At 64.1% G+C, this 57,492-nt stretch carries 47 protein-coding genes and 1 riboswitch (1 of these 48 cut by a window edge); of the genes, 13 read left to right on the top strand and 34 right to left on the bottom strand.

All coding sequences use genetic code 11. The features are described from left to right. Window positions 1-73 precede the first annotated feature (73 nt). Entirely contained in the window at window positions 74-976 is a 903-nt protein-coding gene (locus FJ425_RS12745) for a LysR family transcriptional regulator (protein WP_140634726.1), read from the bottom strand. A gap of 101 nt (window positions 977-1,077) precedes the next feature. Here FJ425_RS12745 and FJ425_RS12740 point away from each other — a divergent pair, with 101 nt between their 5' ends. Both FJ425_RS12740 and FJ425_RS12735 read left to right on the top strand, forming a co-directional pair. After that, window positions 1,078-2,064 (top strand): zinc-dependent alcohol dehydrogenase family protein, encoded by a 987-nt coding sequence (locus FJ425_RS12740; RefSeq protein WP_140723811.1) that lies wholly within the window; start codon window positions 1,078-1,080, stop codon window positions 2,062-2,064. 99 nt (window positions 2,065-2,163) lie between these two features. Next, complete coding sequence (locus FJ425_RS12735) at window positions 2,164-3,123, top strand: dihydrodipicolinate synthase family protein (protein ID WP_140723808.1); 960 nt, start codon at window positions 2,164-2,166, stop codon at window positions 3,121-3,123. Window positions 3,124-3,200: 77 nt separating this feature from the next. Here FJ425_RS12735 and FJ425_RS12730 read toward each other — a convergent pair whose 3' ends face one another. Beyond that, window positions 3,201-4,097, bottom strand: coding sequence for an AraC family transcriptional regulator (locus tag FJ425_RS12730; protein ID WP_140723805.1), 897 nt, complete (start codon window positions 4,095-4,097; stop codon window positions 3,201-3,203). A gap of 148 nt (window positions 4,098-4,245) precedes the next feature. On the opposite strand from FJ425_RS12730, the gene FJ425_RS12725 reads away from it, so the two are divergent. Continuing rightward, complete coding sequence (locus tag FJ425_RS12725) at window positions 4,246-4,971, top strand: SDR family oxidoreductase (RefSeq protein ID WP_140723802.1); 726 nt, start codon at window positions 4,246-4,248, stop codon at window positions 4,969-4,971. Window positions 4,972-5,186: 215 nt separating this feature from the next. Here the strand turns inward: FJ425_RS12725 and FJ425_RS12720 are convergent, their stop codons facing one another. From FJ425_RS12720 to FJ425_RS12690, 7 genes are all read right to left on the bottom strand, one after another. Beyond that, window positions 5,187-8,591 carry an acyl-[ACP]--phospholipid O-acyltransferase gene (locus FJ425_RS12720; RefSeq protein WP_140723799.1) on the bottom strand — a complete coding sequence of 1,135 codons (3,405 nt, stop codon included), beginning with the start codon at window positions 8,589-8,591 and terminating at the stop codon, window positions 5,187-5,189. A 533-nt stretch (window positions 8,592-9,124) separates the two neighbouring features. Beyond that, window positions 9,125-9,325, bottom strand: coding sequence for a hypothetical protein (locus FJ425_RS12715; protein ID WP_095768799.1), 201 nt, complete (start codon window positions 9,323-9,325; stop codon window positions 9,125-9,127). Between the two features lie 101 nt (window positions 9,326-9,426). Continuing rightward, window positions 9,427-11,427, bottom strand: coding sequence for a protein-L-isoaspartate(D-aspartate) O-methyltransferase (locus FJ425_RS12710; RefSeq protein ID WP_140723796.1), 2,001 nt, complete (start codon window positions 11,425-11,427; stop codon window positions 9,427-9,429). 104 nt (window positions 11,428-11,531) lie between these two features. Continuing rightward, window positions 11,532-12,257, bottom strand: coding sequence for an MgtC/SapB family protein (locus FJ425_RS12705; protein ID WP_140634713.1), 726 nt, complete (start codon window positions 12,255-12,257; stop codon window positions 11,532-11,534). Between the two features lie 107 nt (window positions 12,258-12,364). Further along, on the bottom strand, window positions 12,365-12,523 hold the full coding sequence (locus FJ425_RS12700; RefSeq protein ID WP_140723792.1) for a peptide ABC transporter permease: 159 nt from the start codon (window positions 12,521-12,523) through the stop codon (window positions 12,365-12,367). Between the two features lie 145 nt (window positions 12,524-12,668). Next, the gene (gene fba / locus FJ425_RS12695; protein WP_140543394.1) at window positions 12,669-13,733 is read right to left on the bottom strand and encodes a class II fructose-bisphosphate aldolase; all 1,065 of its coding nucleotides are present in this window, start codon (window positions 13,731-13,733) and stop codon (window positions 12,669-12,671) included. Between the two features lie 153 nt (window positions 13,734-13,886). After that, complete coding sequence (locus tag FJ425_RS12690) at window positions 13,887-14,621, bottom strand: FadR/GntR family transcriptional regulator (protein ID WP_246677924.1); 735 nt, start codon at window positions 14,619-14,621, stop codon at window positions 13,887-13,889. 351 nt (window positions 14,622-14,972) lie between these two features. Here FJ425_RS12690 and FJ425_RS12685 point away from each other — a divergent pair, with 351 nt between their 5' ends. Next, the gene (locus tag FJ425_RS12685; RefSeq protein WP_181175890.1) at window positions 14,973-16,784 is read left to right on the top strand and encodes an autotransporter domain-containing protein; all 1,812 of its coding nucleotides are present in this window, start codon (window positions 14,973-14,975) and stop codon (window positions 16,782-16,784) included. 45 nt (window positions 16,785-16,829) lie between these two features. On the opposite strand, the gene FJ425_RS12680 is transcribed toward FJ425_RS12685, so the two are convergent. The 3 genes from FJ425_RS12680 to mtnK all read right to left on the bottom strand — a co-directional run bounded on the left by FJ425_RS12680 (window position 16,830) and on the right by mtnK (window position 20,126). Continuing rightward, window positions 16,830-17,297 carry a 6,7-dimethyl-8-ribityllumazine synthase gene (locus FJ425_RS12680; protein WP_140723786.1) on the bottom strand — a complete coding sequence of 156 codons (468 nt, stop codon included), beginning with the start codon at window positions 17,295-17,297 and terminating at the stop codon, window positions 16,830-16,832. Window positions 17,298-17,376: 79 nt separating this feature from the next. Next, window positions 17,377-17,529, bottom strand: a riboswitch (FMN riboswitch). Between the two features lie 237 nt (window positions 17,530-17,766). Continuing rightward, entirely contained in the window at window positions 17,767-18,861 is a 1,095-nt protein-coding gene (gene mtnA, locus FJ425_RS12675; protein WP_140723783.1) for an S-methyl-5-thioribose-1-phosphate isomerase, read from the bottom strand. Further along, on the bottom strand, window positions 18,858-20,126 hold the full coding sequence (gene mtnK / locus FJ425_RS12670; protein WP_140543386.1) for an S-methyl-5-thioribose kinase: 1,269 nt from the start codon (window positions 20,124-20,126) through the stop codon (window positions 18,858-18,860). The genes mtnA and mtnK overlap by 4 nt, the downstream gene beginning before the upstream one ends. A gap of 136 nt (window positions 20,127-20,262) precedes the next feature. Between mtnK and FJ425_RS12665 the strand changes: the two genes are divergently transcribed. The 3 genes from FJ425_RS12665 (at window position 20,263) to FJ425_RS12655 (ending at window position 23,935) form a co-directional block, all read left to right on the top strand. After that, window positions 20,263-21,774, top strand: coding sequence for a sugar ABC transporter ATP-binding protein (locus FJ425_RS12665; RefSeq protein ID WP_140723780.1), 1,512 nt, complete (start codon window positions 20,263-20,265; stop codon window positions 21,772-21,774). Window positions 21,775-21,851: 77 nt separating this feature from the next. Beyond that, the gene (locus FJ425_RS12660; protein ID WP_140723840.1) at window positions 21,852-22,847 is read left to right on the top strand and encodes an ABC transporter permease; all 996 of its coding nucleotides are present in this window, start codon (window positions 21,852-21,854) and stop codon (window positions 22,845-22,847) included. Between the two features lie 35 nt (window positions 22,848-22,882). Then, entirely contained in the window at window positions 22,883-23,935 is a 1,053-nt protein-coding gene (locus FJ425_RS12655) for a substrate-binding domain-containing protein (RefSeq protein WP_140675402.1), read from the top strand. 75 nt (window positions 23,936-24,010) lie between these two features. Here FJ425_RS12655 and FJ425_RS12650 read toward each other — a convergent pair whose 3' ends face one another. Further along, a complete protein-coding gene (locus FJ425_RS12650) occupies window positions 24,011-24,250 on the bottom strand; it encodes a DUF1127 domain-containing protein (protein ID WP_140723777.1) in 240 nt (79 codons plus the stop codon). A 236-nt stretch (window positions 24,251-24,486) separates the two neighbouring features. On the opposite strand from FJ425_RS12650, the gene FJ425_RS12645 reads away from it, so the two are divergent. Next, window positions 24,487-25,992 (top strand): winged helix-turn-helix domain-containing tetratricopeptide repeat protein, encoded by a 1,506-nt coding sequence (locus tag FJ425_RS12645; protein WP_140723774.1) that lies wholly within the window; start codon window positions 24,487-24,489, stop codon window positions 25,990-25,992. A 400-nt stretch (window positions 25,993-26,392) separates the two neighbouring features. Here the strand turns inward: FJ425_RS12645 and FJ425_RS12640 are convergent, their stop codons facing one another. The 5 genes from FJ425_RS12640 to FJ425_RS12620 form a co-directional block, all read right to left on the bottom strand. Next, window positions 26,393-27,457 (bottom strand): D-alanine--D-alanine ligase family protein, encoded by a 1,065-nt coding sequence (locus FJ425_RS12640; protein ID WP_140723771.1) that lies wholly within the window; start codon window positions 27,455-27,457, stop codon window positions 26,393-26,395. A 260-nt stretch (window positions 27,458-27,717) separates the two neighbouring features. Then, window positions 27,718-27,990, bottom strand: coding sequence for a type II toxin-antitoxin system YafQ family toxin (locus FJ425_RS12635; RefSeq protein ID WP_140543375.1), 273 nt, complete (start codon window positions 27,988-27,990; stop codon window positions 27,718-27,720). A 1-nt stretch (window position 27,991) separates the two neighbouring features. Further along, window positions 27,992-28,249, bottom strand: a complete 258-nt coding sequence (locus FJ425_RS12630; RefSeq protein ID WP_140634692.1) for a type II toxin-antitoxin system RelB/DinJ family antitoxin — start codon at window positions 28,247-28,249, stop codon at window positions 27,992-27,994. Window positions 28,250-28,323: 74 nt separating this feature from the next. Continuing rightward, complete coding sequence (locus FJ425_RS12625) at window positions 28,324-30,378, bottom strand: bifunctional aldolase/short-chain dehydrogenase (RefSeq protein ID WP_140723768.1); 2,055 nt, start codon at window positions 30,376-30,378, stop codon at window positions 28,324-28,326. 83 nt (window positions 30,379-30,461) lie between these two features. Next, the gene (locus FJ425_RS12620) at window positions 30,462-31,427 is read right to left on the bottom strand and encodes a sugar-binding transcriptional regulator (protein ID WP_140543369.1); all 966 of its coding nucleotides are present in this window, start codon (window positions 31,425-31,427) and stop codon (window positions 30,462-30,464) included. A gap of 204 nt (window positions 31,428-31,631) precedes the next feature. On the opposite strand from FJ425_RS12620, the gene FJ425_RS12615 reads away from it, so the two are divergent. The 4 genes from FJ425_RS12615 to FJ425_RS12600 all read left to right on the top strand — a co-directional run bounded on the left by FJ425_RS12615 (window position 31,632) and on the right by FJ425_RS12600 (window position 39,003). Continuing rightward, on the top strand, window positions 31,632-33,272 hold the full coding sequence (locus tag FJ425_RS12615; RefSeq protein WP_140723765.1) for an acyl-CoA synthetase: 1,641 nt from the start codon (window positions 31,632-31,634) through the stop codon (window positions 33,270-33,272). Between the two features lie 439 nt (window positions 33,273-33,711). Further along, a complete protein-coding gene (locus FJ425_RS12610; protein ID WP_140723762.1) occupies window positions 33,712-34,317 on the top strand; it encodes a TetR family transcriptional regulator in 606 nt (201 codons plus the stop codon). 56 nt (window positions 34,318-34,373) lie between these two features. Then, window positions 34,374-35,537: an efflux RND transporter periplasmic adaptor subunit gene (locus FJ425_RS12605; protein WP_140723759.1), complete on the top strand. Its 1,164-nt coding sequence runs from the start codon at window positions 34,374-34,376 to the stop codon at window positions 35,535-35,537. Between the two features lie 313 nt (window positions 35,538-35,850). Next, on the top strand, window positions 35,851-39,003 hold the full coding sequence (locus FJ425_RS12600; RefSeq protein ID WP_140723756.1) for an efflux RND transporter permease subunit: 3,153 nt from the start codon (window positions 35,851-35,853) through the stop codon (window positions 39,001-39,003). A 300-nt stretch (window positions 39,004-39,303) separates the two neighbouring features. On the opposite strand, the gene FJ425_RS12595 is transcribed toward FJ425_RS12600, so the two are convergent. The 16 genes from FJ425_RS12595 to FJ425_RS12520 all read right to left on the bottom strand — a co-directional run bounded on the left by FJ425_RS12595 (window position 39,304) and on the right by FJ425_RS12520 (window position 57,078). Further along, window positions 39,304-41,013 carry an APC family permease gene (locus FJ425_RS12595; RefSeq protein WP_140723753.1) on the bottom strand — a complete coding sequence of 570 codons (1,710 nt, stop codon included), beginning with the start codon at window positions 41,011-41,013 and terminating at the stop codon, window positions 39,304-39,306. A 366-nt stretch (window positions 41,014-41,379) separates the two neighbouring features. Then, a complete protein-coding gene (locus FJ425_RS12590) occupies window positions 41,380-43,749 on the bottom strand; it encodes an aminomethyltransferase family protein (protein ID WP_140723750.1) in 2,370 nt (789 codons plus the stop codon). A gap of 261 nt (window positions 43,750-44,010) precedes the next feature. Next, window positions 44,011-44,634, bottom strand: coding sequence for a sarcosine oxidase subunit gamma family protein (locus FJ425_RS12585; RefSeq protein ID WP_140723747.1), 624 nt, complete (start codon window positions 44,632-44,634; stop codon window positions 44,011-44,013). Beyond that, complete coding sequence (locus tag FJ425_RS12580; protein WP_140723744.1) at window positions 44,627-47,608, bottom strand: sarcosine oxidase subunit alpha; 2,982 nt, start codon at window positions 47,606-47,608, stop codon at window positions 44,627-44,629. The genes FJ425_RS12585 and FJ425_RS12580 overlap by 8 nt, the downstream gene beginning before the upstream one ends. After that, on the bottom strand, window positions 47,608-47,883 hold the full coding sequence (locus FJ425_RS12575) for a sarcosine oxidase subunit delta (RefSeq protein ID WP_140723741.1): 276 nt from the start codon (window positions 47,881-47,883) through the stop codon (window positions 47,608-47,610). Before FJ425_RS12575 ends, FJ425_RS12580 begins: the two co-directional genes overlap by 1 nt. 67 nt (window positions 47,884-47,950) lie before the next feature. Continuing rightward, complete coding sequence (locus FJ425_RS12570; RefSeq protein WP_140723738.1) at window positions 47,951-49,204, bottom strand: sarcosine oxidase subunit beta family protein; 1,254 nt, start codon at window positions 49,202-49,204, stop codon at window positions 47,951-47,953. A gap of 92 nt (window positions 49,205-49,296) precedes the next feature. Next, on the bottom strand, window positions 49,297-50,604 hold the full coding sequence (glnT, locus tag FJ425_RS12565) for a type III glutamate--ammonia ligase (RefSeq protein ID WP_140723735.1): 1,308 nt from the start codon (window positions 50,602-50,604) through the stop codon (window positions 49,297-49,299). A gap of 37 nt (window positions 50,605-50,641) precedes the next feature. After that, on the bottom strand, window positions 50,642-51,970 hold the full coding sequence (locus FJ425_RS12560; RefSeq protein ID WP_140544190.1) for an FMN-binding glutamate synthase family protein: 1,329 nt from the start codon (window positions 51,968-51,970) through the stop codon (window positions 50,642-50,644). Between the two features lie 6 nt (window positions 51,971-51,976). After that, window positions 51,977-52,723 (bottom strand): GXGXG domain-containing protein, encoded by a 747-nt coding sequence (locus FJ425_RS12555; protein WP_140544188.1) that lies wholly within the window; start codon window positions 52,721-52,723, stop codon window positions 51,977-51,979. A gap of 4 nt (window positions 52,724-52,727) precedes the next feature. Beyond that, window positions 52,728-53,624, bottom strand: a complete 897-nt coding sequence (locus FJ425_RS12550) for a glutamine amidotransferase family protein (protein ID WP_140634665.1) — start codon at window positions 53,622-53,624, stop codon at window positions 52,728-52,730. Between the two features lie 85 nt (window positions 53,625-53,709). Then, window positions 53,710-54,039 (bottom strand): hypothetical protein, encoded by a 330-nt coding sequence (locus FJ425_RS12545; protein ID WP_140723733.1) that lies wholly within the window; start codon window positions 54,037-54,039, stop codon window positions 53,710-53,712. Next, window positions 54,036-54,725: a hypothetical protein gene (locus FJ425_RS12540; RefSeq protein ID WP_181175888.1), complete on the bottom strand. Its 690-nt coding sequence runs from the start codon at window positions 54,723-54,725 to the stop codon at window positions 54,036-54,038. The genes FJ425_RS12545 and FJ425_RS12540 overlap by 4 nt, the downstream gene beginning before the upstream one ends. Before the next feature lie 47 nt (window positions 54,726-54,772). Continuing rightward, window positions 54,773-56,179, bottom strand: coding sequence for an APC family permease (locus FJ425_RS12535; protein ID WP_140723730.1), 1,407 nt, complete (start codon window positions 56,177-56,179; stop codon window positions 54,773-54,775). 12 nt (window positions 56,180-56,191) lie between these two features. Beyond that, a complete protein-coding gene (locus FJ425_RS12530; protein WP_095768770.1) occupies window positions 56,192-56,353 on the bottom strand; it encodes a hypothetical protein in 162 nt (53 codons plus the stop codon). Window positions 56,354-56,401: 48 nt separating this feature from the next. Continuing rightward, the gene (locus FJ425_RS12525; RefSeq protein WP_095768769.1) at window positions 56,402-56,779 is read right to left on the bottom strand and encodes a hypothetical protein; all 378 of its coding nucleotides are present in this window, start codon (window positions 56,777-56,779) and stop codon (window positions 56,402-56,404) included. A gap of 11 nt (window positions 56,780-56,790) precedes the next feature. Next, window positions 56,791-57,078 carry a hypothetical protein gene (locus FJ425_RS12520; RefSeq protein ID WP_095768768.1) on the bottom strand — a complete coding sequence of 96 codons (288 nt, stop codon included), beginning with the start codon at window positions 57,076-57,078 and terminating at the stop codon, window positions 56,791-56,793. A 285-nt stretch (window positions 57,079-57,363) separates the two neighbouring features. Here FJ425_RS12520 and FJ425_RS12515 point away from each other — a divergent pair, with 285 nt between their 5' ends. Next, window positions 57,364-57,492: the start of an aminomethyltransferase family protein gene (locus FJ425_RS12515; protein WP_140634661.1), read on the top strand. The gene runs 1,005 nt beyond the window's last position; 129 of the gene's 1,134 nt are visible here — the first part of the coding sequence; the start codon lies at window positions 57,364-57,366; its stop codon lies beyond the right edge, outside the window.

Here is a 57,492-nt window from a genome sequence, read left to right as displayed (position 1 = left end):
TCGGCCAATCTCCAAGGCATGCCGCCTGCCAACGCAAACAGAGCCGACCGGTCAAAGTCCCTGTGCAGCGCCACTAGCTCATCATCTTCGGCAATCCCGCCGCCAGCGCGTCGATGGCCAGCCGCACTTTCAGCGGCAGATGCGGCGCCTGCAGCCGGAGCGCATGGCAGTCGTAGAGATAGTCCCGTTGCTCAGGCAGCAGGCGGACCAGTGTGCCGCCCTCGACGCGTTGTCGCACCAGCCAGTATGGCAGCCAGGCCAGTCCCATGCCGTCGGTTGCCGCATCGGCGATGGCGTCGAGGTCGTCGAGCCGCAGCCGGCCGGCGGGGGCGATCTGCGTCACCGAGTCATCGTCGCGCGTAAACAACCATGGCTGCAGCACGTGGCCGAGCCGCCGGTAGACGATCGCCTGATGGCTGGCGATGTCTTCGGGCCGAAGCGGTCGGCCGAAGCTTTCGATGTAGGACGGCGACGCGCAGACGATCATGCGCTGGCGCGCGACGCGGCGCGCGATGATGCCGGCCCTGTCATCCAGCGTGCCGGTACGGATCGCCAGGTCGAAACCGTCCTCGACGAGGTCGGCGAAGCGATCGCTGAGCGACAGGTCCAATTCCAGCGTCGGATAACGCCGTGCCAGCTCGATTAGGATCGGCGTGACGCAGTGGCGACCGAAATGCGCCGGCATCGTCACGCGCAGTGTGCCGCGCGGCTCGGACAACTGGTCGGCTGCCAATGCATCGGCCGCTTGCGCTTCGGCCAGCACGATCCGGCAGCGCTCGTAATAAGCGCGCCCGAAATCGGTTAGGCTCTGCCGGCGCGTGGTGCGGTTGATGAGCCGCATGCCGAGCCGCTCTTCGAGGAAGCGGACATGCTTGCCGACCATCGGCCCCGACAGGTCGAGCGCCGCCGCGGCGGCCGCGAACGAGCCGAGATCGACAGCTTTGACGAACACTTCCATGCTTTCGAGGCGATCCATATTCAAAACCAAATGTTTCGACTGTTCTGCCTGCGTGGCGATTTATCGGTTCTCGATACCGCTGCATAGTCCATTCCATCGGTTCGGTTTGGAGTTTCAGGATGGCAAGGGTTGTTCGCTTTCACAGTCACGGCGGTCCCGAGGTGCTTCGCATCGAAGATATGGATGTTCCGTCGCCAGGCCCCGGCGAGGTGCGGATCCGCGTCAGGGCGCTGGGCTTGAACCGCGCCGAAGCCTCGATGCGCAGCGGCTCTTACATCGAGACGCCGACGCTGCCGTCCGGCCTCGGCCTCGAAGCGGCGGGGATCGTCGAGGCGGTGGGAGCCGGCGTGGAAGGCATCACGCAAGGCGATGTGGTCAGCATCATCCCGCCGCGCTCGATGGCGCGCTGGCCGGCCTATGGCCAGCTGGTGAATTTTCCGGCCGAGCTTGTGGTGAAACATCCGCCATCGCTTTCGTTCGAAGCCGCCGCCGCGACATGGATGCAATATCTCACCGCCTATGGCGCGCTTGTCGATATCGCCCGTCTCCGCCGCGGCGAGCCCGTCGTCATCACCGCGGCCTCGAGCAGCGTCGGACTGGCCGCCATCCAGATCGCCAACAGAATTGGTGCGGTGCCGATCGCCGTCACCCGAACATCGGCCAAGAAGATGGCGCTGCTCGATGCCGGCGCGGTGCATGTGTTGGCCTTGGCCGAGGAGGATATCGAAGCGAGGCTGACGGAGATCGCACCGCAAGGCGTGCGCGTCGTCCTCGACGCGGTCGGCGGTCCGATCTTCACGCCGCTGACGGCCGCGATGGCGCGCGGCGGCATTCTCATCGAATATGGCGGCCTCAGCCCCGAGCCGACGCCGTTCCCGCTGCCCGATGTCCTGGCGAAGACGCTGACGCTGCGCGGCTACCTCGTCCACGAGATCACCGGCGATCCGATACGGCTGGAAGCCGCCAAGCGCTTCATCCTCGACGGCCTCGCATCAGGCGCGTTGAAGCCGGTCATCGCCAGGACGTTTTCGTTCGAGAAGATCGCCGAGGCGCACCGCTTTCTGGAAGCAGGCGAACAGTTCGGCAAGATCGTCGTGACCGTTTGAGGCTCGCTTCAGCCGGAAAAGCGACTATCCGCTTGGCAAGCGGTGCTGCGCCGGGCCAAACTGGTCATTCCGCATGCCTGCCTCAAGGAGACTTCGAAAATGCCCGCCAATGTTTTTTCCGGCTGCATGCCGGCGCTGATGACGCCTTGCACCGATGACCGACTTCCCGACTTCGACGCGCTGGTGCGCAAGGGGCGCGAGCTGATCGCCGCCGGCATGTCGGCCGTCGTCTATTGCGGCTCCATGGGCGACTGGCCGCTGCTGAACGACGCGCAGCGCATGGAAGGCGTCGAGCGCCTGGTGAAGGCCGGCGTTCCGGTGATCGTCGGCACCGGCGCGGTCAACACCGCCAGCGCCGTGACGCACGCCGCCCATGCGCAAAAGGTCGGCGCCCGGGGCCTGATGGTCATCCCGCGCGTCTTGTCGCGCGGCCCCTCGGTCAGCGCGCAGCGCCACCACTTCAAGGCAATCCTTGCCGCCGCGCCCGACCTGCCGGCCGTCATCTACAACAGCCCCTATTACGGCTTTGCCACGCGCGCCGATCTCTTCTTCGCGCTGCGCGCCGAGCATCCGAACCTGGTCGGCTTCAAGGAGTTCGGCGGCCCGGCGGATTTGCGCTACGCGGCGGAAAACATCACCAGCCGCGACGACGACGTTGCGCTGATGATCGGCGTCGACACCGCCGTCTTCCACGGCTTCGTCAATTGCGGTGCGTCCGGCGCCATCACCGGCATCGGCAATGTCCTGCCCAAGGAAGTGCTGCATCTGGTGGGCCTCAGCCAGGCGGCGGCGCAAGGAGATGCCGAAGCGCGCCGGCTGGCGCAGGAACTGGACGCGGCACTGGCCGTGCTGTCCTCTTTCGACGAGGGACCGGACCTCGTGCTCTATTTCAAGCACATGATGGTGCTGAAGGGTGATCCCGAATACAGGCTGCACTTCAACGAGACGGACGCGCTGAGCGACAGCCAGCGCGGCTATGCCGAGCAGCAGCTCAAGCTCTTCGACACCTGGTACGCGCAATGGTCGAGGCAGCCGGCAATGGCAAGATACGCGGCCTGAGTCGATCGGTCCGGCGCAAAATCTTCGGCGACCCAGCTGGCCCGTTTGACAGGCTGCACCCCTCCTCGGCCAAAGGCTCAATAGGCCGCGGCCGAACCGGGTATGGCCTGAAGACGCTCGATGTCCTGACGGGGTGGGGCGCCGAACAGGCGCCGATATTCGCGGCTGAACTGGGACGGGCTGTCATAGCCGACTGCGAAACCGGCCGTGCCGGCGTTGGCCCCGTCGGCAAGCATCAGCCTTCGCGCTTCCTGCAGGCGTAGCTGCTTTTGATATTCCAGCGGGGTCATGCGCGTGATCGCCTTGAAGTGAGCATGAAGCGACGACGCGCTCATGCCTGACGCCGCGGCAATCTCGTCGATCCGCAATTGCGCCTGGAAGCCGTTCCGAATCGTAGCGATCGCGCGGCTCACCTGGTTCAGGTGGCTATCCACGGTTCCCATTTGACGAAGCGTTGCGCCATGCGGACCGGTAAGCAGACGGTAGAGGATTTCGCGCTCTATCAGCGGGGCCAGAACATCGACGGTTTCGGGGCGATCGAGCAGCTTCACCAATCGGCTCGCGGCATCGATCAGGTCCGGGTCGCTTGGATAGACCGCAAGCACAGGCAAGTCCTTCTCGAAAGAAGCCCGCCGCTCCGTCACAAGCAGATCGGCAAGTGCCGCGAGGTCGAAGTCGATCTTGCAGCATAGATATGGTGCGGCCGGACTGGCCTCGAGAACATGGCCGACCAGAGGCAGGTCGACCGAAACAAGAAGATAGCTCGATGCATCATAGACCACGCTCTGGTCTGCCAGCGAGACGCGCTTCGACCCTTGGGCGATTATGCAAAGCGAGGCTTCATAGACCGCCGGCACCGGCGCGCTGGGCCGGTCGGCACGAATGAGCGTCAGCCGGGGTATCGCGGTGCCTGAAATGCCCGGATCCCTGGCATGCCGGGCAATCAGCCCGGCCAGGTCGGTGATTTTTTCCATGCCGCATAAATCTGCATGGCGCGGAATGTTGCAAGGCTAGTCCGCCCGATTTGGAGGATCGTGCAAACTCTTTGGACGATCGCGCTACCGGTCTTCGCCTGTGCAACGCCATTTTCATCCCGTCACCGCAAGCCAAAAAGGAACGATCATGACGGGACTGAAAGACAAGATTGTACTCATCACCGGCGCATCGAGCGGCATCGGCGAAGCGACGGTGCGAGAGCTTGCCGCGGCTGGCGCCAGACTGTTCATCGGAGCCCGACGCGCCGAGCGTCTTAAGGCGCTGGCCGAGGAAATCGGTGAACGCGTCGCCTGGCGCGAGCTTGACGTAACGAATGCCGAGAGCTTCGAGGCTTTCGCCGATGCCGCTCATGCCCAATTCGGGCGGATCGATGCGCTGGTCAACAATGCCGGCGTCATGCCGCTGTCGCCGCTTGCCGCCCTGAAGCGCAATGAGTGGGCGCGCATGATAAACGTCAACATCTTCGGCGTGCTGAACGGGATCGCTTCGGTGCTGCCGCGCTTCGTCGCGCAGAAAAACGGGCACGTCGTCAACGTGGCGTCCGTCGGCGCGCATCTCGTGCTGCCCACCGCGGCGGTCTACTGTGGCACGAAATATGCGGTGTGGGCGATCACCGAAGGCCTGCGGCAGGAGCACGACGACATCCGCGCCACGATCATCTCGCCCGGGGTGACAGCGACCGAGTTGGGCGACGACATCAGCGACCCGCAGGTGGCAGCGGCGTTGAAAGAGTGGCGGCAAAAGTCGCTGAGGCCGGACGCCGTCGCCCGCGCGATCCGCTTCGCGCTCGAACAGCCCGACGGCGTCGACGTCAACGAAGTGATCGTGCGCCCGACCGCCGCCAACATGTAGAGGCTTAGGCTGCTGGTCGGCTTGCGGGCGAGGAGCTCCCCGCATGCCACGCAGGAGCGCGTGCAAGCGTCGGTCGGGATCAGTTCGCCCTCAATGCACCGCCGTGCGCGCCTGCTCCCGCACCTCCCCGAGCGCGACGTCATACCTGTTTTTGAGCGGCAGGGATTGGCAATGAACAGGCCGGAGTTTGTTGCCGGCCTGTTCGCACGCCCGGGTCAGGCGGCCTTGACCTTGAGGTCTTCCTCGCCGCGCACCATCCTGGTCACGCCGGCAAAGTCGAGCTTGCCGGAACCGAGCACCGGCACTCTCGCCACGACGCGCACTTCGGCCGGCACCATCAGGTCCATGGCGCCGTTCGCCTTGGCGAAGGCCAGGAAGTCCGCGCGGGTCGCGTTGGGCGCTTCCGTGATCAGGATCAGCTTCTCGCCCTTGCGGGCGTCCGGCATCGTGGCCACGGCCGACAGCGAGCCTTTCCAGAGCTCGCCGGCCAGCGCCTCGACCGCGGCCAACGAGACCATCTCGCCGCCGATCTTGGCGAAGCGCTTGGCGCGGCCGCGGATCGAGATGAAGCCCGCATCGTCGACTGTCACGACGTCGCCGGTGTCGTGCCAGCCATCGGCGAGCGGCTCGATCACGCCCGGATTCTCGGTGCGCAGATAGCCGGCCATGACGTTCGGGCCGCGCACGAAGAGCCGGCCGCCTTCGTCGACTCCGGGCACCGGCTGCAGCCGATACTCCATGCCGGGCATGATTTTGCCGACGCTGCCCGACTTGTTGTACATCGGCGTGTTGATGGCGATCACCGGTGCGGTTTCGGTCACGCCATAGCCTTCCAGGATGCGCAAGCCGAACTTCTCCATATAGGTCGTGCGCGTCGCGGCCTTGACCGGCTCGGCGCCGGCGAAGCAGTAGCGCACCGAACGGAAGTCGTAAGGATGTGCCGTGCGGGCATAGCCGGAGAGGAAGGTGTCAGTGCCGAAGATGATCGTGGCGTTCGAGGCATAGATCAGTTCCGGCACGATGCGGTAGTGCAGCGGCGAGGGGTAGAAATAGACCGGCACGCCGGAGATCAGCGGCAGCACCGTGCCCGCCGTCATGCCGAAGGAGTGGAAGATCGGCAGCACGTTGAACACCTTGTCGCCCGAGTGGAAATCGATGCGCGAGGCAGCCTGGGCGGCATTGGCCAGGATGTTGCGGTGGGTGAGCACCACGCCCTTGGGCGTGCCTTCCGAGCCCGAGGTGAACAGGATCGCGGCCGGATCGTCCGCCTTGCGCGCCACCCGCGGCGTCGTCTTGCGCAACACGCCGAGCAGCTTGTCCTTGAGGCCGATCGTGGCCCGCAGGTCGTCGAGCCAGACGATGTCGACCGAACGGCCGATCTCCTCCACCACCGGCCCGAGCTTTGCCTGTTCGACGAAGGCGCGGGAGGTGAGCACGGTGCGCACCTCGGCCGCCTTGCAGGCCGACAGGATGTTCGCCGCACCCGCGGTGAAGTTGATCATCGCGGGAACCTTGCCGGCCGACATCACGCCGAGAAGTGCCGCGCAGGCGCCGTTGGCGTTGGGCAGCATGATGCCCAATGTCTGCTGGCCGGCATAGAGATGCTCGAACTTCTCGCCGAGCACGGCGGCGGCCGTCAGCAGCTTGCCGTAGCTCAGCGACCCGGCGACCGGATCCTGCACGGCGAGCTCCTTCATGCCGCGCTCGTTGGCGACCTCGATGATCTTCTCCAGCACCGTCTTGCCGATGTCCTGGGTGCGGAAGACGAGGTCCGACATCACCTGGTAGAGCGCGGAGCCGGCGGCGGCACGACGCTGGCGGCCCTTCAGTTCCTGCGCGACTTCGAGTTTCACCGGCTCCAGTATGGTCACCTTGACCTTCGGGAACAGGCGGCGGCGCACATGCTGCGCGGTCAGCCGCGAGAAGTAGCTCTTCTCCAGCCCCTCGATGCGCACCGGCACCACCATCGAGCTGGTCTTGTCGGCCACCATGGCCGCGCCGTCATAGACCTTCATCAGGCCGCCGGTGACGGTGATGCGGCCTTCCGGGAAGATGACCAGCGGGTCGCCGCCCTGCACGATCTTGATCAGCGTGCGGGTCGACATAGGCTTCGCCGGATTGAGCGGCAAGGCGCGAGCAAGCTTCATGAACGGCTTCATCCACCAGGCCTGTGCGATCGTATAGTCGATGGCGAAGACTGGTTCCTCGTCGGTCAGGGTCAGCGCCAGCGGACCGTCGAGGAAGCTGACATGGTTGAGCGCCAGGATCGGCGCCTTGCCGGCCGCCTTGAGGTTTTCGATGCCCTCCACCTCCAGGCGCAGGAAGGCGCGAAACAGGATGGACACGAAGTCGCGGAACGGATTGGTCGGCAGGTATTTCAGCATCAGCCAGGCGGCGATGGTATTGGCTGCGACAAGGCCGAATAGGATGCCCGCGATCGAGACGCCGGCTGCCTGGATAGCGGCGACGAGGATGCCGCCGACGGTCATGAAGCCCGCATTGACGATGCTGACGGCGGCCACGACGCGGGCGCGGCGCGCTTCCGGCGACCAGGCCTGCACGGCGGCAAAGGTCGGCACCACCAGGAAGGCGGCGGCGATGGCCATGCCGGCGAGGTCGATGGCGACACGGATGGTGTTGGGCCCGGCGAAGAAGGCGGCAAGCGTCTCGGACTTCGGCGAGGGCTGCATGCTGCCGATGGTCCAGGCAAGATGCAGGCCGAACAGCGCCAGCAGCGCGGTGCCGACCGGCGCGGGCAGCAGCACCATGCGCCCTTGCGACATCCAGGCGGCGATGGCCGAGCCGACGGCGATCGAGACGGCGAACACGGCAAGATAGGCGGTGACGGCGATCTCGTTGCCGCCGAGCGAATCCTTGATCAGCGTCGGCAGGATCGACAGCACGATCGCGCCGACCAGCCAGAACCAGGAGGTCATCAGGCCGGCACGCCAGATGCGCGTGTCGGTGCGCAAGTCGGCGACCTGCCGCCAAGTCGAGCGGAAGATGTTCTTGTCGATGGCAAGATTGGGCGCGGCCGAACCGGTGGACGGGATGTAACGGCTGACGAACCAGCAGCCGACGGCCAGCGCCATCATGATCGGTCCGAACACCCAAACGCCGATGCCATCGGCGGAGACGACGCCGCCGGCGATGGTGCCGCCGAGGATCGCCGCGAAGGTGGCCGACTCGATCCAGGCGTTGGCCTTGGGCAGTTCCTTGCGTTCGAGGTGATCGGGCAGGATGCCGTATTTGATCGGCCCGAACAGCGCCGAGATGGTGCCGAACATCAACAGCGCCGTCATCAGCACCGGGATCGACGACAGCGCGATGCCGGCGACGGCGACGGCGGCCGCGGCGATCTCGGTGAACTTCAGCCGCCGCGCGATCAGCGCCTTGTCGAAGCGGTCGGCGATCTCGCCGCCAAGCGCCGATAGCAGCAGGAAGGGCGCCATGAAGACAGCGCCCGCCAGCGTCACCAGCGACGCGGCCTGGTCCTTGGCAAGAGTGAAGAGAATGAGGAACACCAGCGTGTTCTTCAGGAAATTGTCATTGAAGGCTGAGAGGAACTGCGTCCAGAAGAGAGGCGCGAAGCGCCGCGACATCATCAGATGGGTGTTCATGGCAATTTCCATTGGGCAAGTCCGGCTGGCAATCCGATTGGACTGAGCGGACACTTGCGCGGTTTGAGCCTTGTCTATCGGGAAGCCGTTAAACTTCGTTACTGCGATTCAATCCAAACCATTTGTTTCTTGTTCTTGGCGCGTGGAATCTGTCGTCCACGATCGGTCTCCAGGCCTTCCAGGCACGTGACTGTTTGCGGGCTTGGCTGTCGGCGAGCATCGATATGATCCTTTCGTTTCAGCGTTAAGCCGGATGGGCGCCGGTCTGTTTCAGGCCGGATACGTTGCCTTGAACGCTGTTCACGAATGCACTATAGCACATCGTGAACCGCGTTCAAGAGAAAAGTGAACGACGTTCAAGAGCTGAACTGGTAGATTAAAAATAGGGGAGGGCAGGAACCGCGGACATGATGGCGGCGGCGCTGCGCCGCGAGGACATCGGCGCCTGGGCGGCAGGAGCCGACATCAAGCTCGTTCGCGCCGACGCGGAAGAGCCAAAAACGGATATGTGAGGCGTTCGCCCGGCTTAGACGCTATTTGTTCGTGCGCATTTTTTGCCGCGGATTGATGCCGCCGCTGGCCGTTGTGTCGTTCTCGACGTCGCCTTCGGTCGTGTTCTCGCCGAGCTCGAGATCATCGCCTTCCTTGATGCTGCCCTTTGACGTTCCGATGCCTGGATTGTTTTCCAGATCGGCGTCGCTCGGTTTGCGCGATTTGAGATGCTTGGTGCTCATGGCAGGCTCCTTCCAAGATTTGCTGGATGAGGAACTGATTGGTCGAAGCGAATGTTCCCGAGCGTGTTTGGCCACCGCTGTGTTCCGAGACTCCGACATCGTCAAAGTCCGAACGGATAGGTTTCGGGTACACCGGTCCGGGCATGCTCCGGCCCAAGCGGCGTCACCGCTTTCGTCTTGTCGAACCAGACAAAGGCGTCGAACTGCCGCGGCAGCGAGGCATCGGCATAGTGGCTGCGCAGTTCGGTTTCCGGCCTGTAGATCACGCCAATGAAGCGCTCCAGCCGCCGCTCCAGCAGGCGATGTCTCAGCGCGGCGTCGCGGTCCATATCGAGCAGGAACCGCGACACCCCGCTGTCGTGGCAGAGCCGTTCGTAGCTGTCCGCATGCGAAGGGCGCACCCGCATGACCTGCATCGGATCGTCCCAATCCGAAGCTGCGGCTACCGTTCCGGAATGGGTGCCGAAGCCGATCAGCGCCACTTGGTCGCCGAAGCGCTCGCGGCAGAGCTGGCCGATGTTCAACTCCTGCCTGATCGTTCCCATCTCGGTGAAGCGGGCATCGCCGATATGCGAGTTGTGGGCCCAGACGACGGCCTTTGACTCCGAGCCGCGCGCCTCGAGAAGATGCTCTAGCGTCTCGAACATGTGCGTGTCGCGGAGATTCCAGGATTCCGCCCCGCCGTAATACATGATGCGATAGTAGCGTTCAGCGGCTGCGATCAGCCTTGCATTCTGCGTGGCATCGAGAAAGTCGGCGCCATCCTGTCGAGCGTAGTCGAGCTGTCTTGCAAGCAGCTCCTGACATTGCTCCAGCACGGCTTGTTCGCATTTGCGATAGCCGGCGGTGAGCACGGCGCGCCCGTATGTGGAAGGCTCTTTCTGCCACGGGGTCAGGCAGCCATAGCGTTGCCGCGCAGCGGCGGCGGCTTCCGGATCGACCTGGTCGAGATAGCGCAGGACGGCCGCAATCGACGCGCTCATATTGTAGATGTCGAGACCGTAAAAGCCGGCCCGGCGGTTTATATCGTCGAGGCCTCCATTGTGATCCCGCATCCAGCCGACGAATGCGTCGACATCGGTGTTGCGCCACATCCAGGTGGGAAAGCGTTGGAACGGCGGCTCTGTGGCCGCGCGCGGCGGCCGATGGCGGACGTGGCGGTCAATGGCCGCGGCATCCGGCCAGTCCGCTTCAACCGCGACGATGCTGAAGCCATGCTTTTCGATGAGCCGACGCGTGATCGCGCCGCGCGCCTTGTAGAATTCGGAGGTGCCGTGACTGGCCTCGCCGAGAAGGACAACACGCCGGTCCGCGAAGCGGTCGAACAGATCGCCGAAGGCCGGGTCTTCGAAATCCGGCAGCGGCTCGGCGGCGACCGCGATCATCTCCGGCAGGCTTCTTTCGCGCGGTTGTGGCGTGACCACCGCCGATCGATCGTCTTCATATCGAGGCCGTTCCGCCCAACCTTCTTCGCCGATGAGCGGAACGAACTGCACGCCACCGAGGTCTTCCTCCTCGTAGGTCGTTGCGCCGGTTCGGGTGACCTTCAGCAGCCGCTGGTCGTCGACCTCCTTGCCGACGGGGATCACCAGACGGCCACCGACATCGAGCTGTTCCTGAAGCGCCAGCGGCGCGCCGGGACCGGCTGCGGCCACCAATATGGCATCGAACGGAGCGGCGTCGCTCCATCCCTTGGTGCCGTCGCCGGCGCGAACCTCGATATTGTCGTAACCGAGGCGTTCGAACCGCTGCCGGGCGATCTCGGCGAGCATCGCATGGCGCTCTATCGTGTAGACGCGGCCCGCGACACGGCTCATCACCGCCGCCGCGTAGCCCGAGCCCGTTCCAACCTCGAGAACGCGGTCGCCAGGATCGATCTCGGCGGCTTCGATCATGTAGGCGACCATGAAGGGCTGCGAGATCGTTTGACCCTTGCCGATCGGCAAAGGGGTGTCCTCATAGGCGAATTCCTCGAAATCGGGATCGACAAAGGCCTCGCGTGGAACCTCCCGCATGGCCTCCAGGACCCGGCGGTCGTGAATTCCACGCTGGGCGATCTGGACATCGACCATCCGGCCGCGGGTCAGGGAAAGTTCGGCCATCAATGCCTACCGATCATGGACAAGTACCATCTCTGTCCAGAACCATCCGCGGGCAGGAAAGTTTCATGCCCGGAGACGATTTCAAGCATCCTCCGTTACGACACTCAGAACGGCTTCTCGCCGATCACCTCGAAGCGCTCGACCGCGCAATGCTCGCCGACAAGCGTCAGCACGTCGGTCGAAGGTGGAATAGCGTCGGGCTGCTTCCACTGAATATTGAAGGAATAAACAAAGCGCTCACGGTCTGCGTCGTGCTCCATGCCGACGAAGCGGGCACTGTAGCCAAGCGGCCGTACCATTTCCTCGAGGTCGGGCGGCGCGTTTTTCGGCCAGGAGACCGAAAGGATTGCCTTGTGATCGCGCCGGATCTTGAGGTCGACCCATTTCAGCGCCTGCAGCGTCACCAGCGTCAGCACGGTTGCAATCGCGCCGAGGCCGTACTGGCCGCCGCCGAAGGCAAGGCCGATCATGGTCATGATCCACATCGTGGCGGCGGTGGTGACGCCGGTGACCAGATCGCCGCGCCGCAGAATTGCGCCGCCGCCGATGAAGCCGACACCGGTGAGCACGCCGAGCGCAAGACGCATCACATCCATGCGCACGAAGGAGTCCGGTCCTTTGCCCGAGACATCGAGCAGCATGTTGGCCTGGACCATTGCGACGCAGGCCGCAAGGCCGACCAGGATGGTCGTCCGCAACCCGGCGGAATGACCGCGGGCCTCGCGGTTCAAGCCAATGAGGAAGCCTGCAAGCAGGGTGACCAGCAGCCGTGCGACGAGGTCCGGCCAGATCGGATGAAGCGGCATGTCGCAGCAAAGCGGCGTGAGCATGGTCCGTCGGGGCAGCCTAAGCGCGCCCTCCGTTGCGTCTGGAATGCTCAACTAGGCTTGGCCGCCGATGGTTCCCTGGCCGCTACTCTATCATGCGCGAATCGCCCTCACTGGACGGCAATGCTCAGCACCAGCGCCAGCACGACGATGCCGACCAGCCCGGCGATGAAGATGATGCGACGGGCGCGCGTGCGCAGGATGATTTCGCCCTGTCGCGCGTCCTGTCCGGAAAACACCGGACCTTCGCTGTCGCGGTCCTTGCTCATGGTTGTCTCCTTCCCTGTGAGCGGGCACGGGAGGCGTCAGAGCAGGAACCGTTTTGGCCGGCATGAAGTTCCGCCACGCGGATGCCAAGGGCGAGGGCAGGGCCGGCTACCGCGACCGGCTGAAAACCGGCCGCGGGAAGTTGGATCAGCCGAATTTCGGGTCGAGGCTGCCCGACTTGTAGCGCTTGGCCATGTCGGCCAGCGGGATCGGCTTGATCTTCGGCGCGTTGCCGGCGGTGCCGAACTGCTCGAAGCGCTCCTTGCAGAGCTTCTTCATCGCCGCCATCGCCGGCGTCAGATATTTGCGCGGATCGAACTCGCTGGGGTTCTCGGTCAGTACCTTGCGGATTGCGCCGGTCAGCGCCATGCGGTTGTCGGTGTCGATGTTGATCTTGCGCACGCCATGCTTGATGCCGCGCTGGATCTCTTCCACCGGCACGCCCCAGGTCGGCTTCATCTGGCCGCCATATTTGTTGATGATTTCCTGCAGTTCTTCCGGCACCGAGGACGAGCCGTGCATGACCAGATGCATGTTGGGCAGGCGGCGGTGGATCTCCTCGATCACATTCATCGCCAGCACCGCGCCGTCCGGCTTGCGCGAGAATTTATAGGCGCCGTGGCTGGTGCCCATGGCGACGGCCAGCGCGTCGACATGCGTGTCGCGCACGAACTGCTCGGCCTGCACCGGGTCGGTCAGCAACTGGTCGTGGCTGATCGCGCCCTCGACGCCGTGGCCGTCCTCCTGCTCGCCGCCGCCGCTTTCCAGCGAGCCCAGCACGCCGATCTCGCCTTCCACCGAGACGCCGCCCCAATGCGCCATGTCGACGACGCGGCGCGTAATGCTGGAATTATAGGCGTAGTCGGCCGGCGACTTGCCGTCCTCCTTCAGCGAGCCGTCCATCATCACCGAGGTGAAGCCGTACTGGATGGCGGTGACGCAGGTCGCTTCGTTGTTGCCGTGGTCGAGATGCATGCAGATCGGGATGTCGGGATGGATCTCGACCAGCGCATCGATCAGCTTGGCCAGCACCACGTCATTGGCATAGGCGCGCGCGCCGCGGCTGGCCTGCAGGATGACCGGCGACTTGGTCTCCTCGGCCGCCTCCATGATGGCGAGCCCCTGTTCCATATTGTTCATGTTGAAGGCAGGCACGCCATAGCCATGTTCGGCGGCATGGTCGAGCAATTGTCTCAGTGTGATGCGAGCCAACGAATAGTCTCCCGTATCTGGTTCGAGCCCGTGTTTGAAAAGGCCGCCCGGGCGGGCGGTCCATTGCTTCTGGCCGGAATCCCGCCGTATCGCAACAGCCCGCCGGCCCGCGCGGCGCAATTCTTGTTACAGCCTGTAGGAGGCGCGCCGGCGCTATGTCCGGCCGCCTTGCCTTGCCGCGAGCGAAAGCCGCACATCTTCCTCCGCTCCGTCCAGTAGGGCGATCAGGGCCTTGCTGGTGGCTGCCGGATCGCGCCTCTCGATGTTCTCGGCGATTTCCCGATGCAGCCTCAGCGAATGACTCTGCCCGGCCGGATTGTCGTCGGAAAGCCGAAAACTGATGATCAGCGCCGTCTCGATCAGGGCCGCCAGTGAGCCGATCAGCTCGTTTCCGGACATGTGCAGGATCGACTGGTGGAAGGCGAGGTCGGGGACAGCGAAGCGTTCGCCGTCGTCGCCGGCCTTTTCCATCTCGTCCAGGATTGCCCACAGCTCGGCTATCTGCTCGGGCGTGGCGCGCTCCGCCGCGAGCGCCCCGGCCATCGGCTCGATCGCGCGGCGCAGCTCGAATAGGGAGCGCGCATCTTCGGCCGTCGCCCGCGGCCCGAACCGCCACATCAGCACGTCCGGGTCGAGGAAATTCCAGTCCCGGCGCGGGCGCACCCGCGTTCCCGTTCGCGGGCGCATCTCCACCATGCCCTTGCCGGCCAGAACCTTGATGACTTCGCGCAGGCCGGTGCGGCTGGCGCCATAAGAGGCGCTCCAGTCGTCGCCGTTCGGCAACTGGTCGCCGGGCGTGAATTCCCCGCTGACAATGCTGTGGCCGATCTCGTTGAGCAGCCTGCCGTGCAAGCCGGTATGCGAGGAGCCGGCCATGGGCGGCGTCATTCGGAGCATCCGGGGGCTGGCACTAATCTTCATACTATTCCTATTATTCATATGATTGTCACGTGCGCCGCCTAGTAAGCACACCGTTGAAAAAGCAGCCAGAGCCGATCGACAAAATTCCGCGCAACCGCACCTGAAGAACCACAAAAAACTGGGCTTCTGACATCGCCGGCGGCGCCTCCCGTCGTCGCTCGATGTCGTGCGCGCAATCTTGTCGACGAGCCATACAACAGGAACGCGACAAAGATGTCTTCCTTGATGATTACCCGCGCCAGCCCCGCGAAGCGAACGGCGACAACTTGCATTCCCAAAGCCAGGGCCGCCGGCCTTCTTATGACCGGAGCTCTGGTCATGGCGTCGGCGCCGGCTTTTGCCGTGGAACCGTGGATCATGGTCGAGAAGACGACCTTCACGGGCGACGCGATCGTCTCCAAGCAGCAGGGTGTGACGACAGACGGAACGAACTGGTATTTCTCCGGCACCGATGTGCTGGAGCGCACCGACAGGAACTACAATCCCAGCCTGCAGGTTTCGCCGGCCATTCCGGATGTCCTCAAGCTCCCGTCCCAATATTCCGACATCGGGCTCAATCACATAGGCGACATAGACTATGCCGACGGCTACCTCTACATTTCGCTCGACTCCAGCAAGCGCGACCCGGTCACCGGCGGCAAGTACGAAAACCCGGTCTTCGCGGTCTACCGCGCCAGCGACCTGAGCTTCACCGGCCAGGCCTTTGCGCTCAATCCGCCGCACGGCATCCATGACATCGCGAGCTGGGTGGCCGTCGACGCCAAGAACGGCCTCGGCTACGGCATGGCCTATGAGAACGCCACGGAATTAACCGTCTACAATCTCTCGGACTGGAGCTTCAAGGAATACATCCCGCTGTCGCACACCATCGATCAGGCGCAAGGCGGCAAGCTGCTCGACGGCTGGATGTATTTCTCCACCGACAATGACGACAAGATCATCTACCGGGCGAACCTGAAGACCGGCGAAGTCGAGAACCTGGGCAACCTGAAGATCGACCGCGAGCAGGAGGTCGAAGGTCTGTCCTTCAACATGACCAAGGACGGCTGGTCGATGTACATCCTCAACCGGGAAGCGCTGGAGGGAAATCCGGACGAGGAGGCCGTCGGCTTCTACCGCTATCTGCGCCCCTACGGGAACGCGCTTTCCGGTGAGGTCCATGCCGACATCATGGGCGCGCTTGTCAACGACAGCCGCTTCGCCCGCGATTCGGCAAACCGCCGGCTCCGTTCCGCCTTCGATGCGGATGACGTGTCCCTGACCACCGCCGCCATCGATGCCACGGGGCTGCATGCCGCGCCTGCCACTGCCGACGGCATCGTGATCTGGAGCGAGGCGCTTGCGATGACCGGGAATGCGAGCGGCTCGGGCGATGCCGCCGGCTTCGACCGCACGACCGCTGGCTTCGTCGGCGGCGCCGACATTCCGCTGGCAAGCTGGCGGCTCGGCGTGCTTGCCGGCTACAGCCGCACCAATTTCGACGTCAGCGACCGCGCTTCCTCCGGCACCAGCGACAATTACGATCTCGGCCTCTATGCCGGCACGCAATGGGGAGGTCTCGGCTTCCGGGCAGGCGCGATCTATGGCTGGCACGATATCGACGTGCGGCGCAACGTCGTCTTCCCGGCCTTCAGCGAACAGTTGTCGGCCGGCTACAGGGCCGAGACGGCGCAGGCCTTCAGCGAGCTCGCCTACAAGCTCGACACGAGCCTGGGCGCGTTCGAACCTTTCGCCAATCTGGCCTATGTCCATCTGGACGCAAACGGCTTTGCCGAAACCGGCGGCACCACCTCAGCTTTGGCCAGTCAGGGTGCGTCGAGCCAAAATACTTTCTCGACGCTGGGCCTGCGCGCCTCGACTCGGTTCGGGACGGGCATGACCGCCTTGCACGGCATGCTCGGCTGGCAGCACGCCTATGGCGATGTCCAGCCGGCGACGACGCTTACCTTCAACACGGGGGCGTCCTTCGCCGGCGCGGGCGTGCCGATCACCAGGGACGCATTGGCGCTGGAAGCCGGCTTCGATGTGTTCCTGTCGCCCAAGGCAACGCTCGGCGCATCCTATTCCGGGCAGATCGCCAAGGACGCCCAGGGGCACACCTTCAAGATCAATTTCGACCTGAAGCTGTAACCGGACCGAAGCATGCCGGGCGGGTTTCCTCGCCCGGCAGCTCTTTTACGCAGCGATCTTTGCGCGCGCGGCGAGGATCTCGACGCAGGCCTTCGCCGCTTCCTTGCCCTTCGCGGTAAAATGCTCGTGGAAGAAGCGGTGGTGCTCGGCGCTGTCATGGTAGTTGTGCGGCGTCAGCACCGCCGACAGCACCGGCACGCCGGTCACGAGCTGCACGTTCATCATGCCGTCGATGACGGCGCTCGCCACGAAGTCGTGCCGGTAGATGCCGCCATTGACGACGAAGCCGGTGCCGAGGATCGCGGCGTAACGGCCGGTCTCGGCAAGCGTCTTGGCGTGCAGCGGAATCTCGTAGGCGCCCGGCACGTCGAAGACCTCGACGGCAAAGCCGCCGAGCGCGGCAAGTTCCGTCTCGAACGCCGTCACGCATTGGTCGATGATACCGGCATGCCAGCGCGCCCGGATGACGGCGACATGACGGACAGTATGGTCTTTGGGGAAATGCTGATTCATGGGTCCTTCCTTCCGTTTCGAACCAGAATCAGGACGCACGACGCAAAAATGCGGCCCGCGCGAGCGGACCGTCTTCTGCGTACGTTCTCTTCCATCCGGACTGTAACCGTCGGCTCCGGAATCGCACCGGATCTGCTGACCCTTCCGTTTACGCGGAAGGCGCTCGCGGGCTTGAGCGATCGAAATCGCCCTTACCGCCGGTGGGGACTTTCACCCCGCCCTGAGAACATTAACGGCGAAGGTATGGAGGGGCAGGAAGGTGTTGTCAATTGTCAACGATATCGCGGTCGTCATCCTAGGGCGGAGCAAGGAGCGAAGCGACGCCCGCAGACCCTAGGATCCATGCCGTGGCGCTAAGGCTTTGCAAAGTTCACAGAATTCTGCATCGTTGCGCTCGACGACGGAGGTCACGGCATGGATTCTCGGGTCAAGCCCGAGAATGACGACGAGCTGGGGGGAGATCAGCTAGTCACTCACGCTCCGGAAACATCGCCTTCAGCCCCTCGCGCGAGGCCTTGGCCACGCCGCGCTCGGTGATCAGCCCTGTCACCAACCTTGCCGGCGTCACGTCGAACGCTGGGTTCGCCGCCGGTGTCGCATCCGGTGAGACCCGCACCTGCGCGATCTTGCCGTCAGCCGTCTTCCCCCACACCAGCGAAACCTCGTCGCCCGAGCGCTCCTCGATTGGGATTTCCTTCAGCCCGTCGGCCACTGTCCAGTCGATGGTGGGCGAGGGAAGCGCGACATAGAAGGGCACGCCATTGTCGGCGGCGGCCAAAGCCTTCAGATAGGTGCCGATCTTGTTGCAGACGTCGCCACTGGCCGTGGTGCGGTCAGTGCCGACGATCACCATGTCGATGTCGCCGCGCTGCATCAGGTGGCCGCCGGCATTGTCGACGATCAGCGTGTGCGGCACGCCGTGCCCGGCCATCTCCCAGGCGGTCAGCTGGGCGCCCTGGTTGCGCGGCCTCGTCTCGTCGACATAGACATGCACCGGAATGCCGGCCTCGGTCGCCAGGTAGATCGGCGCGGTGGCGGTGCCGTAATCGACCGTCGCCAGCCAGCCGGCATTGCAATGGGTGAGGATGTTGACGCTCTCGCCCGGCTGCTTGCGTGCCGCAAGCTCCCTGATGATGGCAAGCCCGTTTTCGCCGATGGCGCGGTTCAGCCCGACATCCTCGTCGGCGATCTCCACGGCCCGCCTGTAGGCCGCTTCGGCGCGTTCCACCGGCGCGAGCGGCTTGAGGTGCCGGCGCATCTCGTCCAGCGCCCAGCGCAGATTGATCGCCGTCGGCCGTGTCCTGTGCAGCGTCTCCCATACCGCATCGAGCGCTTCGTCCGATGGATCGTCTTTCATCTGGATGGCAACGCCATAGGCGGCGGTGACGCCGATCAGCGGCGCGCCGCGCACCCACATGTCGCGGATCGCGGTGGCGATGCCGGCGACGCTTCCGATCTTCTCGATGCGGAATTCATGCGGCAGCCAGCGCTGGTCGATGATCTCGACCGAGCGCTTGTCGTCGCTGAGCCAGATGGTGCGATAGTGGCGTTCGCCGACGTTCAAAGGCTCTTCTCCTGTTCGATCCGCGCGGCCAGATTGTTGACCTCGTCGATGCTGTGGATCTGGCGCCGGTTGACGGCGATATGGCGTCCGAAGCGCAAAGCCTTGGCTTCACATGTGGCGCGCAGGTCTTGATCGGCAATGGTCTCGAAATCGGCATTGTGAGCGAGACCCAGGATGCGGCGATGCACCTCGATGCCGGCAAAGCCGAGCAGGTCGGTCCAGATGGAATGCAGCATGTGGTCGAGCGCCTGCTCGGAGCCGAGCAGGTCGCCCTGATCCTCGAACAGGCTCTTCTGGTAGAGGATACCCGTCCGCTCGGTCCGCCACAGATGCGAGAACTCGGCGCGGAAGGTCGCCCAGGTCTCAGCCGTGACGCCGAGCAGATAGGCGCGCATGGAGTCGCGGCTGCCTTTCTCCTCGTGGCCGCGCTGCGAGAAGAAGGCCATCCAGAAATTGGCGAGCAGCATGCCGACATCGAACGCGATCGGGCCGTAGAAGGCGAATTCCGGATCGATCATCCGGGTCTCGCTGTCGGTCACCATGATCGAGCCGGAATGCAGGTCGCCATGCAGCAGCGTCTCGGCATTGGCGGCGAACAGATGCTTCAGCCGCTGCGCCTCGACCTTGAGATCGCGGTCGGCGCGCAGTTCGGCGACCAGGCCGTCGAGCTGCGGGGAGGTATGCCGGTTCATCTTGGCGTCGAAATAAGGGTCGGAGAACACCAGGTTCTCGGTGATGTCGCACAGCTCCACATTGTCGGCGAACAGCGCAAGATCGGCCTTGCGCTCCTTGGCTGCCATCGACAGGTCGGAGCCGCGGAACAGTGTGCGCGCCATGAACAGGCCGATGTCGCGTGCGATGTTCGGCAATTCACGGCCGTCGATCAGCGCCCGCCTGAGGATGATGTGCGGTGGCGCCAGATACTCCATCACGATCAGCGCCTGGCTCTCGTCGAAATGGTAGATCGCCGGCACCGAGCCGGGCGCACGGCGCTCTTGCCGGGTCAGCGCATGATATTCGAAGAAGGAGCGTTTTAAGGGCAGCGGCCAGCTGTCGCCGACCAGCCGCACATAGGGCAGCGCCTGCTTGACCACCGCGGCACCCTCGTCGCTTTCGACGATGAAGACGAGGTTGAGATTGCCGTCGCCGACCTCGCGTACCTTCCAGCGGCTGGTGTTGCTGCCGATGCGTTCGGTCAGGGCCGCGGTCTCGCCAAGGCGCTTCGGCAGCGTTTCCACCGACAATGCTTCGAACTTCCCGGTCATGCTCTCCCTCCTGCGCGTGGTTTCCGACGATAGCGGAGCCGCGGCGGCGGGGCCAAGCTAGGAAGCGCTCTGGCAAATGTCAATCGTGTTGACAATTGCCGAATGAGCCCATAGCGTCACGATCCGGGAGGAATGGATGGGCGCAGATGCCGTGTTCCATGTGGAGGGCCTGAGGAAATCCTTCGGCCAGAACGAGGTGCTTGGCGGCATCTCGCTCGACCTCTTTGCGGGCGAGGTGACCGTGCTCATGGGCGCCAACGGCGCCGGCAAATCCACCCTGGTCAAGATCGTCAGCGGCGTCTACGAGCACGGCGCAGGCTCGATGCGGCTCGCCGGCAAGGCCTTCGACCCCCAGACCCCCGCCGAGGCCATTCGCGCCGGCGTCGTCACCGTGCACCAGAACATCAATGACGGCGTGGTCGCCGACCTCGACGTCGCCACCAATCTGACGCTCGACCGGCTGAGCGGCAAAGGCGCGTCGTTGCTTTTCAAGCCTGCCAATGTCCGCGCCGAGGCGAGAGCCGTCGCCGACCGCATGGGACTTGCCATCGACCTCAAGGCGCGCGTCAGCGACTTGTCGTTGGCGGATCGGCAGATGGTGGCCATCGCCCGCGCCATGGCGCACAAGCCCAAGGTCCTGATCCTCGACGAGCCGACCTCCTCGCTGTCGAGCGCCGAAGCCGACCGGCTGTTCTCGCTGATCGACCGGCTGCGCGGGCAGGGCGTCGCCATCCTCTATATCTCGCACCGGATGTCCGACATCAGGCGACTGGCCGACCGCATCGTGTCGATGCGCGACGGCGTGGTCTCCGGCATTTTCGACCGGAAGCCGCTCGATTATGAGGGTGCGGTCAACGCCATGCTCGGCCGCAAGATCCATCTCGACAAGGTCGTTGCCAGAAGCTCGGCCCGAGCCGTCTTCACCGCCGAGGGCCTGCGGCTCGCGCAAGGTTCGCGGCCGATCTCGATGACGCTCGGCGCCGGGGAAGTGGTGGCGATCACCGGCCTGGTCGGCGTCGGCAAGACGGCTTTGGCGGAGACGCTCTTCGGCGTGCGCCGGCCGCTCGCCGGCAGCATGCACATGGACGGCAAACCCTACGCGCCGGGCTCGGCGCGCGAGGCGATCGCCGCCGGCGTCTTCCTCGTCGCCAAGGATCGCGCCGCGAGCGGCATCGTCGGCGGCTTCAACATAGAACGCAACATCAGCCTGCCGTTCCTCAAACGCATGTCGGACCTCGGCGTCATGAAGAAGCGCGCCGAGCGCGCCGCTGCTCGCCGCCAGATCGACGAGCTCGGCATCGTCTGCCGCTCGGAGAAGGACGAGCTGTCGGCGCTCTCCGGCGGCAACCAGCAGAAGGTGATGGTGGCGCGCTGGATGTCGCAGGCCTCACGCCTCTCCATCCTCGACGAGCCTTTCCAGGGTGTCGACATTTCGGCGCGTCGCGACATCGCCGCCAAACTAAGAGCCAGCGCCGACGGCCGCGCCACGCTGATCTTCGTCACCGAGATCGACGAGGCGCTGGAGACCGCCGACCGCATCCTGGTGATGTCGGAACACACGATCGTCGGCGAGCACCGCAACGATGACATCGATCTCGACCGGCTGCTGGCGGAAGTGGCCGGCGGACCGCTCACCAGCGCGGCGTGAGATCGCAGGATGACGAGACTCGGAGTGCAGGCATGAGTTCCAGTTTGGCGGGCAAGGCAACGGCGCGGGAGCGTTCGATGACGTTGCGCGATTACGCCATCCGCTACGGCTTCATCGTCCTGCTGGTCGGGTTGATCGCCTATTTCGCGGTCGCAGCCGACGGCTTCGCTTCGCCGCAAAGCGCTGTGTTCATCTTCCAGTCGGTGGCCATCACCGGCGTGCTGGCGCTCGGCGTCACCGCGACGCTCGTCGTCGGCGGCTTTGATCTCTCGATCGGCTCGGTCGCCACCAGCGCCATGATGGCGGCATCCTACGCCATGGTCGTGCTGGAGCAGGACGCGATCGTCGCGGTCATCGCCTGCCTCGTCATCGGCGTCATCGTCGGCCTGATCAATGGCTGGCTGATCGTCTATATGCGCGTGCCCGATCTTCTGGCGACGCTTGGCATGATGTTCCTGCTGCTCGGCCTGCAGCGCATTCCGACGGAAGGCCGGTCGATCGCCACCGGCATGACCATGCCCGACGGCTCGGTCGCCAATGGCAAGTTCTCCGAGGCGTTCCTGGCGCTCGGCCGCCACCGCATCGACTTCTTCATCCCGAGCCTGATCCCGGTTTCGGTCGTCGTGCTTGTCGTGCTCGCGGTGCTGATCTGGTTCTTCCTCGAATACACCCGCTTCGGCCGCATGATGTATGCCGTCGGCAGCAATGAGAGGGCGGCCGAGCTCGCCGGCGCGCCTGTCAAGGCATATAAGATCTGGGCTTATGTCATTTCGGGAGTTTTTGCCTCGATCGGCGGGATTTTGCTCGCCGCCCGGCTTGGACGCGGCGACATCGCCTCGGGTAATAATCTGTTGCTCGACGCAGTCGCGGCGGCGCTCATCGGCTACGCGGTGCTCGGCGCCGCCAAGCCCAACGCCTTCGGCACGGCCGTCGGCGCGGTGTTCGTCGGCGTCCTGCTGCAAGGCCTGACGATGATGAACGCGCCTTACTACACGCAGGATTTCGTCAAGGGCGCGGTGCTTGTCGTCGCCCTTGTCTTCACCTTCGCCCTTTCCGGCAGGGGCAAGAGATAGTTTCGACCGGGGCATAACAAATGGAGGAAAACGAAGTGAGTATCACAAGAAGACTTTTGGGGAAGGCGGCACTCGGCCTCGCCGGCGCGGCGCTGCTGATGCAGGGAACGGCGCTTGCCGCGGACCGTCCGGCGCCGTTCGACAAGCCGGGCGTCAAGATCGCGCTGGTGCGCTATCTTTCGACCGGCGACTTCTTCCAGGCCTATCTCTCCGGCGTCGAGGCGCAGGCCAAGGCGCTCGGCGTCGACCTGCGCGTGCTGGACAGCCGCCAGGATGCGGCGCTCCAGGCCGACATGGTCGATCAGGCGATCGCGCTCGGCGTGCAGGGCATCATCATCCAGCACGGCCTGACGGAATCGATGAAGGACGCCGCCCAGCGCGCGGTCGATGCCGGCATCAAGGTCGTCGCCTTCGACGTCAACGTCGAGAACCCGAAGATCCCGCAGGTCGAGCAGTCGGACAAAGACCTTGCCAAGCTGGCACTCGAGCAGGCGGTCAAGGACAATGGCGAGAGCTGGAAGGCCGGCTATGTCTATGTCGCCGGCATCGCCCCGCTCGACCGACGCAACGAGACCTGGGTCGACGTGAAAAAGAAATATTCGGGCATCAGCGAGGTCGCCATGTTCGGCACGCTCGACAACCCGATCGCCAACTCCGTCGCCAACCAGGCGCGCTCGGTGCTGCAGGCGCACCCCGACATCAAGGTGATGTTCGCGCCTTATGACGAGTTCGCCAAGGGCGTGAAGATCGCTGTCGACGAGGCGGGGCTGAACAAGGGCATCAAGATCTATTCGGCCGATATCTCGACCTCCGACATCGCCGCCATGCGCGAGCCGGACAGCGCCTGGGCGGCGACCGCCGCCACCAACCCGGCCGTCGTCGGCCAGGTCTCGGTGCGCGCGCTGGCGCAACTGCTCGCCGGCGAGGATCCCGGCCACAACGTCATCGTGCCGCCGACGCTGATCACCCAGAAGGAACTGATCGACAAGGACATCAAGAACATGGAAGACCTGTCGGCCAAGCTGCCGCAGTTCGCCCATGCCGATGTCGCGATGCCGGCCTGGATGCCGAATCCGAACGCCAAGTAAGGTTTTTGCCTGTTTCTGATGAAGAGAGCGGTCCAATGGGCCGCTCTCTGCCTTTTCAGCCGGTCCGAGTCGGTCTTATCGCTGCCAGAAGGGCAGCTTGGCGATCTCGGCCTCGACCTCTTTTCTGGTCAGCCCGATGTCGTCGATCAGATGCGGATTGTCCGTCGCCATGCGCTTGAGCTCGAAGCGGAAATAGGCCTGCTTGCGCCGCTCGGCGATAAGGCTGCGCAAGGCCGCCAGGCTGAAACGCCCGCGCCTTGAGCGCGTTGCCGGTGCCGCCGCCAGACACGTAGAGGGCGTGAAGCTATCGTTCATGGCAACCTCCATCGAATGAGGGTTTCGAAAACCCTGGATCTGCTTGAGATTGCAGTGTGCCGCAGGCGGCCGGCGGCGTAATTAAGCCCTCCCAAATAGTTCTCAAAACTTCCAAATCGGCTAGAGCGTCTCACCGTTTCACGGAAACGGTGAGACGCTCTATCCCCTTGTTTTTACGCAATTCCGGACGGAAAACCGCTTCACACTTTTCCTGGAATTGCTCTATAGATCGCCGCATGCAGGGATCGCGCTTCGCTTTCGGACCGTTCGTGCTTGATCCGGGCGCGGGAACGCTGCTTCGGGGCGATGTTCCCGTCGCCGCCGGCCATCGCGGGCTGAAGCTGCTCGAGGCGCTCGTTGCGCGTCCGGGTGAAATCCTGGCCAAGGCCGAGCTGATGGATGCGGCCTGGCCCGGCATGGCAGTCGAGGAAGGCAATCTCACCGTCCAGATCGCGCAGCTCAGGAAGCTGCTTGGTCCGGCGACCAGTGGCGGCGAGTGGATCGCCACGGTGCCGCGCGTCGGCTACCGCTTCACCGGTACCGTCGAGCAGCCCGATACCACACGCAAACCCTTGCCGCTGCCCGACAAGCCGTCGATCGCCGTGCTGCCCTTCGTCAATCTGAGCAGCGATCCCGAGCAGGACTCTTTCGCCGACGGCCTGACCGAAGACCTGATCACCGATCTCTCCCGGATCCCGGGCCTCTTCGTCATCGCGCGCAACTCGGTCTTTGCCTATAAGGGCAAGGCCATGGATGTGCGCGCCATCGCCGGGGAGCTCGGCGTGCGCTACCTGCTGGAGGGCAGCGCCAGGCGCGCCGCGGGGCGGGTGCGCATCAATGCCCAGCTGATCGATGCGCTGAGCGGCGAGCATCTGTGGGCCGAGCGTTTCGATCGCAGCCTTGAGGACATTTTCGCCGTTCAGGACGAGGCGACGGCCAAGATCGTCGAGGCGCTGCTCGGGCGGCTGCGCGCGCTGCCGGAGCGCAACCGGCCGAAGAGCCTCGAAGCCTATGATCTCGTGGTGCGGGCGCGAAAACTGTTCGACGAGTCGCCGCAGATGGCGCGCGAAGCGCATCTGATGCTGACGCGCGCGGTCTCGCTCGACCCAGACTACGCCGAGGCCTATCGCTGGCTCGCCATGAACCATTGGATGGGCTGGGTGCATTGGGGCGAGCCTTTCGAGCCCGCCCGCAGCACGGCCCTGGAACTGGCGCGCAAGGCTGTGGCGATCGATCCCAACGATGCCGGTTGCCGCTGGGTCCTGGCGAACCTTCTTGCCTATGAACGCGATTTCGAACGGTCCGAGGCGGAATTCGCCAAGGCGATCGAGCTCGATCCGAACGAGGCTGATATCTGGGCAACATTGTCCGATATCGACGTGCTGGGCGGGCGGCTAGACGAGGGCCTGGAGCACATCCGCAAGGCTTTCCGGCTCAACCCATTTCCGCCGAGCTGGTATTATCTGACGCTCGGCCAGGCGCAATATGCGGCCCGTGACTATGAGGCCGCCGTCGAGACGCTGCGCCGCGACGAGACCTACCGCACAAGCTCGCGCCGCTTTCTGGCGGCAAGCCTGGCGCAGCTCGGCCGTCTCGACGAGGCGCGCACCGAGGTCGCGCTGTTCCTCGTCGGCAATCCGCATTTCTCCACGCAGCGCTGGGTCGAGACGGAGCCGTTCCGCGACGACGCGACACTTAGGCATTTCGTCGACGGCTTCCGCAAGGCCGGCCTGCCGGAGTGATGTGGCCACGATGACGGCCTAGTCGCCCCAGCGCAGGATTTTGACCGGTCGGCTCTGTTTTGCGTTGGCAGGTGGCATGCCTCGGAGATTGGCCGAAACGCCCATCGCGGTCGTCATTCCAGGGCGGAGCAGGAGCGAAGCTCCGTCGCGCAGACCCTGGAATCCATTCCGTTACTTTCGCCAAGGCGTGCAACGGAGCAGAATTCTGCACCGTGGCGGCGCTTTCAAGTCGCGGAATGGAATATGGTCTTCGCCGCGTCGCTTCGCTCCTTGCTCCGCCATAGAATGACGAGGTTGGGGCGGCTTCAACCAATTCCCGGCGTTTGCGCCGATTTCACGGAAATGGGCGGAGATCCTGCGCCAAGACAACGGCAACTCGCGTCCATTCCTCAGATTTTTCTCACCGGCCGGCGCGCGCCAGCCCATGCGCCACCAGACGGTCGATGACCTCCGGATAGCTGACGCCGCTCGCCGCCATCGCCTTGGCGTACATGCTGATGTTGGTAAAGCCGGGAATGGTGTTGAGCTCGTTGATCAGGAAATGCATGTCCGGCATCAGGAAAAAGTCGACGCGGGCCATGCCGTCGCAACCGAGCGCCCTGAACGCTCTTGCAGCCGCATCGCGCATGGCATCCTCGACCTCCTGCGGCAGCTCGGCTGGCACGATCAGTGCCGCGCCGTTCTCGTCGACATATTTGGCGTTGTAGTTGTAGAATCCGTGGCTCTCCGCGGGCACGATCTCGCCCGGCCGCGAGACGAAGAGTTCGCCCGCGGGGCTCTCCAGCACGCTGTATTCGATCTCGCGGCCACGGACGAATTCTTCTGCCAGCAGCTTGCGGTCGTGCCGGAAGGCTTCCTCGAGCGCCCGATCGAATTCCTGGCTGGCATTGACCTTCGCGACGCCGACCGACGACCCCTGCCGCGCCGGCTTGATGAACAGCGGCAGGCCGAGTTGGTCCTCCAGTTCGACGAGCGAAGGCGCGGCACCTTCACCGATCGTCACCGAGCGCGCGACAGGCAGTCCGGCCGCTTTCAGCAGCCGCTTGGCGATATCCTTGTCGAGTGCCGTCGCGGAGCCGAGGATGCCGCAGCCGGCGAGCGGCACGCGCGCCACCTCGGCCAGGCCCTGCACCGCGCCGTCCTCGCCATGCAGGCCGTGCAGCACCGGAAACAGGATATCGATGGCGGGCAGGTCGTGGGGCACGCCGCCGGCGGAGATCGCCAGCATCCGTCCATGGCCGCCCGGCACCAGGCAGAGCTGAGTGCCGGCCGACGGCGCCGCCAGCGCGCCATCCTCGAAGCGGCTCAGCAGCCATTGCCCTTCGCGGGTGACGAAGATCGGCACGGCGTCGTATTTCGCCGGCTCCAAGGCAGCCATGACGTTGGTTGCCGAAAGCAGCGATACTTCATGCTCGGCGGAGCGCCCGCCGAAGAGCACGCCGATACGAAGTCTTGTAGCCGCCATCTGGAGCTCCACCAATGATCAACGTTGGAGCCGCATGCGAAACGTCAGGCGCCCCTTGAACTGGCTGAGCATTACGCGAAGGATTGGAGTGGATTTTGACGGGGTCCAGCAGTTCTTCAGCAGAAGGAGGCCTTCAGTCCGAAACCGCGTCAACACGGGGATGTCTTCGTTTTCGTAGAACGACGAACCGCTCCAGGAGTGGGTGCCATTGCCTGGTCAGCGCAGCGCGGCCGCGATGTTGCCACCGTCAGTCGCGGCCCTCACTCGTTGAAAAGGTCCGAATGAGAACCGGTTCGTGCAAGCTGCAGTTCGTCATTAGCAACGCGGTAGATCAAAAGCCAATCCGGTTCGATGTGAGCATCGCGATAGCCCTTCCATTCGCCTTTCAGCGGGTGGTCCTTGTAAATCGGCGGCAGTTCATGTTCGCCGATCAGGAGACCCAATATCTCACGCAATTTGCCAAGGTCTTTGCCACGCTTCTCCATACGCTTCACATCCCGGCGAAATTGCCCGGAGCGAACGGGGATCAACATGTCAGATTTCCAGATCCTTGAACAACTCGTCGGTCGAGGCGAAACGCTTGCCTTTACCCTTTTCCAATTCGGCCATCGCCTTTCGTGTCGTTGCGTTCGGGACTTTCACCGGAAAGGGAAATTCCTTGTCGGCGGCGACACGGACCAGCAGTATGCGAATGGCGTCGGAAACCGACAGGCCCATAGCCGCCAAGGCTTCCGTGGCCTGATCCTTGGTTGCGCTATCGATCCGAGCGCGGACTACCGTATCTGTTGCCATTTCCGACTCCTTTTCAGCTACAATGTAGCTACAGAGGGGCGTTCCCGCAAGCCTGCCGTTTTACAGGACTGGCATTAGCGCAACGCCGCCGCGATGTTGCCGCCGTCCACCGTCGTGACATCGGCGGTGGTGCGCTCGGCCAGCGCCTGGTGCAGGAAGGCCTGCGCCACGTCGTCGGCCGTCACTTCCTGTCCCAGCAGATTGCCGGACATGTATTCCTTCTCAGACACGCCGCGCGCGCCGGACCGGCTGGCGATCATCGCGTCGGTCAAGAGACCCGAGCGGACGCGGTCGGCATTGACCGCATTGGAACGGATGCCATGCGCGCCGTAGTCAAGCGCATATTGCCGCGACAGGAACAATGTCGCGGCTTTCGGGATGCCATATGCGCCGAATTTCGGGCCGGGATTGATCGCCTGCTTGGAAGTGTTGAACAAAAGCACACCGCCGGTGCCCTGTTCCAGCATGATGCGCACCGCGTTCTGCGCCGCCGACTGGTGAGCGAAGAAATTGAGCTCAAAGCTCTTGCGCAGCGCGGCGTCGTCCAATTCGCCGATGCGGCCTTCCCAGGCGGCACCCGCATTCGAGACCAGGATGTCGACGCCGCCATAGATGGCGACCGCCTTGTCGAAGGCGGCGCGCATCTCGGCAGGCTTGGTGATGTCGGCGCCGACGCCGATCGAGTTGTTGCCGGCCGCCTTCGCCGCTTCCGCGGCCTTGGCGGGATCGAGGTCAACGATCACCGCATGGGCGCCGTTGGCGGCGAACAGCTTTGCCGTCGCGGCGCCGATGGCGCCGGCGCCGCCGGTGATCAGCACCACCTGGCCGGTCAGCGGCTTCGGCTTGTTCGAAGCGAGCTTGGCCTGCTCGAGCGACCAGTATTCGAGCGGGAAGAGATCGGCCTTGGAGAGCGGATGGAAATTGCCGATGGCTTCCGCGCCGCGCACCGCCTCGATCCACATCTCGCCGACATCCGACGCGATCTTGGCATCCTTGAGCGTGCGGCCATGGCCGAACATGCCGAGGCCCGGCACCAGCGTCAGGCGCGGCATCGGGTCGAGCATGGTGCGCTTGACGTCGTCCAGCGCGTCATTGGGCTCGAAATAGGCGGTGTAATCCTTGACGAAGGCATCGACATGGCTGCGGACGGCGGCCTTGTAGTCGCCGAGCTTGTCCACGTCGGGCGCCGGTACCGCCATCGGCCCGGTCTTGATGCGGATCGACAGGTCCGGCGTCGAAACGCCGCGCCCGGCCAGCTCGGCGATCTTGGCGGAATTGATGAAGTCGACGATCGCGTCCGAGGTGCGGAAGTCGCTGATCATGCGGTCGAAGCGGCCTTCGCCGCGCGCCACGGCAACGGCACCGCGCAGCGTCGGCGCGATGTCGCTGGGCTTGGCAAGCTTGGCCGGCAATGCTGCCTTGGCCGGCTGCGGCTTGCCGTTCCTGGCGACATAGTCCTCGGCCATGGTCACATAGTGGATCATGCGGTCATAGGCCCGCTTGGCATCGTCGCCGAAGGTGAAGATGCCGTGCTTGTCGAGGATGAGGCCGTCGACTTTTTGGTCGGCGTCGAAGACTTCCGCCGCGGCCTTGGCGAGGTCGAAGCCCGGCTTGATGTAGGGCACGTAACCCATCTTGTCGCCGAACACGCTCTTGATCAGCGGCTTGCTGTCTTCCTGGTCGACGATGGCCAGAATCGCCGTTGAATGCGTGTGGTCGACGAACTTGTGCGGCAGGAAGGCATGCAGCAGCGTTTCGACCGACGGGTTGGGCGAGGACGGATCGATCAGGTTGGAGCGCTGCAGCGCCACCATGTCCTCGTCGGAGAGCTTGTCCAAAGAGCGCGCCTTGAGCAGCGCGCCCATCTTCACCGCCGGCAGGCCTTGCGGTTCGATGACGGCCATGTCCCAACCGCTGCCCTTGACGCAGAGCACGTCCCATTCGTCGCCGACCAGATCGGTGGCTTTGGTCTTGCACGAGGTGTTGCCGCCGCCATGCAGCACCAGGCGCGGCTCGCCGCCGAGCAGCCGGGTCGTGTAGACGCGCAGCGCAAGGTCGCGGCCGACGCCCTTCCTGGCATAGTCGGCAACCATCTTTTCCGCGTCGGCGTCATTCCAAAGGTTCTGCATGTCGATCCGTCCGATTCCGTCTTTTCTTGCTCATGAACAGAAGGCCGCGACGTCGTGATGACAGAAGCGGCGAGGGTGGTTTTCTACGAGGCCTTTTTCGTTGCCGCGCCGGCGTGCTGGAGCAGGCGCTCGGCCATATGCGCGCCGACCACCAGATGCGTGCACAGCCCGCCGGCGATGGCTGCAAGCAGCGGCTCGAACTTGGTGTCTTCCTGCACCACCATCAGTCGCTTCTCGATGGCGCGCAGCGAGGCGAGCTCGGCGGAAATGACGCGCCTGTTGTAGCTGCAGTCGAGCACTTCGCCCCTGGTGTCGATGATCTGTCCGGCGATGACGCCGGCGGCACCTTGGCTGCGCAACGCTTCCATCTCGGCCGGCGACAGCGCGCCGCATTTCACCAGATGGCTGTCGGCGTCGACCGCGCCTACCGAATAAAGCGCCAGATCGCAATCGGCGATGCCGGCCAGCTGGTCGCGGATCACCGGCTCGGCGCGCAAACCTTGCGCCAGGCCTTCCGTCGACAGAACCAGCGGGGCGTAGAAGTTGAGGCCCTTGGCATTCAGCCGTCGCGCGATCTCCATCGTGCACTGGTCGGGCCGGTAGGAATAGGGCGCACCGAGATTGCCGCAGAGCTGCACCACGGTGACGTCCTGCAGGTCGGCATAGGACATGATGTCGGCAATGGTGTAGACGGTGCGGCCCCAGGCGACGCCGATGCGGTCGCCTTTTTTTACCAGCTCGAGAAAGACGCTCGCCGCAAGCACGGCGATATCGGTCGAGGGATCGGCGAGGTAAGCATTTTCCGGCGCGATCCAGACGGCGTCGAGCCCGAAGGCGTCTTCAACCTTGCGCGCCATGACGTCGTCGGTGAAGAGCTGGGTCGAGGTCGAGATGTTGACGATGCCGGTCTCGCGCGCCTTGCGCAGATACATGGCGACCGAGGCGCGAGAAATGTTGAGCTGGCTCGCCACTTCGTCCTGACGCAGGCCATGCGCATAGTAAAGCCAGGCGGCCTTGTGGATGAGCTGTTCTGCCGGTCTGATCGCCATGCCGCCTCCTCGGATGACATTAGTCACGGCTCTCGACAAAAGTCAAATTTGCATGCGCGAGAGGCGATCGTCTCGCGGCGCGGCCCAATCCGGATCGCCATTCCATCAAGCCGGCGCAGCATAGCATTTTCAGCCGCGGCAGGGGGATAGCGTGACGGCGGGCCTAAGGTTAGAAAGCTCGAAAAGAACATCGGGGAGAGCGGGATGTCCAATCCCTACGAACAGGATCTCGACAGGAACGCTGCCAACCACCAGCCGCTGACGCCGCTCACCTATCTTGAGCGCGCGGCCAAGACCTATCCAGACCATGTCGCCATCATTCATGGCAACCAGCGCATCACCTATCGCGACTTTTGGCGCCGCTCGCTGAAGCTCGCTTCGGCGCTTGCGAAACGTGGCATCGGCAAGGGCGATACCGTGACGGTGATGTTGTCCAACACGCCGCCGATGCTGGAAGCCCATTTCGGCGTGCCGATGACGAAGGCGGTTCTTCATTCGCTGAACACCCGCCTCGACGCCGCCGTCATCGCGTTCCAGCTCGACCATGCCGACAGCAAGGTGCTGATCGTCGACCGCGAGTTCTCGGGTGTCGTCAAGGACGCGCTGGCCTTGGCCAAGGTGAAGCCATTGGTCATCGACTATGACGATCCGGACTATGCCGCCGACGCGCCCTATCCGAAGGGCGAACGGATCGGCTCAGCTGATTACGAGGAGTTCGTCGCCGCTGGCGACGAGACCTTCGCCTGGTTGATGCCCGATGACGAGTGGGACGCCATCTCGCTCAACTACACCTCCGGCACCACGGGCAATCCGAAGGGCGTCGTCTATCACCATCGCGGCGCAGCACTTATGGCCTATACCAACACCATCCATGCCGGCATGGCCAAGCACGCGGTCTATCTCTGGACGCTGCCGATGTTCCACTGCAACGGCTGGTGCTTCCCCTGGACTTTGGCCGTGCAGGCCGGCACCCATGTCTGCCTGCGCTGGGTGCGGGCGAAGCCGATATACGACGCCATCGCCGACCACGGCGTCACGCATCTGTGCGGCGCGCCGATCGTCATGTCGGTGCTAATTAATGCCAAGGACGAGGACAAGCGGCAGTTCGCGCAGACCGTCACCTTCAACACCGCCGCAGCGCCCCCGCCGGAGGCCGTGCTGTCCGGCATGGCCGATGCCGGCTTTGCCGTCACCCATCTCTATGGGTTGACCGAAACCTACGGCCCGGCCGTCGTCAACGAATGGCACTATGAGTGGGACGCGCTGGAGAAGGGACCGAGGACGCAGAAGAAAGCGCGCCAGGGCGTGCGCTATGCCGCGCTCGAAGGTCTTGCGGTGATGGATCCCGGGACGATGGCGGAGACGCCGGCCGACGGCGAGACCATCGGCGAGGTCATGTTCCGCGGCAACATCGTCATGAAAGGCTATCTGAAGAACCGCAAGGCCACCGACGAGGCCTTCGCCGGCGGCTGGTTCCATTCCGGCGATCTCGGCGTCATGCACCCGGACGGCTACATCCAGTTGAAGGACCGCTCGAAGGACATCATCATCTCGGGCGGCGAGAACATCTCGTCCATCGAGGTCGAGGACGCGCTCTACAGGCATCCGTCGGTTGCCTCCTGCGGCGTGGTCGCCCGCGCGGATGACAAATGGGGCGAGGTCCCGGTCGCCTATGTCGAGCTGAAGCCCGGCAAGACCGCGACCGAGGCCGAGATCATCGAGCACTGCCGAGGGCTGCTGGCGCGCTTCAAGGTGCCGAAGGCGGTGGTGTTTGCCGAAATCCCGAAGACGTCGACGGGGAAGATCCAGAAGTTCCGGCTACGGGAGATGGCGAAGGGGGTGTGAGCGCAGCCCCCCAGGACTCCGACAATTTTCGCCGGCACCTGTGAGGCCGTCATCCTAGGGTGGAGCAGTCGCGAAGCGACGTCGCGGAGACCCTAGGATCCATTCCGTGACCATGCGGCCGTGCTCCAACGGGTCGAGAATAGCCGTCAGCGAATGTTAGGCGGATATCAGCATAACTTATTGATCCGGCTTCGTTCTTCGGCAAATGCCACGGAATGGATCCTCGGGTCTGCGCGCGTCGCTTCGCTCGTTGCTTCGCCCGTGGATAACGACGTCACAGCCGCAGTATGCAACCGCCAACATCGCTCATCGCATGCTTGTTCCTGTCACCATCTGTCACCAAATTGTACGCGTACGTCGATTTCGCGTTGACTCATCGCCGCTTTCATTTTACGAATGATGAAAATTGAAATTCGTCACTCATCAAAACGAAAGCGCTATGTCAGAAGCCGCCAACATCGTGGCAGACCCCGCCAGACAGGAGAATGTGACCCGCATTCTCGACTGCGCCGAGCGCCTGTTCCGCCACTATGGCTACGGTAAAACCAATGTTGCCGATATCGCTCGCGAGCTCGGCATGTCGCCCGCCAACATCTACCGCTTCTTTGCCTCCAAGGTCGAAATCCACCAGGCCGTCTGCGGCCGCATGCTCGGCGCCAGCTACAACATGGCCTATGAGATCATGCACCTCCCGATCAGCGCCGAGGAGCGACTGAGCCGCTATATTCATGCCCAGTACAAGATGACGCTCGAGACCATGCTGGACGAGCATAAGGTGCATGAGATGGTCATCGTCGCGCTGGAGCGCGACTGGTCCGTCATCGACAAGCATGTCAACAGTATCCACGACCTGTTCGCCGAGGTGATCCGCGAGGGCATCGAGGCAGGCGAGTTCAGGCAGCAGGATCCTGAAACCGCCGCGCGCTGCTTCGGCGCCGCCACCGTCATTCTGTGCCACCCGCAGATGGTGGCGCAGTGCCTTGCCAAGACCAACCGGGCAATGCCCGACGAACTTATCGACTACGCCATCAGAGCCTTGAAATAGAAGCCGTCCGCCGCGTGCGGTCGACAGATCATCTCCAGTTCGGGAGTGCTAATAAAGTGTCTTTGCCCAGTTCCATCCTCCGCAGGCTGCCGGCCGCCGGCCTCCCCGCCATCGGCATCGTCGTCGCCGCGCTTGCCCTTGCCGGCTGCAGCCAGGAAAAGGCCGAGGTCGTTCAGGAAGTCGTCCGGCCGGTCAAGGTCGTCGAGATCGGCGAGGCGCAGACCACCCGCCAGCTCGACTATTCCGGTTCGGTGCGCGCCCGCACCGAGATGAACCTCGGCTTTCGCATCGCCGGCAAGGTCACCGAGCGTCTGGTCGATATCGGCCAGCATGTGAATGAAGGCGACGTGCTCGCCCGCGTCGACCCGTCCGACTACGAGCTGTCGGTGAAGAGCGCGCGGGCCAGCCTAGACGCCGCCGAACGCCAGGTCGAAACCGTCGATCTCGCCAGGAAGCGCGCCGAGCAGCTCTATGCCAAGAACTTCGCGCCGAAGTCGCAGCTCGATCAGGCGCGGCTGGCCTACGACCAGGCCGTGGCGACGCGCGATGCCGCCCGCTCGACGCTGGCCCAGGCGCAGAACCAGGTCCACTACACCGATCTCAAGGCCAGTCAGGCCGGCATCGTCACCGCCATCTCCGCCGATGTCGGCCAGGTGGTCGGCGCCGGCACGCCGGTCATGACGGTCGCGGTGGACGGCGAGAAGGAAGTTTCGATCGCGGTGCCGGAGATGGATATTGCAGGGTTCAAGCCCGGCAAGGAAGTCAAGGCGAGCTTCTGGTCGGACGAAGGGCTGACGCTTAACGGCAAGGTCCGCGAGGTCGCCGGCAGCGCCGATCCGCAGTCGCGTACCTTCGCTGTCCGGGTTTCGCTGCCCAACGATCCGCGCGTGCTGCTCGGCATGACGGCCAATGTCGAGGCAACCGTCGGCAGCAAGGCGCAGCTCGTGTCGATCCCGCTGACCGCGATGACCGAGAAGGACGGCAAGCAGATCGTCTGGACGGTCGACCGCGCCTCCGACACAGTCCATCCGCGCTCGATCAAGGTCGCCAACTTCACCGCCGACGGTGTCGCCGTGGCGGACGGCCTCAAACAGGGCGACATCGTGGTGGCGGCCGGCACACAGTTCATGACCGAGAACCTGAAGGTCAAGCTTGCAAGCGACGTCCAGCAATCCGCCTCGGCGGAGGACGACGTCGCGACCACCAGCAGCCTGCACTGATGCTTGTCGCCCAAAAGTGCGAAGCGGTTTTGGGACAACGACATGCATCGGACTAAAACCTGAAGTCAGGCGTAACGAACGCCTTTCCCGCTCTCGCTGCCTGCGCCGCGAGCCGGGGAAAGCATGGGTTCCGGGCGGCGAACGCCCCGATCGTGAGATGCCGGCATGTTGGCTCCCCCGCAGCAGTGCCGCGTCAAGCGCGATTTGCGAGTCTCTCTCCGCTTGAGGGGTCTCGCCGCCCGGAAGCCCACCGAACTGGAAGCGGCATGCCGAGCGGGCGTGCCTTGCCGATCAATTGGACTGGAAGTGTGCCATGACCACCAGCGACAGCAGCACTGAAAAGCGGCCCTTCAATCTTTCGCGTTGGGCGATCGGACATCCAAGCATCGCGCGATTCCTGTTCGGGCTGATCATTCTTGCCGGCGCGCTCGGCCTGATGCGCATGGGCCAGAAGGAAGACCCCGACTTCACCTTCCGCGTCATGGTGGTGCAGGCGATCTGGCCCGGCGCCTCGATCCAGGACATGGAGGATCAGGTCGTCAACAAGATCGAGCGCAAGCTGCAGGAAACGCCGCATCTCGATTTCGTCCGTTCCTACACCCGCGCCGGCAGCGCCATCATCACCTTGCAGGTCAAGGGCGACACCAACACCGAGGAAGTGAAGGACGCCTTCTACCAGGTGCGCAAGAAGGTCGGCGACATCTCCAATGAATTGCCGCAGGGCCTGCTCGGCCCCTATTTCAACGACGAGTTCGGCGACACCTTCATCACGCTGCATTCGATCAGCGGCGACGGCTTCACCTATCCGGAGCTGAAGAAGTTCGCCATCCAGGCGCGCGACATGTTGTTGACGACGCCGGGCGTCGAGAAGGCCGTCATCATCGGCGACCAGCCTGAGAAGATCTATATCGACGTCTCGTCCAAGGCGTTGGCCGAGCGCGGCCTGACCATCCTCGACCTGCAGAACGCCGTGAAAGGGCAGAACGCCGTGGATCCGGCGGGCTCGGTCGACACCGGCTTGCGCTCGGTGCGCATCTCGGTCGAGGGCGATGTCACCAAGGCCGCGGATATCCGCGAGCTGAGGCTGCGCTCGGGCAACCAGGTGACGCGCCTCGGCGACATCGCCACGGTCTCTTCCGGCCTCCAGGATCCTTACGACAACAAATACCTCTTCAACGGCCATCAGAGCGTCCAGCTCGGCGTCGTCATGGCCAAGGGTTTTAACGTCAGGGACGTCGGCACGGCTGTCGAGGCGACCTATCAGCGCTTCGAGGCAGGGCTGCCCTACGGCGTGTCGGTCGATCAGATCTCCGACCAGCCCCAGGTCGTCAAGGACGCGGTGAGCGAGTTCATGGAGGCGCTCGGCGAGGCGCTGCTGATCGTGCTTGCAGTCTCGCTGCTGTCGATCGGTTGGCGCTCGGGCCTGGTGATCGCCATCGCCATCCCGCTCGTCTTGGCCGCCACCTTCGCCATCATGTACGAGATCGGCATCGACCTGCAGCGCATCTCGCTCGGCGCGCTCATCATTGCGCTCGGCCTTTTGGTCGACGACGCCATGATCGTCGTCGAGATGATGGAGCGAAAGCTGGAGGAGGGGCTGGTCAAGATCGAGGCGGCGAGCTTCGCCTACACCTCGACCGCCTTCCCGATGCTGACCGGCACGCTGATCACCACGGCCGGCTTCATCCCGGTCGGCTTCGCCGCCTCCACCGCCGGTGAATATGTGCGCACGCTGTTCTATGTCGTCGGCATCGCGCTGGTCGTGTCGTGGTTCGTCGCGGTCTATTTCACGCCATGGCTGGGCTACATGATCCTCAAGCAGCGCAAGCATGCCGGCACTCATCACGATGTCTTCGATACCGGCTTCTACCGCCGCCTGCGGGCGACGGTCACCTGGGCCGTGCGCCACCGCATCATCGTTCTGGTGATGACGCTGGTTACCTTCGCCACCAGCCTGTGGGCCTTCCAGTTCATCCCGCAGAACTTCTTTCCGCAATCCTCGCGCCCGGAAATCCTGGTCGACCTGTGGCTGCCGGAAGGCACCTCGATCAAGGATGTCGAAAACCAGGCCAGGTCGTTTGAAGGCAAGATGGCGGACGATCCGGACAAGCGCTTCATCGCCACCTATATCGGCGAAGGCGCGCCGCGCTTCTTCCTGCCGCTCGACCAGCAGCTCCGTAACCCGAATTTCGCCCAGCTGCTGGTCATGGCCAAGGACGAGCCGGCGCGCGAGCGGCTGATCGTCAAGATGCGCAAGATCCTGGCGCAGGACTTCCCCTCGATTCGCGCCAAGGTCGACCGCCTCTTCCTCGGTCCGCCGACCGGCTGGCCTGTGCAGATGCGCGTCATGGGCCCGGACCGCAAGGAGGTGCGCCGTATCGCCGACGAGGTGAAGGCGAGGTTCCAGGCCAATCCGCTGCTCGGCGCCATCCATGACGACTGGCTGGAACCGGTGCCGGCGATGAAGCTGGTGATCGATCAGGATCGAGCCCGGGCGCTTGGCGTCACCTCGCAGCGCATCCGCCAGATGCTGCAGGCCACCATGTCCGGCGCGCCGCTCGACGACTTCCGCGACGGCGAGGAGACGGTCTCGATCGTCGCCCGCGAGCCGGAGGCGACCCGTCACCTGCTCTCTTCAGTCGACTCGGTCTATATCCCGACCGACTTCGGCGGCTCGGTGCCGCTCTCGCAAGTGGCCAAGGTCGTGCCGGTGATGGAGCAGGGCGTCGAATGGCGGCGCGACCGCCTGCCGACGATCAGCGTGCGCGCCACGCTGCCGGACGGCGTGCAGTCGAACGACGTCGTCACCAAGATGTACAACGACATGAAGGACCTGCGCGCCGGTCTCGCTCCGGGCTACAAGGTCGAGATCCAGGGCGGCGCCGAGGATTCGGCCGAAAGCCAGGCCTCGATCGCCGCCAAGGCGCCGATCATGCTCGCCGTCATCGTCGTGCTCCTGATGGTCCAGCTGCAGCATTTCGGCAAGTCGATGCTGGTGCTGGCCACCGGCCCGCTCGGCATCATCGGCGCCGCAGCGGCGCTGCTGATCAGCGGCGCGCCGTTCGGCTTCGTCGCCATACTCGGCGTCATCGCGCTGCTCGGCATCATCATGCGCAACTCGATCATCCTGGTGGACCAGATAGACCAGGATATCGCTGCCGGTATGGAGCGATCGGAAGCGATCGTAGGTGCAGCCGTGCGCCGCTTCCGGCCGATCATGCTGACGGCGCTGACCGCGGTCCTGGCGCTGATCCCGATCTCGCGCGGTGTCTTCTGGGGGCCGCTGGCCTACGCCATGATGGGCGGCATCCTCGTCGCCACCGTGCTCACCATCCTGGTGCTGCCGGCCGGCTACGCCCTGTTCTTCGGCCGCGCGCCGAAGAAGGCCAAGACCGACGAGCAGGCGCCCGAGCCGGAGAAGGTCGAAGGCATCGAAAGACCGCAACTGGCCTTGGCTGCGGAATAGAAATAGACGTGGCAACCTAGCATCATCCGCCATCGGCGAAAGCCGGTGGCGGATGATCCACATCAAAGGTCCGCGGGGCGAAAAATGCGCTGCGGCAAGGCTTCCGCAATACAGAATTCTTTCTCAGCAACGCAATAAAGGTCCGACGTTTCGCGAGAATCTCGGCCCGAAGCGTCCAGAAGATCGGCTCTTTGAAAGCGAGGCGGTCCAAAAGGCCGGTTTGATGCAGAGATCGAGGCGATCGGCAAAAAAACGAACGGGCGCGCCGAGGCGCGCCCGTCTGTTTTCAAGGCTGCCGCGTCAGATGACGAACACCCAGTTGGCGATCAGCATCACCGCCACGCCGGCGATCAGCGTCAGGTAAGGCAGCATGCCCGCCTTCTTGACCGAGAGGTCGGCCCCCGCCATGCCGAGGTCTGCCAGCATATGTTCGGGGAACTTGCCCTTGTCCTGGATGTAGTGGCGGAAGCAGAACACCGGGATGATCAAGGCAGCGGTGATCAGGCCGGCCCACAGCGCCATCGGGTTCCACACCTTGGCGCCGGCGCCCATGAAGATGGCGTTCACATAGGCGAAGATGGCGCCGATGCCGAGCAGCCAGGTCGGCGCCTTCCAGGGACGATTGATGTGGCCGTTGTCGATGCGATGGATCCAGCCGGCATTGAGGTTGAGGAAGTTGAAGATGATGTAGCCGCAATTCGACACGGCGAGGATGAAGAAGAAGCTCGTCGCGTCGGCCGAGGCGATGGCCAGCACGATCAGGTTGAAGCAGAGGTCGGTCCACATCGCCCGCGTCGGCGCGCCATGCTCGTTGACGTGGCTGAGATAGCGCGGCAGCCAGCCGTCGACCGAACCCTGGTAGAGCGTGCGCGAGGAACCGGCCATCGCCGTCATGATGCACAGCACCAGGGCCAGGATCATCAGCATGACCAGCAGGCTGTGGATCAGCTTGCCGCCGCCGACCATGCCGGCCAGCGCGTCGGCGACGCCCGAGCCGTCGACGATCGGTGTCGCCAGCATGCCGTTCAGGCCGAGCACGCCCTGGAAGGTGAAGGGCACCAGGATGAACAGCAGCATGCAGAGCAGGCCGGAATAGAAGATCGCCTTGAACGTGTCGGTGCCGGGGTTCTTGAACTCCGACGTGTAGCAGACGGCCGTCTCGAAGCCGTAGGTCGACCATGCCGCGATGAACATGCCGCCCAGCACCAGCGTCCAGCCGGCGATGTTCCATGAACCCGGGTCGGGCGCGTAGGCGGTCGCCAACGGCACCAGCGGCGAGAAATTCGCCCAGTCGATCTGGCCGGTGAAGATCGGCACGACGCCGACGATCAGCATCGGGATGATGACCAGAAGGCCGATATATTTCTGCACATTGGCCGTGCCGAGGATGCCGCGATGCTGGATCGCGAAGATAATCAGCATCAGCACCGCGCCGATGAAGAAGGTGGCGTTGAAGGTGAAGGACACTGGACCCAGCGTATGGCTGAACAGCGACCATGTGCGGATCGCGGGCGTGGCGGCAGCCGCCACCGCGGCGATGGCGTCGGCAGGCGCCGTCCCGGCATGCGCGGCGATGTAGGCGACGACTTCCGGCGATGTCTCGCTGAAGGCCGGGATCGGCGCCAGCGCGTTGAGGATATAGGCGGCGGCGATCGAGCAGCCGAGCGACAACACCGGCGACCAGGCGAACCAGTTGCACCACACCGATAGCGGCGCGATGAACTTGGAATAGCGCAGCCATGCCGTGGCGCCGTAGATCGAGGCACCGCCGGATTTATTCGGGAACAGGCCGGCGATCTCGGCATAGGTGAAGGATTGCAGGAAACCCATGATCATGGATACCGTCCAGATCAGGAAGGCCAGTGTTCCGGTCGTGCCGGCAATGCCGCCGATCGAGAACAGGACCAGCGCTGGAACGCCGCTTGCCACCCAGAAGGCGCCACGCCAGTCGATATGCCTGAGCAGCTTGCTTTCGACAGGCTGCTCGAGGGCCGTGCTTATCGTGCTCATATCTTGTGTCTTCCCCTTTTTGTTGTTCCCCGCCAGCGATGCTTCGGCTCTTGCGAAGCTTGCTCCCCGGCAAATCGGCGTCGGCCTGTCGTGTTTCCACTCAGTCGTATTTTTTTCTTAAGAGTGAAGATTGATCCGGCGCGCTTTCGCGTCAAGCGTTTTGTGGATGTCATGCACATCGCGCTTGCGAAACATGCTCTTTCCTTCTCCCCTTTGTGGGAGAAGGTGGATCGGCGCATAGCGCCGAGACGGATGAGGGGTGTTCCAGCGAAGTGAGCGGCTGGTGTCTTCTGGAACACCCCTCATCCGACCGAACTTCGCTCGGCCACCTACTCCCACAACGGAAGAAGGCAAGGGTTGCCGCTATCAGGAACGCGGCTTGGTCTTCTGCGGATCGTAATGGGCGAAGGCGACGACCCGCGCCGGCAGCCGCTTGGCGTGGCCGTCGAGCTTGCCGATCTCGACCTCCATCCCGATCTCGGCGTGAGTGACATCGAGCCGTGCCAGCGCGATATTCTTGCCGAGCACCGGCGAGCACATGCCGGAGGTGACGACGCCGATCTGGGCGCGGCCGACATGGACGCAGTCGCCGTGGCCGACGGCGACATTGGCATCGATGTCGAGGCCGACGAGCTTATGCTGCGGATGCTCCTTGCGCCGGATCAGCGCGTCGCGGCCGATGAAATCGTCGGCCTTGGTCTTGAGCGGCACGGTGAAGCCGATGCCGGCTTCGAACGGATCGATCTGGTCGGAGAATTCGTAGCCGGCGAAGATCAGTCCGGCCTCGATGCGCACCATGTCGAGCGCCTGCAGGCCCATCGGCTTCAGCCCGTGCGGCTGGCCGGCCTCCCAGACGGTGTCGAACACTTTCTCGCCATCGCGCGGATGGCACCAGATCTCGTAGCCGAGCTCGCCCGTATAGCCGGTGCGCGAGACCACGACTGGCACGCCATTGCCGCCGCCGATGCGCGCGACGGCGAAGCGGAACCATTCGAGCTCGCCGATCGAGGGCTGCACGGGCGAGGTCCAGACGACTTCGTTCAATATGTCGCGGCTTTTCGGGCCCTGCACGGCGATGTTGTGCATCTGGTCGGTCGAGGAGCGCACCAGCACGTTGAGGCCGATCTTCTTTGCGGTCTCGCGCAGCCACTCGCCGGAAAGATCGTCGCCGCCGACCCAGCGGAAATTGTCCTTGCCGAGCCTGAGCAACGTCCCGTCGTCGATCATGCCGCCATGCTCATAGCACATCGCCGTATAGATCACCTGGCCGATCCCAAGCTTCTTGACGTCACGGGTCAGCGTGTATTGCAGCAGCGCTTCGGCATCCGGACCGGTGACCTCGAACTTGCGCAGCGGCGACAGGTCCATGATCACCGCGGCCTGCCGGCAGGCCCAGTATTCGGCGATGGGGCCTTCCTTGGCAAAGGAATTGGCGAGCCAATAGCCGCGATATTCGACGAAGTCGCGCGTGTGCTTGGCAAAGCTCGAATGAAAGGCTGTCTCGCGGGTCATTTTCGGTTCCGAATCGGGCTTCATGCGTCTGGCGATCGCTCGCGAGAATTTGTGCTGGCCTGAATAGGCGCGCACATGGATGTCGGTGAGATCCCAGCCATTGGCGGGCGTGGTGTCGTCCGGGCAGGCCGAGGACACGCAGACGATGTCGGTCAGGGCGCGTAAGAGCACATAGTCGCCCGGCCGCGACCACGGCTCGTCCGACACCATCACGCCATGCGCGTCGATCGCCGTGTTGAAGAAGAAGTTGATCGCCATCCAGCCGGCGCGGGGCGTCACACCCTTGTCCGAGAGCGCCTTGTTGAAATTTTCCGAGCAGTTGGTGTGTCCGGGATAGCCGATGTCGTCGTAATATTTGGCGGCGCAGGCAAGCGCGAAGGCGTCGTGCCGGCCGCAAGTGTCCTGCACCACCTCGACCAGCGGCTCCATGTCCTGGTCGTAATATTTCGAATGCAAGCCGGGCATCGGATAGGCCGAACCTATAAGCGTGCGGGTCGTCGTCACGTCGAGCGGCAGGTCGCGCCCCTTGTCCAGCTTGCGCGCGGAAAAACACTGGAAGTCGGTGCATTGCCGGCCATCGACATCGATGATCTGCAGATAGTCGCCGGCCTTGACGAAATAGGCCTCTGCGGTCGCCGACTTCACCCGAAGATCAAGCACGGGATCGGCAAGCGGATCGGGAAGCTGCGACCTGTTCTTCAGGCGGATCGTGGCGCGCCGCACCAGGACGGTAAGCGGCGTCGCGGTGTTGTGGCCGTCGACCAGCATCGGCCCGCCGGGCGCCGCGATCAGCAGCGCGCCCCCGCGCTGGATGGCAAAGCTCTGCTCCGTGCCGGCGGGCGTGGCGCCGCCGAACACACGCACGGCCTTCGGCTGGTCGAGTTGCACCTGCCGCCGCTCGAGGCTGAGGCGCAGCGCCGCAAGGCCGTCGTCGTATTCGGCGAGCAGCGCCTTGATGCCGGCGGCGTTACTGTTCGATCGTTCGCTAAAAATGCCGGGGTCGGTGATGCCGGACTTGTCCCAGGCCAGCAGCTCACAGGGCTGGCCGCCCTCGACATTGCTCACGCTGACGCTGTCACCGGCCTCGACGTCGATCAGCGCCGCGCCATTGCCCGGGACGGTATAGCGCTCCATCCCCGGCGGCAGGCTGATCTGGCCGGGCCTAAGGATCAGGCTCGGCTTGGGCGGTCCGGACAGGACGGCGGGGTAGGGCGACTGGCTCATCTAAAACCCTCCTCCGAGCGAGAAACAAGTTTGCCTGTGTGTGAAATTATTTTCGCTGAGAGAATAGCAGGGGGAATGCGTTTGGCAAGCGCAAGCTCCCCTTCTCCCCCTTGTGGGAGAAGGTGGCCGCGAAGCGGCCGGATGAGGGGTGCTCCAGGGAATGCCAGCGTCTCACTCCGCTGGAACACCCCTCATCCGTCTCGGCGCTTGCGCGCCGATCCACCTTCTCCCACAAGGGGAGAAGGGGAGTCCGCGCACCCGTTACGCCAGCTCCTCGGAATGGCCGATCGTCACGCCGTACTCGGCGGCGGAGTCGAGGATGGTGTGCCAGAGGCTCTCAGCGAAGGTTGCAAACACCAGGAGATTGAACACAGCCTGGCCATCGTGATCACCACCTCGCCACAGCGTGACACTGGTGTGATCCATCGACGTCGCGGCCGCCGCGCCCACGCCGAAAACATCGGGATGCAGGTCAATCGACGACAGCTTCGCAAGCATCGCGCGCGCCTTCTCTCCGGATATGCCGATCAGCGCTCGCGCATGCGACTGGTCGGAAAGCGAGGCCGAACCCACGAAGACCGGCGCAAGCGCTTCGATTGTATGCTTGCCGCCTTTGGACAGCACCAGGAATTGGTCCGGTCCAGACCAGATCATCGTCGCGTCGGCAATATCGACCGCCTTGGGCGTTTCCGGCGCGGCGATGCCGAAGCGCGCCTGCGCGGCCTTCGCCATCTCGCCGGCCTTGCCGCGCCGCGCCATTACCTGGACGAGATCGAAATTGCGGATCTCCGTCAGCGACACGCCAGCGTCGCCTTGCGCGCCATAAGAGCCGGCGACCAGCGCGCGGTCGAGCGGGCTGCGAACCTCCCAGGAAAAATCAGCCACGCTGGCGCCCTCCATCCGGATCGTAGAAGACGGAATTACAGAGCTCGACATCATAGTCCTCGCCGCGCAACGGATCATGCGCGCGCACGATCTCGCCGATGCGCTCGCGGCCGCGCTCGACGAGGCCCAGCCCGATCCACTGGTCGAGCACCGGCGAGAAACAGACTGAAGTGACATAGCCCTGGTCGTTGTCGGGGCCGGGGGTCTCGCCCTTTGGAATGATATGCGCGCCGGAACGCAGGCGGCGCGCCTTGTCGGTCGGCTTGATGCCGACGACCACCTGCCGGTTCGGCGCGACGAGCGCCTCGCGGCCGGCCATGACGCGGCCGATGAAATCCTTCTTGGTCGACATCATCTTGCCGAGGCCGAGATCGCCCGCCGTGGTGGTGCCGTTGAGTTCCGGCCCGGCGACATGGCCTTTTTCGATTCGCATCACGCCCAGCGCCTCGGTGCCGTAAGGCGTCAACCCGAACGGTTTTCCCGCAATCATCAGATTGCGCGCCATGGCCTCGCCATAGCGCGCCGGCACGGAAATCTCGAACGCCATCTCGCCGGAGAAGGAGATGCGGAACAGCCTAGCCTTCAGGCCGCCGCGCAGTCTGACCTCGCGCGCGCCCATGAACGGAAAGCCTTCGTTCGACAGATCCTCGGCCGGATCGACGACCTCCTTCAAGAGATCGCGGGTCCTCGGTCCGGCGATCGAGAACTGCGCCCATTGGTCGGAGACCGAGGTAAGTTGCACGTCGAGCTCGGGGAACAGCACCTGGCGGCAGAATTCCAGGTGCTGCATCACCAGTCCGGCCTTGGCCGTCGTGGTGGTGAGGAAGTAATGATCCTCGGCCAGCCGCGAGGTCGTGCCGTCGTCATAGACGATGCCGTCCTCGCGCAGCATCAGCCCGTAGCGCGCCTTGCCGACGGCGAGGCTGGAGAAGGCGTTGATGTAGACGCGGTCGAGGAAGGCGCCTGCGTCGGGCCCGTGCACGTCGATCTTGCCGAGCGTCGAGACGTCGCAGAAGCCGACGCCGCCGCGCACCGCCTTGACCTCGCGGGTCACCGATTCCAGCCAGTCCTTCTCGCCCGTGCGCGGATACCATTGCGCGCGCTTCCACAGCCCGGTGTCGATGAAGATGGCGCCCTGTTCGGCCGCCCAGTGATGCGAGGGCGTCAGCCGCGTCGCATGGAAATTCTCGTCGCGATGGTGGCCGGCGAACGCGCCGATGGCGACCGGCACGTAAGGCGGCCGGTAGATCGTCGTGCCAGTCTCTGGGATCGACTTGCCGCTGACCGCCGCCATGATGGCTAGGCCGGCGACATTCGAGGTCTTGCCCTGGTCGGTCGCCATGCCGAGCGTCGTGTAGCGCTTCAGATGCTCGACCGATTGAAAACCCTCGCGCTGCGCCAGCTCGACATCGGAAGCGGTGACGTCGTGCTGCTGGTCGACAAAGGCCTTGCCCTTGCCGGCGACATGCCAGAGCGGAGTGATCGAAAACGCCTCGTCGTCGGCGACCGGCATCGATCCGGCATTGCCGCTGCGACCGGCATCGCGGGCCGCGGCAGCGCCGGCTTCGAACCCCTCGCGCAGACAGGCGCCAAGCCCGAAGGAGCCGTTGGCCGCGCCTGCCGCCACCATGCCGGGTGGTGCGCCATCCGGTACGAAGGCGGCAATGTCGTCGCGCCATTTCGGCCTGCCGCGGTGGTAAGAGGTGAGGCCGACCGCGGGGTTCCAGCCGCCAGAGACGGCGAGCCCGTCCGCCTCGACCTCGGCGCGCGCGCCGCCGGTCAGCGAGACGGAAATCTTGCGCACGCCGCCCTTGCCGCCGTCGACGTCGGCGACAGCGCCGTGCAGCACCGGAAAGCCGCCTTTGCTTGCAAGCGAGCGGTGGGCCGGCGAAACGTCCGGCCGCGCGTCGATCACCGCCGCAACCTGCAGTCCGGCCGCGATCGCCGTTTCGGCGGTGCGCCAGCCATCCTCATTGTTGGTGAACAGCGCGATGCGCCGCGCCGGCGTGGCTGCGTAGCGGTTGATGTAGCTGCGCATGGCCGATGCCATCATCACGCCCGGCGTGTCGTTGCCGGCAAAAACGATCGGGCGTTCGATCGCGCCGGCCGCGACGACGCAGCGCTTGGCCACGATCCGCCATAGCCGCTGGCGCACCTGATGCTCGGGCGGTGTCGGCAAATGGTCGTTGACACGCTCGATCGCGCCATAGGTGCCGCCGTCATAGACACCGAACAAAGTCGTGCGCGTCATGATGCGCACATCCGGCATCGCCGAAAGCTCGGCAACCGCGCGCGCAACCCATTCGGCGGCCGGCAATCCGTCGATCATGCCGCTATCGGCAAGCAGGCGTCCGCCGAGGACAAAATCCTCCTCGCACAGGATGACGCGCGCGCCGCAGCGCGCGGCGGCAAGGGCCGCCGCCAGGCCTGCCGGGCCGGAACCCGCGATCACCACATCGCAATGCGCCCAGACCTTGTCATAATGGTCGGGATCGGAAACCTGGGCCGCGCGGCCAAGGCCCGCGGCGCGCCGGATCGCAGGCTCATAGATCGCTTCCCAGAATTTCGCTGGCCACATGAAGGTCTTGTAGTAGAAGCCGGCGACGAAGATCGGCGCGAACAGCTGGTTGACCGACATGACGTCGAAATTGAGCGACGGCCAGCGATTCTGGCTGGCCGCTTCCAGGCCCTCATAGAGCTCGGCCGTTGTCGCTTTTGTATTTGGCTCACGCCTCGCTCCGCTGCGCAGCTCGACCAGCGCATTGGGTTCTTCCGAGCCGGCGGTCAGGATGCCGCGCGGACGATGATATTTGAACGAGCGGCCGACGAGCTTGACGCCATTGGCGACCAGCGCGGAAGCCAGCGTGTCGCCCTTGAAGCCGAAGAGGGTCTTGCCGTCGAAGCGGAAGTTCAGCGCGATCGAGCGGTCGATGAGACCGCCATTGTTCAGCCGGTTTGCCTGATCGCCGCGCATCACGCACCAACCTTGGCGGCGCCTGCGCCCGCCGCCGGCTCGACGGCCGAAATCTCATGCGTCAGCGTGTTGCGGGTGACCTTCAGCCAGGTCCGGCAGCCGCCGCCGTGGTACCAGTGCTCGCTCATCACGCCGGCAATGTTGTCGCGCAGATAGACGTAGTCGTAGACCGCGTCTTCGCCAGCATCCGCCGCCGGCCGTTGTGGCTTGGCGTCGCCGAGATAGGTGAACTCGCCGAGTTCGCGTTCGCCGCAGAAGGGACAGATTATGCGCATGGTTGGGTCTTCAATGCATGATGCCAAAAAGTGTGAAGCGGTTTTTGGATAACATCATGCTCTATCCCTAATGCAGGTTCGGTTGGGCGCCCTGGCCCTTCTCGTCGATCATGGCGCCGCGCTGGAAGCGGTCGAGGCGGAAGAGTGCTGCTTCCTTGTGCGATTGATCGCGGGCGATGAGATGGGCGAAGACGAAGCCCGAGCCGGGCGTCGCCTTGAAGCCGCCATAGCACCAGCCGGCATTGATGTAGAGGCCGTCGACCGGGCTTTTGTCGATGATCGGCGAGCCGTCCATCGACATGTCCATGATGCCGCCCCACTGGCGTAAGAGCCGCACGCGGCCGATCATCGGGATCAGCGCCATGCCGCCCTCGCAGACATCCTCCACGACCGGCAGATTTCCGCGCTGGGCATAGGAATTGTAGCCGTCGATATCGCCGCCGAAGACCAGCCCGCCCTTGTCCGACTGGCTGACATAGAAGTGTCCGGCGCCGAAGGTCATGACCCCCGGGATCAGCGGCTTGATCGCCTCGGAGACGAAGGCCTGCAGCACATGGCTTTCGATCGGCAGGCGAAGACCTGCCATAGCCGCGACCCGTGACGAGGAGCCCGCCACCGCCATGCCGACCTTGCCGGCGCCGATCTTGCCGCGCGATGTCTCGACGCCGGTCACCTTGCCGTTGGCGTCGCGCGTGAAGCCGGTAACCTCGCAATTCTGGATGATGTCGACGCCGAGTTCGCTCGCCGCATGCGCGTAGCCCCAGACCACGGCATCATGCCGCGCCGTGCCGCCGCGCCGCTGCAGCAGTCCGCCTTGCACGGGGAAGCGCGCATTGTCGAAATTCAGGAACGGCAGCATTTTGCGCAGCGCTGCCTGGTCGAGCAGTTCCGCATCGATGCCGTTAATGCGCATGGTGTTGCCGCGCCGGGCGAAGGCATCGCGCTGCGCGTCGGAGTGATAAAGGTTGAGCACGCCGCGCTGGCTGACCATCGCGTTGTAGTTGAGGTCCTGCTCCATCCGCTCCCACAGCTTCATCGACAATTCGTAGAAGCCGGTGTTGCCGGGCAGCCCGTAATTGGAACGGATGATGGTGGTGTTGCGGCCGGCATTCCCGGAGCCGATCCAGCCCTTCTCCAGCACCGCGACGTTGCGGATGCCGAACTCGCTGGCGAGAAACCAGGCGGTGGCGAGACCGTGGCCGCCGCCGCCGATGATGATCACGTCATAGCGGTCCTTGGGCGCTGCGTCGCGCCAGGTCGGCTGCCAGTTCTTGTGGCCGGTGAGAGCGGCGCGGGCGAGCGAGAAGATCGAATATTTCATCAGTTCATTCCGAGGTCGCTCGCACCGCTAGAGCATGATGCCGAAAAGTGTGAAGCGGTTTTCGGACGACATCATGCTCCACTACAGGACGGTCAGATATCCAGCGTGTGGTCGCGCTCCCACTGCGTGAAGTGCGAAGCATAGGAATTCCATTCCTGCTGCTTCAGCTTTAGATATGCCGACGAAAATTCCTCACCCAGCGCCGCCTTGAGCGATTTGTCCTTGTCGAACTCGCGCAGGGCGTCGAGCAGGTTGAGCGGCAGTTTCGGCGCATCCGTGACCGTATGGCCCAACTGGTACATGTCGATGTCGTAGCGCTTGCCGGGATCGGCCTTCGAGCGGATGCCGTCGAGACCGGCGGCGATGATGACGGCCTGCAGGAGGTAGGGATTGGCGGCGCCGTCCGGCAGTCGCAATTCGAAGCGGCCGGGTCCCGGCACGCGCACCATGTGCGTGCGGTTGTTGCCGGTCCAGGTGACCGTGTTTGGCGCCCAGGTCGCGCCCGAAATGGTGCGCGGCGCGTTGATGCGCTTGTAGGAATTGACCGTCGGATTGGTGATCGCGGCAAGCGCGGAGGCATGCTTCATGATGCCGCCGAGGAAGTTCCTGCCCTTCGCCGACAGGCCGAGCTCTTCCGAATTGTCGGCAAAGACATTGGTCTTGCCGGTCTCGTCCCACACCGAGATGTGCGCATGGCAGCCATTGCCGGTCAGGCCTTGGAAGGGCTTGGGCATGAACGTCGCGCGCAGGCCGTGCTTCTCGGCGATCGACTTGACCATGAACTTGAAGAAGGAGTGCTTGTCGGCGGTCGCCAGCGCGTGATCGAAGGCCCAATTCATCTCGAACTGGCCGTTGGCGTCCTCATGGTCGTTCTGGTACGGGCCCCAGCCCAACGCCAGCATGTGGTCGCAGATCTCGGCGATGACGTCGTAGCGCCGCATCACCGCCTGCTGGTCGTAGCAGGGTTTCGAGGCTGTATCGTATTCGTCGGAGATCGCCTTGCCATCGGGCGAGATCAGGAAGAACTCGGCCTCGACGCCGGTCTTGACATGCATGCCGTCGCGGGCGGCTTCGTCGATCAGCCGCTTCAGCGTGTTGCGCGGCGCCTGGTTCACCTCCTTGTCGTCCATGATGCAGTTGGCGGCTACCCAGGCGACGTCCTTCTTCCACGGCAATTGGATGACCGAAGCGGGGTCCGGCACGGCCAGCATGTCGGGATGCGCCGGCGTCAGGTCGAGCCATGTGGCGAAGCCGGCAAATCCTGCACCGTCCTTCTGCATGTCGGCGATCGCCTGCGCCGGCACCAGCTTGGCACGCTGCCCGCTGAACAGATCGGTGTAGGAGATCATGAAATATTTGACGCCGTTCTCCTTGGCGAATGCGGCGAGATCGTTCCCCATTATGTAGTTCCTCGCTTATGTGTCTTGGAAGTTTGTCCTAGAAGCCGTTCTTTCCCGGTATCCAGTTGGTGCCGGCCAAAGGCACGCCGGCCATGGCGGCGGCTTCGATCGAGAGCGCGACGAGATCCTCGGGCTCGAGATTGTGCAGGCTGTTCTTGCCGCAGGCGCGTGCGATGGTCTGGGCTTCCAGCGTCATCACCTTGAGGTAGTTCGCCAGGCGTCGTCCAGCCGCGATCGGGTCGACCCGCTTCATCAGCTCGGGGTCCTGCGTGGTGATGCCGGCCGGATCGCGACCCTCGTGCCAGTCGTCATAGGCGCCGGCGGTGGTGCCGAGCGCACTGTATTCCGCCTCCCAGCGTGGATCGTTGTCGCCGAGCGCGACGAGCGCCGCCGTGCCGATCGACACCGCGTCGACGCCCAGCGCCAGCGCCTTGGCGACATCGGCGCCGTTGCGGATGCCGCCGGAGACGATCAGCTGCACCTTGCGGTGCATGCCGAGGTCCTGCAGCGCCTGTACCGCCGGCCGGATGCAGGCAAGCGTCGGCTGGCCGACATTCTCGATGAACACTTCCTGGGTGGCCGCCGTGCCGCCCTGCATGCCGTCGACCACCACGACATCGGCGCCGGCCTTCACCGCGAGCGCGGTGTCGTAGTAGGGCCGGGCGCCGCCGACCTTGACGTAGATCGGCTTTTCCCAGTCGGTGATCTCGCGCAGCTCGAGGATCTTGATCTCAAGATCGTCCGGGCCCGTCCAGTCGGGATGGCGCGAGGCCGAGCGCTGGTCGATGCCCTTGGGCAACGTGCGCATCTCGGCGACGCGGTCCGAAATTTTCTGTCCGAGCAGCATGCCGCCCCCGCCCGGCTTGGCGCCCTGGCCGACGACCACTTCGATGGCGTCGGCGCGCCGCAGGTCGCGCGGATTCATGCCGTAGCGCGACGGCAGGTACTGGTAGACCAGCGTCTTGGAATGCCCGCGTTCTTCCTCGGTCATGCCGCCGTCACCGGTGGTGGTCGAGGTGCCGGACAGCGTGGCGCCGCGTCCGAGCGCTTCCTTGGCCGGCCCGGAGAGCGATCCAAAACTCATGCCGGCGATGGTGATCGGGATCTTCAGCTCGATCGGCTTCCTGGCGTGGCGCGAGCCGAGCACTACCGAGGTGTCGCAGCGCTCGCGATAGCCTTCGAGCGGATAGCGCGAAATCGAAGCGCCGAGGAAAAGCAGGTCGTCGAAATGCGGCAGCTTGCGCTTGGCGCCGGCACCGCGGATGTCATAGATGCCGGTCGCGGCCGCGCGGCGGATTTCGGAAAGCGTGTAGTCGTCGAAGGTCGCGGATTTGCGCGGCGTCGTCGGCGGGTTGCGGTAGGTCATCTTGCCTCAATACGCGTCGGCGTTGTCTATATTGAAATTGTAGAGTGTGCGGGCCGAGCCGTAGCGCTTGAACTCCGACGCCTTGACGTCGGTGACGCCGGCCTTGTCGAGCAGGGCCTGCAGCAATTCGATGTGCTCGGGCCGCATCTCCTTGGCGATGCAGTCGGCGCCGAGGCTTTCCACCTTGCCGCGCACGAAAAGCCGCGCCTCATAGATGGAATCGCCCAGCGCGTCGCCGGCGTCGCCCAGCACCACGAGGTTGCCGGACTGCGCCATAAAGGCCGACATGTGGCCGATATTGCCGTGCACGACGATGTCGATGCCTTTCATCGAAATGCCGCAGCGCGACGAGGCATTGCCCTCGATGACCAGCAAGCCGCCGCGGCCGGTGGCGCCGGCATACTGGCTGGCGTCGCCCTTGATGACGATCGAGCCCGACATCATGTTCTCGCCGACGCCGGGGCCGGCCGAGCCATGCACGGTGATCGCCGCGCCGTCATTCATGCCGGCGCAGTAATAGCCGACGCTGCCGCGCACATCGATGCTGACCGGCTGGTCGACGCCGACTGCCACCGAATGGCTGCCCTTCGGGTTGAGCACTTCCCAGGCGGTCTCGTTCGAGCCGGGCGTAAGGCTGTGCAGCGCCTGGTTCAATTCGCGCAGCGAATGCACGGACAAGTCAAAGACGCGTGATGCCTGACTGTGGGCATGGCCTTGCTCGCGCTCGGCCTTCGACATTGGGGTTGCCGGCATCAGCTCAATGCTCCCAGAAATAAACGGTTGCGGGCTCGGGCTCCCAGACCCGCGCATTGTCGATGCCGGGCAGCTTGGTCAGCGCGCGATATTCGGAGCCGAAGGCGACATACTGGTCGGTCTCGGCCATCACGGCCGGCTTGCAGGCGATCGGATCGCGCACCACACCGAAGCCGTTCTTGGTGCCGACGACGAAGGTGAAGAAGCCGTCGAGGTCGGAGAGCGTGCCTTCCAGCGCCTCGCCGAGATTCTTGCCATGCGCCATCCGGTTGGAGAGATAGGCAGCCGCCACCTCGGTGTCGTTCTCGGTCTCGAAGGTCATGCCGTCGCGGATCAGCTCGCGGCGCACATTGTTGTGGTTGGAGAGCGAGCCGTTGTGCACCAGGCACTGGTCGGCGCCGGTCGAGAAAGGATGCGCGCCCATCGTCGTCACCGCCGATTCCGTCGCCATGCGGGTGTGGCCGATGCCATGCGTGCCGGTCATCGCGCGCACGCCGAAGCGATCGACGACGGCTTCGGGCAGGCCGACTTCCTTGTAAATCTCCACCGCCTCGCCGGCGCCCATGATGCGGATGTCGGGCCGGAGCGTCTGCAGCGCCTCGCGCGCGGCGTCGACCTTGTCCGGCGTGGTCCGGATCACCGCATGCGTCGATTTCACGGCGACGCTGACCGGCGCGCCGATTGCCTTGGCGAGCTCGACGTCGAGGCCACGGAAATCGCGATCGGGCTTCGGCGACTGCACGGTGATCTTGGCTTCATTGCCGGTGGCCGCGCCATAGATGGCGATGCCGGCACTGTCCGGGCCGCGGTCGCTGAGCGACACCAGCATCTCCGACAGCATGGCGCCGAGCTTCGGCTCCAGCGCCTTGTCCTTCAAGAAAAGTCCGACGATTCCGCACATGCCAGCCTCCGACGTTTTTTGGCTCTCAGTTGATGTACCCAATGAGTAAACCGAATTCAATGGTATGAAAGAAATTTTCCTGTCGTTATATATTCGGCGGTGCATCCCCTTCGGCACTATCGCCGCCCGGACGCGCCTTGTGAACCCAGATCGCATGGCGGATGCGCGCGATCCTATAGGCGTCGAGGATCGAGAGGGCATAGATCAGGAAGCCGCCGGCATGGCGGCCGATGAAGCCGGCGTCGACCGGCGCCAGCTTGGTGGTTATCCAGCCAAGGATCACCATGAAGAACAGGAATTGCAGCCCGCGCGCCGGCACGCCGAGCATGACATGGCCGCTTGCCGGCAAGACGATCGCGGCGCCGAGCACGAGATAGGGATTCGCGGGAGCAGGGGTGGCGGTTTCGTCGCTCATGCGGCCCGCCTTTCGCGCCGGTTGATGGCTTGGCGAAGCGTCGAGGCTGCCTCGAGCAGCCGCTCGATCAAGGCCGGATCGATCCCGGCATCGCCGAACGCCGCCTGCCGGAACACGCCGTAGCGAGCGCGCTCGGCCTCGGCCAGCAGCCAGACGATGCGCACACCCTTCGGCGTTATCAGCAATTCCTTGGCGCGGCTTTCGGCAAAGATGTCTGTATGCGCGGCGATCAGATCCTGCGGGAAGGCGACACCTCTGCGGTCCGTCCTGAGCACCGCGTCGGCGGGAAGGCCGAGCACTTTCGGCAGCGTGTGCGGCAGATGGTCGAAATTGGAGAATGTCGTCGCCGAATTCGGCCGCATCATCATGTCGAACGTGCCCGGCACCGCGACCGGCTCGGTGATCGAAACGCTGAGCCAGCGCGTCGGCAGCTTTCGCGTCGCCAGCGTGTCGACGATGGTCCGCACCTGGACGCGCTGGCCCTTCCATGAACCGGCCCAGGTGACGACACCGGCCGTGCCGTCGGAAATGTCGGCGGCATCCGCAACGACGCTGCGGACGCTGGCCGTATCGGCGGCCAAAGCTGCCTTCGCCCTGTTGCGGCCGACACGCGCCAGCCAGGCAATGTGAGCGGCGACGGCCAATGCGATCGCCCCGGTAAGCAATACTGACGTCAGCTCGGACATTTTCGATACGCCACGGCCCGCCATCGAATGGCGGGCCCTTACTCCACTCAATAACCCTGCGGCTTCGGCCACGGCATGGAGAACTGGTCGCCGCGCCGCACGAACTTGTAGCGGTAGAAGTGGAACCATAGCGAGATCAGGAAATAGAAGACGGTCATCGCGATCAGCTGAGAGCCGAAGCCGAGGAAGATGGCGAAGAACGTCACCATGCACAGACAGAAGAGCACGATCGCCGGCAGTGGGTGGAAGGGGTGCGTGTAGCCGCGGCGGATCGAACCCAGCGGCCACTTCTTGCGGAACATCATGATGTTGATGCTCATGAAGGTGTATTGCAGCACGCCCGACAGGATCGAGAAGGTGATCGCCTGGTTGAGATCGGCGATGAAGGCGAAGGCCAGGGCGATCGGCAGCAGGAACAGGATCGAGCGATAGGGCGTGCGATACTTCGGATGCACCGCCGAGAACCAGCTCGGCAGATAGCGATCGCGGCCGAGCGAGAACCAGGCGCGCGCCGCGTCGTTGATGCAGCCATTGGCCGAGGCGAGCGCTGCCAGCAGCGTCGCGATGAAGAGCAGGTTTTCCAGCAGCGGGCTGCCCGTCAGCTTGCCGGCGTCCCACAGCGGATAATAGGTGATGCCGAGATATTCCCAGGGCATCAGCGAGGCGCAGACATACCAGGTCATCGCGGCGGCGATCAAAAGCGTGATCATGCCGGCCATGGTGCCGTAAGGCAGCGAGCGCGCCGGCGAGCGCACTTCCTCGGCCGCCTGGGTCGTCCCCTCGATGCCGAGATAATACCAGATGCCGAACTGGAAGGCGGCGATCACGCCGATCCAGCCATAGGGCAGCGCATTGGCGGGCGTCACCAGCTCGTTGAGCTTCAGCACCGCGCCTTGCGTCCACGGGCTGACGGAGAAGAACAGGATAACGATCGAGACATAGGCGATCGCGGTGATGACGAAATTGACATTGAGCGTCATCAGCACGCCGCGATAGTTGAGCCAGGCGAGCACGACGATAGTGGCGGCGATGAAGGAATTATGCGTTAGCCCCTCGATGCCGGCCTTGGCGACGATGGTGTCGCCGAGCAGGATCGCGTCCGACACTTCCAGCATGGTGTAGGCGAACACCAGGAACAGCGCGACGTTGAAGGCCATCAGCGGCCCGACGATATGCTTGGCTTGCGCATACTGGCCGCCGGCGGCGGCGACGGTCGACGTCACCTCCGAATCGATCATGGCGACCGAGGTGTAGAGCAGCCCGACGACCCAGCAGACGATCAGCGCGGCAAGCGCGCCGCCCTTGTCGGCGGAGAAATTCCAGCCGGTGAACTCGCCGACCAGCACGATGCCAACGCCGAGCGCCCACACATGCGCCGGGCCGAGCACCCGAAGCAGCGAGACCCTGTCGCCGTGGATTGTCGTCGTTTGTGCCGTTTCAACCGCAGCCGTCATGTCAGTCCCCACTCAGATCCGGTGTTTTTCGGAAACGGCTTCAAGTTCGCCTTCACGGGAAGACGTCAAGGTCTCCTCGGAATAGGTCGTATCGACCTTGAACCAGTCGTAGAGCATCCACGCCGCAAGCACGACCGAGATGCCCCAGCAAACGTAAGACAGTCCCATCCACATGATGTTTTCCCCGGTCTCTTGTCGTCAAAGTCTCTGTGTCGTCGAAGTCTATTTGTCGTCGAACTTCTCGTTGATCACCTCGCGATATTCCTTGTCGGAGGCGCGGAACAGGAAGACGAAATACGCGATCAGCACGATCGCCATGATGATCAGCGTCGGCCAGTCGATGATGTAATGGAAGCGGTTCTGGATGATGTCGTGCGCCGTCTCCGGCGTGTAGCCCAGCTTCTCCCAGATCGACGCCATGGTCGCATTCTGGCCGAGCGCGTCCCAGGTCTTGGCATCGAGCGGGTCGATCGACTTCGCCGCCCCGGCAAAGCCGAGTTTCAGCGGCAGCCAGAGCGCCACGAAGATTGCGACCACCACGACCGCGATGTCGAGGATCTGTCCGGCCTTGCTCTGCTCCGGCGGGGTATAGCGAGCCATGGTTTCTCCCTTCACGATTGGCGGTTGCGGGCGGCGTCGGCGTTCTTGATGTCGAGCCCGTAGATGAAGTCCTTGTCTTCCTTGTAGTGGTTGAGCATGGCGAGGATCGCGGCGGTGTTGAAGATCAGCACCGCCGCGGCTGCAACCGCCACCACGAGCTTGATGCCGCTATGCGGAATGTATGGCCATGTCATCAGGAGGACGAAGAGGATCGTTGCCCACAGGCACACGATCAGGAGCACAGACCCACGTACGTCGGAACGGTACAGCGCTTCGATGCGCTGCTGCATGTCGGACATCGGTTTTCCCCTTCTGGCGACGTCCGGCCACACAACCGACCGGGCGTCCACTCTTTCAACAGAGTGAAATTTTTTTCATAAATTCCGCTCGATTCCCGGAATTGTCAAGCCGGATTTACGCATCGCAAACCGTTTGTCATCGGGCAAGAAATTTGCCTGACAATGAAATTATTTGCTTCAAGGGGATTGCAGGGCTTCGCCGTTTGCGGTCAATATTCGACCAAGCTCCGCCACCAAGCAGGAGCAGGGAACGGCAACGACTTAAATCGCACGGAGGACGATCGGATGACGGCATCCTGGAGATTCTCGACCCTGGCGGATCGCCATCGCGCGCTCGGCTCGAAACTCGAGGACTGGAGCGGCATGGGCACCGCCTGGACCTACGACAAGGACGCCGACGAGGAATATGTCGCG

This window comes from Mesorhizobium sp. B2-7-2 (genome assembly GCF_006440775.1).
GTDB lineage: Bacteria > Pseudomonadota > Alphaproteobacteria > Rhizobiales > Rhizobiaceae > Mesorhizobium.
Note: the sequence above shows the minus strand (reverse complement) of the source record. Positions and strands in the feature narration are given on the sequence as shown.

Coding starts and splice junctions, on each gene's coding strand:
- FJ425_RS12745 (WP_140634726.1), bottom strand. CDS start 976: ATGGATCGCCTCGAAAGCATGGAAGTGTTCGTCAAAGCTGTCGATCTC.
- FJ425_RS12740 (WP_140723811.1), top strand. CDS start 1,078: ATGGCAAGGGTTGTTCGCTTTCACAGTCACGGCGGTCCCGAGGTGCTT.
- FJ425_RS12735 (WP_140723808.1), top strand. CDS start 2,164: ATGCCCGCCAATGTTTTTTCCGGCTGCATGCCGGCGCTGATGACGCCT.
- FJ425_RS12730 (WP_140723805.1), bottom strand. CDS start 4,097: ATGGAAAAAATCACCGACCTGGCCGGGCTGATTGCCCGGCATGCCAGG.
- FJ425_RS12725 (WP_140723802.1), top strand. CDS start 4,246: ATGACGGGACTGAAAGACAAGATTGTACTCATCACCGGCGCATCGAGC.
- FJ425_RS12720 (WP_140723799.1), bottom strand. CDS start 8,591: ATGAACACCCATCTGATGATGTCGCGGCGCTTCGCGCCTCTCTTCTGG.
- FJ425_RS12715 (WP_095768799.1), bottom strand. CDS start 9,325: ATGAGCACCAAGCATCTCAAATCGCGCAAACCGAGCGACGCCGATCTG.
- FJ425_RS12710 (WP_140723796.1), bottom strand. CDS start 11,427: ATGGCCGAACTTTCCCTGACCCGCGGCCGGATGGTCGATGTCCAGATC.
- FJ425_RS12705 (WP_140634713.1), bottom strand. CDS start 12,257: ATGCTCACGCCGCTTTGCTGCGACATGCCGCTTCATCCGATCTGGCCG.
- FJ425_RS12700 (WP_140723792.1), bottom strand. CDS start 12,523: ATGAGCAAGGACCGCGACAGCGAAGGTCCGGTGTTTTCCGGACAGGAC.
- FJ425_RS12690 (WP_246677924.1), bottom strand. CDS start 14,621: ATGACGCCGCCCATGGCCGGCTCCTCGCATACCGGCTTGCACGGCAGG.
- FJ425_RS12685 (WP_181175890.1), top strand. CDS start 14,973: ATGGCGTCGGCGCCGGCTTTTGCCGTGGAACCGTGGATCATGGTCGAG.
- FJ425_RS12680 (WP_140723786.1), bottom strand. CDS start 17,297: ATGAATCAGCATTTCCCCAAAGACCATACTGTCCGTCATGTCGCCGTC.
- mtnK (WP_140543386.1), bottom strand. CDS start 20,126: ATGACCGGGAAGTTCGAAGCATTGTCGGTGGAAACGCTGCCGAAGCGC.
- FJ425_RS12665 (WP_140723780.1), top strand. CDS start 20,263: ATGGGCGCAGATGCCGTGTTCCATGTGGAGGGCCTGAGGAAATCCTTC.
- FJ425_RS12660 (WP_140723840.1), top strand. CDS start 21,852: ATGACGTTGCGCGATTACGCCATCCGCTACGGCTTCATCGTCCTGCTG.
- FJ425_RS12650 (WP_140723777.1), bottom strand. CDS start 24,250: ATGAACGATAGCTTCACGCCCTCTACGTGTCTGGCGGCGGCACCGGCA.
- FJ425_RS12645 (WP_140723774.1), top strand. CDS start 24,487: ATGCAGGGATCGCGCTTCGCTTTCGGACCGTTCGTGCTTGATCCGGGC.
- FJ425_RS12640 (WP_140723771.1), bottom strand. CDS start 27,457: ATGGCGGCTACAAGACTTCGTATCGGCGTGCTCTTCGGCGGGCGCTCC.
- FJ425_RS12635 (WP_140543375.1), bottom strand. CDS start 27,990: ATGTTGATCCCCGTTCGCTCCGGGCAATTTCGCCGGGATGTGAAGCGT.
- FJ425_RS12630 (WP_140634692.1), bottom strand. CDS start 28,249: ATGGCAACAGATACGGTAGTCCGCGCTCGGATCGATAGCGCAACCAAG.
- FJ425_RS12625 (WP_140723768.1), bottom strand. CDS start 30,378: ATGCAGAACCTTTGGAATGACGCCGACGCGGAAAAGATGGTTGCCGAC.
- FJ425_RS12620 (WP_140543369.1), bottom strand. CDS start 31,427: ATGGCGATCAGACCGGCAGAACAGCTCATCCACAAGGCCGCCTGGCTT.
- FJ425_RS12615 (WP_140723765.1), top strand. CDS start 31,632: ATGTCCAATCCCTACGAACAGGATCTCGACAGGAACGCTGCCAACCAC.
- FJ425_RS12610 (WP_140723762.1), top strand. CDS start 33,712: ATGTCAGAAGCCGCCAACATCGTGGCAGACCCCGCCAGACAGGAGAAT.
- FJ425_RS12600 (WP_140723756.1), top strand. CDS start 35,851: ATGACCACCAGCGACAGCAGCACTGAAAAGCGGCCCTTCAATCTTTCG.
- FJ425_RS12595 (WP_140723753.1), bottom strand. CDS start 41,013: ATGAGCACGATAAGCACGGCCCTCGAGCAGCCTGTCGAAAGCAAGCTG.
- FJ425_RS12590 (WP_140723750.1), bottom strand. CDS start 43,749: ATGAGCCAGTCGCCCTACCCCGCCGTCCTGTCCGGACCGCCCAAGCCG.
- FJ425_RS12580 (WP_140723744.1), bottom strand. CDS start 47,608: ATGCGCGGCGATCAGGCAAACCGGCTGAACAATGGCGGTCTCATCGAC.
- FJ425_RS12575 (WP_140723741.1), bottom strand. CDS start 47,883: ATGCGCATAATCTGTCCCTTCTGCGGCGAACGCGAACTCGGCGAGTTC.
- FJ425_RS12570 (WP_140723738.1), bottom strand. CDS start 49,204: ATGAAATATTCGATCTTCTCGCTCGCCCGCGCCGCTCTCACCGGCCAC.
- glnT (WP_140723735.1), bottom strand. CDS start 50,604: ATGGGGAACGATCTCGCCGCATTCGCCAAGGAGAACGGCGTCAAATAT.
- FJ425_RS12560 (WP_140544190.1), bottom strand. CDS start 51,970: ATGACCTACCGCAACCCGCCGACGACGCCGCGCAAATCCGCGACCTTC.
- FJ425_RS12555 (WP_140544188.1), bottom strand. CDS start 52,723: ATGCCGGCAACCCCAATGTCGAAGGCCGAGCGCGAGCAAGGCCATGCC.
- FJ425_RS12550 (WP_140634665.1), bottom strand. CDS start 53,624: ATGTGCGGAATCGTCGGACTTTTCTTGAAGGACAAGGCGCTGGAGCCG.
- FJ425_RS12545 (WP_140723733.1), bottom strand. CDS start 54,039: ATGAGCGACGAAACCGCCACCCCTGCTCCCGCGAATCCCTATCTCGTG.
- FJ425_RS12540 (WP_181175888.1), bottom strand. CDS start 54,725: ATGTCCGAGCTGACGTCAGTATTGCTTACCGGGGCGATCGCATTGGCC.
- FJ425_RS12535 (WP_140723730.1), bottom strand. CDS start 56,179: ATGACGGCTGCGGTTGAAACGGCACAAACGACGACAATCCACGGCGAC.
- FJ425_RS12530 (WP_095768770.1), bottom strand. CDS start 56,353: ATGTGGATGGGACTGTCTTACGTTTGCTGGGGCATCTCGGTCGTGCTT.
- FJ425_RS12525 (WP_095768769.1), bottom strand. CDS start 56,779: ATGGCTCGCTATACCCCGCCGGAGCAGAGCAAGGCCGGACAGATCCTC.
- FJ425_RS12520 (WP_095768768.1), bottom strand. CDS start 57,078: ATGTCCGACATGCAGCAGCGCATCGAAGCGCTGTACCGTTCCGACGTA.